Origin of the sequence: Amycolatopsis sp. ATCC 39116, from assembly GCF_000231075.2 — a bacterium.
Taxonomy (GTDB): Bacteria; Actinomycetota; Actinomycetes; order Mycobacteriales; family Pseudonocardiaceae; genus Amycolatopsis_E; species Amycolatopsis_E tucumanensis.
Window position 1 is genome coordinate 54743 of the sequence record NZ_AFWY03000011.1, and the last position, 52701, is coordinate 107443.

The 52701-nt window shown below is 71.7% G+C and carries 64 protein-coding genes, 1 tRNA gene and 1 pseudogene (2 of these 66 only partly in view); 18 read left to right on the forward strand and 48 right to left on the reverse strand.

Annotation, left to right across the window (positions count from 1 at the left end; translation table 11 throughout):
* The 5 genes in view from AMY39116_RS0315145 to rpmB are tightly spaced (at most 47 nt apart) and all read right to left on the reverse strand, a layout consistent with a single transcriptional unit that may run on beyond the window.
* Positions 1 to 165 carry the 5' end (the start) of an ankyrin repeat domain-containing protein gene (locus AMY39116_RS0315145; protein ID WP_020418485.1) on the reverse strand. It extends 222 nt beyond the left edge of the window, so only the first 165 of its 387 coding nucleotides appear in the window; the start codon lies at positions 163 to 165; the stop codon falls past the left edge of the window.
* Positions 166 to 212: 47 nt separating this feature from the next.
* Positions 213 to 461 (reverse strand): 30S ribosomal protein S18, encoded by a 249-nt coding sequence (gene rpsR, locus AMY39116_RS0315150; RefSeq protein ID WP_017988079.1) that lies wholly within the window; start codon positions 459 to 461, stop codon positions 213 to 215.
* Complete coding sequence (gene rpsN, locus AMY39116_RS0315155) at positions 458 to 763, reverse strand: 30S ribosomal protein S14 (protein ID WP_020418486.1); 306 nt, start codon at positions 761 to 763, stop codon at positions 458 to 460. The genes rpsR and rpsN overlap by 4 nt, the downstream gene beginning before the upstream one ends.
* On the reverse strand, positions 763 to 927 hold the full coding sequence (rpmG, locus tag AMY39116_RS0315160; protein WP_017988077.1) for a 50S ribosomal protein L33: 165 nt from the start codon (positions 925 to 927) through the stop codon (positions 763 to 765). Before rpmG ends, rpsN begins: the two co-directional genes overlap by 1 nt.
* The gene (gene rpmB / locus AMY39116_RS0315165; RefSeq protein WP_020418487.1) at positions 927 to 1163 is read right to left on the reverse strand and encodes a 50S ribosomal protein L28; all 237 of its coding nucleotides are present in this window, start codon (positions 1161 to 1163) and stop codon (positions 927 to 929) included. The genes rpmG and rpmB overlap by 1 nt, the downstream gene beginning before the upstream one ends.
* Positions 1164 to 1213: 50 nt before the next feature.
* Between rpmB and mrf the strand changes: the two genes are divergently transcribed.
* The 4 genes from mrf to AMY39116_RS0315185 are packed head-to-tail and all read left to right on the forward strand — an operon-like array spanning position 1214 to position 3895.
* On the forward strand, positions 1214 to 2440 hold the full coding sequence (mrf, locus tag AMY39116_RS0315170) for a ribosome hibernation factor-recruiting GTPase MRF (protein ID WP_020418488.1): 1227 nt from the start codon (positions 1214 to 1216) through the stop codon (positions 2438 to 2440).
* Entirely contained in the window at positions 2437 to 2685 is a 249-nt protein-coding gene (locus AMY39116_RS0315175) for a type B 50S ribosomal protein L31 (protein WP_017988074.1), read from the forward strand. Before mrf ends, AMY39116_RS0315175 begins: the two co-directional genes overlap by 4 nt.
* A complete protein-coding gene (rpmF, locus tag AMY39116_RS0315180) occupies positions 2685 to 2843 on the forward strand; it encodes a 50S ribosomal protein L32 (protein ID WP_020418489.1) in 159 nt (52 codons plus the stop codon). Before AMY39116_RS0315175 ends, rpmF begins: the two co-directional genes overlap by 1 nt.
* Positions 2840 to 3895, forward strand: coding sequence for a GTP-binding protein (locus tag AMY39116_RS0315185; protein ID WP_020418490.1), 1056 nt, complete (start codon positions 2840 to 2842; stop codon positions 3893 to 3895). The genes rpmF and AMY39116_RS0315185 overlap by 4 nt, the downstream gene beginning before the upstream one ends.
* On the opposite strand, the gene AMY39116_RS0315190 is transcribed toward AMY39116_RS0315185, so the two are convergent.
* The 5 genes and pseudogenes from AMY39116_RS0315190 to AMY39116_RS0315210 all read right to left on the reverse strand — a co-directional run bounded on the left by AMY39116_RS0315190 (position 3892) and on the right by AMY39116_RS0315210 (position 10982).
* Positions 3892 to 5313 (reverse strand): aminotransferase class V-fold PLP-dependent enzyme, encoded by a 1422-nt coding sequence (locus AMY39116_RS0315190; protein WP_027935941.1) that lies wholly within the window; start codon positions 5311 to 5313, stop codon positions 3892 to 3894. The genes AMY39116_RS0315185 and AMY39116_RS0315190 overlap by 4 nt on opposite strands.
* Positions 5310 to 6611 (reverse strand): MFS transporter, encoded by a 1302-nt coding sequence (locus AMY39116_RS0315195; RefSeq protein ID WP_020418492.1) that lies wholly within the window; start codon positions 6609 to 6611, stop codon positions 5310 to 5312. The genes AMY39116_RS0315190 and AMY39116_RS0315195 overlap by 4 nt, the downstream gene beginning before the upstream one ends.
* A 79-nt stretch (positions 6612 to 6690) precedes the next feature.
* A pseudogene (locus AMY39116_RS42885) lies at positions 6691 to 8704 on the reverse strand (neutral/alkaline ceramidase).
* A gap of 332 nt (positions 8705 to 9036) precedes the next feature.
* Positions 9037 to 10062, reverse strand: a complete 1026-nt coding sequence (locus AMY39116_RS0315205) for an LLM class F420-dependent oxidoreductase (protein WP_020418494.1) — start codon at positions 10060 to 10062, stop codon at positions 9037 to 9039.
* Positions 10059 to 10982 (reverse strand): oxygenase MpaB family protein, encoded by a 924-nt coding sequence (locus tag AMY39116_RS0315210; protein ID WP_020418495.1) that lies wholly within the window; start codon positions 10980 to 10982, stop codon positions 10059 to 10061. The genes AMY39116_RS0315205 and AMY39116_RS0315210 overlap by 4 nt, the downstream gene beginning before the upstream one ends.
* Before the next feature lie 48 nt (positions 10983 to 11030).
* On the opposite strand from AMY39116_RS0315210, the gene AMY39116_RS0315215 reads away from it, so the two are divergent.
* Positions 11031 to 11621, forward strand: coding sequence for a TetR/AcrR family transcriptional regulator (locus AMY39116_RS0315215; protein WP_020418496.1), 591 nt, complete (start codon positions 11031 to 11033; stop codon positions 11619 to 11621).
* Here AMY39116_RS0315215 and dmpG read toward each other — a convergent pair.
* Positions 11618 to 12640 (reverse strand): 4-hydroxy-2-oxovalerate aldolase, encoded by a 1023-nt coding sequence (gene dmpG, locus AMY39116_RS0315220; RefSeq protein WP_020418497.1) that lies wholly within the window; start codon positions 12638 to 12640, stop codon positions 11618 to 11620. The two genes, AMY39116_RS0315215 and dmpG, sit on opposite strands and share 4 nt — an antisense overlap.
* The gene (locus AMY39116_RS0315225; RefSeq protein WP_020418498.1) at positions 12637 to 13548 is read right to left on the reverse strand and encodes an acetaldehyde dehydrogenase (acetylating); all 912 of its coding nucleotides are present in this window, start codon (positions 13546 to 13548) and stop codon (positions 12637 to 12639) included. The genes dmpG and AMY39116_RS0315225 overlap by 4 nt, the downstream gene beginning before the upstream one ends.
* Before the next feature lie 58 nt (positions 13549 to 13606).
* Here AMY39116_RS0315225 and AMY39116_RS0315230 point away from each other — a divergent pair, with 58 nt between their 5' ends.
* Together AMY39116_RS0315230 and AMY39116_RS0315235 are read left to right on the forward strand one after the other, a co-directional pair.
* Positions 13607 to 14353 (forward strand): IclR family transcriptional regulator, encoded by a 747-nt coding sequence (locus AMY39116_RS0315230; protein ID WP_027935942.1) that lies wholly within the window; start codon positions 13607 to 13609, stop codon positions 14351 to 14353.
* 121 nt (positions 14354 to 14474) lie between these two features.
* Complete coding sequence (locus AMY39116_RS0315235; RefSeq protein WP_235716133.1) at positions 14475 to 14939, forward strand: hypothetical protein; 465 nt, start codon at positions 14475 to 14477, stop codon at positions 14937 to 14939.
* A 32-nt stretch (positions 14940 to 14971) separates the two neighbouring features.
* Here the strand turns inward: AMY39116_RS0315235 and folP are convergent, their stop codons facing one another.
* Positions 14972 to 15784: a dihydropteroate synthase gene (gene folP, locus AMY39116_RS0315240; protein WP_051123536.1), complete on the reverse strand. Its 813-nt coding sequence runs from the start codon at positions 15782 to 15784 to the stop codon at positions 14972 to 14974.
* Positions 15785 to 15929: 145 nt separating this feature from the next.
* Between folP and AMY39116_RS0315245 the strand changes: the two genes are divergently transcribed.
* On the forward strand, positions 15930 to 16556 hold the full coding sequence (locus AMY39116_RS0315245; protein ID WP_020418502.1) for a TetR/AcrR family transcriptional regulator: 627 nt from the start codon (positions 15930 to 15932) through the stop codon (positions 16554 to 16556).
* Between the two features lie 138 nt (positions 16557 to 16694).
* Here AMY39116_RS0315245 and rpsA read toward each other — a convergent pair whose 3' ends face one another.
* Positions 16695 to 18191, reverse strand: coding sequence for a 30S ribosomal protein S1 (gene rpsA, locus AMY39116_RS0315250; protein WP_017988058.1), 1497 nt, complete (start codon positions 18189 to 18191; stop codon positions 16695 to 16697).
* Between the two features lie 273 nt (positions 18192 to 18464).
* Between rpsA and AMY39116_RS0315255 the strand changes: the two genes are divergently transcribed.
* The 8 genes from AMY39116_RS0315255 to AMY39116_RS0315290 all read left to right on the forward strand — a co-directional run bounded on the left by AMY39116_RS0315255 (position 18465) and on the right by AMY39116_RS0315290 (position 25712).
* A complete protein-coding gene (locus tag AMY39116_RS0315255; RefSeq protein WP_020418503.1) occupies positions 18465 to 19334 on the forward strand; it encodes a class I SAM-dependent methyltransferase in 870 nt (289 codons plus the stop codon).
* Positions 19325 to 20248: a GNAT family N-acetyltransferase gene (locus AMY39116_RS0315260; protein ID WP_020418504.1), complete on the forward strand. Its 924-nt coding sequence runs from the start codon at positions 19325 to 19327 to the stop codon at positions 20246 to 20248. The genes AMY39116_RS0315255 and AMY39116_RS0315260 overlap by 10 nt, the downstream gene beginning before the upstream one ends.
* Before the next feature lie 73 nt (positions 20249 to 20321).
* Complete coding sequence (locus AMY39116_RS0315265; RefSeq protein WP_020418505.1) at positions 20322 to 20975, forward strand: ATP-binding cassette domain-containing protein; 654 nt, start codon at positions 20322 to 20324, stop codon at positions 20973 to 20975.
* The gene (locus tag AMY39116_RS0315270) at positions 20972 to 22852 is read left to right on the forward strand and encodes a YhgE/Pip family protein (RefSeq protein ID WP_020418506.1); all 1881 of its coding nucleotides are present in this window, start codon (positions 20972 to 20974) and stop codon (positions 22850 to 22852) included. Before AMY39116_RS0315265 ends, AMY39116_RS0315270 begins: the two co-directional genes overlap by 4 nt.
* A complete protein-coding gene (locus AMY39116_RS0315275) occupies positions 22849 to 23433 on the forward strand; it encodes a TetR/AcrR family transcriptional regulator (protein WP_020418507.1) in 585 nt (194 codons plus the stop codon). The genes AMY39116_RS0315270 and AMY39116_RS0315275 overlap by 4 nt, the downstream gene beginning before the upstream one ends.
* A gap of 85 nt (positions 23434 to 23518) precedes the next feature.
* On the forward strand, positions 23519 to 24139 hold the full coding sequence (locus AMY39116_RS0315280; protein WP_020418508.1) for a dihydrofolate reductase family protein: 621 nt from the start codon (positions 23519 to 23521) through the stop codon (positions 24137 to 24139).
* Positions 24136 to 24489, forward strand: coding sequence for a YciI family protein (locus AMY39116_RS0315285; RefSeq protein WP_020418509.1), 354 nt, complete (start codon positions 24136 to 24138; stop codon positions 24487 to 24489). The genes AMY39116_RS0315280 and AMY39116_RS0315285 overlap by 4 nt, the downstream gene beginning before the upstream one ends.
* A complete protein-coding gene (locus AMY39116_RS0315290) occupies positions 24486 to 25712 on the forward strand; it encodes an RNA polymerase sigma factor (protein ID WP_020418510.1) in 1227 nt (408 codons plus the stop codon). The genes AMY39116_RS0315285 and AMY39116_RS0315290 overlap by 4 nt, the downstream gene beginning before the upstream one ends.
* A gap of 351 nt (positions 25713 to 26063) precedes the next feature.
* Here AMY39116_RS0315290 and AMY39116_RS0315295 read toward each other — a convergent pair whose 3' ends face one another.
* The 4 genes from AMY39116_RS0315295 to polA all read right to left on the reverse strand — a co-directional run bounded on the left by AMY39116_RS0315295 (position 26064) and on the right by polA (position 30446).
* Positions 26064 to 26681: a hypothetical protein gene (locus AMY39116_RS0315295; RefSeq protein WP_235716134.1), complete on the reverse strand. Its 618-nt coding sequence runs from the start codon at positions 26679 to 26681 to the stop codon at positions 26064 to 26066.
* 121 nt (positions 26682 to 26802) lie between these two features.
* Complete coding sequence (locus AMY39116_RS0315300) at positions 26803 to 27234, reverse strand: VOC family protein (protein ID WP_020418512.1); 432 nt, start codon at positions 27232 to 27234, stop codon at positions 26803 to 26805.
* A 31-nt stretch (positions 27235 to 27265) separates the two neighbouring features.
* On the reverse strand, positions 27266 to 27706 hold the full coding sequence (locus AMY39116_RS0315305; protein ID WP_020418513.1) for a helix-turn-helix domain-containing protein: 441 nt from the start codon (positions 27704 to 27706) through the stop codon (positions 27266 to 27268).
* A 4-nt stretch (positions 27707 to 27710) separates the two neighbouring features.
* Positions 27711 to 30446, reverse strand: a complete 2736-nt coding sequence (gene polA / locus AMY39116_RS0315310) for a DNA polymerase I (RefSeq protein ID WP_027935944.1) — start codon at positions 30444 to 30446, stop codon at positions 27711 to 27713.
* An 85-nt stretch (positions 30447 to 30531) separates the two neighbouring features.
* Between polA and AMY39116_RS0315315 the strand changes: the two genes are divergently transcribed.
* The gene (locus AMY39116_RS0315315; protein ID WP_017988046.1) at positions 30532 to 30975 is read left to right on the forward strand and encodes a hotdog fold thioesterase; all 444 of its coding nucleotides are present in this window, start codon (positions 30532 to 30534) and stop codon (positions 30973 to 30975) included.
* Between the two features lie 64 nt (positions 30976 to 31039).
* Here the strand turns inward: AMY39116_RS0315315 and AMY39116_RS0315320 are convergent, their stop codons facing one another.
* The 6 genes from AMY39116_RS0315320 to AMY39116_RS0315345 all read right to left on the reverse strand — a co-directional run bounded on the left by AMY39116_RS0315320 (position 31040) and on the right by AMY39116_RS0315345 (position 36953).
* Complete coding sequence (locus tag AMY39116_RS0315320; RefSeq protein WP_323807007.1) at positions 31040 to 31747, reverse strand: ABC transporter ATP-binding protein; 708 nt, start codon at positions 31745 to 31747, stop codon at positions 31040 to 31042.
* Positions 31740 to 32657: an ABC transporter ATP-binding protein gene (locus AMY39116_RS0315325; protein WP_020418515.1), complete on the reverse strand. Its 918-nt coding sequence runs from the start codon at positions 32655 to 32657 to the stop codon at positions 31740 to 31742. Before AMY39116_RS0315325 ends, AMY39116_RS0315320 begins: the two co-directional genes overlap by 8 nt.
* A complete protein-coding gene (locus AMY39116_RS0315330; RefSeq protein WP_020418516.1) occupies positions 32654 to 33766 on the reverse strand; it encodes a branched-chain amino acid ABC transporter permease in 1113 nt (370 codons plus the stop codon). Before AMY39116_RS0315330 ends, AMY39116_RS0315325 begins: the two co-directional genes overlap by 4 nt.
* Entirely contained in the window at positions 33763 to 34758 is a 996-nt protein-coding gene (locus AMY39116_RS0315335; protein WP_020418517.1) for a branched-chain amino acid ABC transporter permease, read from the reverse strand. The genes AMY39116_RS0315330 and AMY39116_RS0315335 overlap by 4 nt, the downstream gene beginning before the upstream one ends.
* Positions 34759 to 34847: 89 nt before the next feature.
* A complete protein-coding gene (locus tag AMY39116_RS0315340) occupies positions 34848 to 36020 on the reverse strand; it encodes a branched-chain amino acid ABC transporter substrate-binding protein (RefSeq protein ID WP_020418518.1) in 1173 nt (390 codons plus the stop codon).
* 315 nt (positions 36021 to 36335) lie between these two features.
* A complete protein-coding gene (locus AMY39116_RS0315345; RefSeq protein WP_017988040.1) occupies positions 36336 to 36953 on the reverse strand; it encodes an ANTAR domain-containing response regulator in 618 nt (205 codons plus the stop codon).
* 226 nt (positions 36954 to 37179) lie between these two features.
* Between AMY39116_RS0315345 and AMY39116_RS0315350 the strand changes: the two genes are divergently transcribed.
* Positions 37180 to 37253, forward strand: a tRNA-Leu gene (locus tag AMY39116_RS0315350).
* A 113-nt stretch (positions 37254 to 37366) separates the two neighbouring features.
* Here the strand turns inward: AMY39116_RS0315350 and AMY39116_RS0315355 are convergent.
* The 24 genes from AMY39116_RS0315355 to AMY39116_RS0315470 all read right to left on the reverse strand — a co-directional run.
* Positions 37367 to 38776, reverse strand: a complete 1410-nt coding sequence (locus AMY39116_RS0315355; protein ID WP_020418519.1) for a tyrosine-type recombinase/integrase — start codon at positions 38774 to 38776, stop codon at positions 37367 to 37369.
* The gene (locus AMY39116_RS0315360) at positions 38776 to 38973 is read right to left on the reverse strand and encodes an AlpA family transcriptional regulator (protein ID WP_020418520.1); all 198 of its coding nucleotides are present in this window, start codon (positions 38971 to 38973) and stop codon (positions 38776 to 38778) included. Before AMY39116_RS0315360 ends, AMY39116_RS0315355 begins: the two co-directional genes overlap by 1 nt.
* A 413-nt stretch (positions 38974 to 39386) precedes the next feature.
* A complete protein-coding gene (locus AMY39116_RS0315365) occupies positions 39387 to 40988 on the reverse strand; it encodes a hypothetical protein (protein WP_020418521.1) in 1602 nt (533 codons plus the stop codon).
* 2 nt (positions 40989 to 40990) lie between these two features.
* Positions 40991 to 41422, reverse strand: coding sequence for a WhiB family transcriptional regulator (locus AMY39116_RS47965; RefSeq protein WP_304413075.1), 432 nt, complete (start codon positions 41420 to 41422; stop codon positions 40991 to 40993).
* 86 nt (positions 41423 to 41508) lie between these two features.
* Positions 41509 to 43056 carry a DNA cytosine methyltransferase gene (locus AMY39116_RS0315375; protein ID WP_020418523.1) on the reverse strand — a complete coding sequence of 516 codons (1548 nt, stop codon included), beginning with the start codon at positions 43054 to 43056 and terminating at the stop codon, positions 41509 to 41511.
* Positions 43056 to 43928: a bifunctional DNA primase/polymerase gene (locus AMY39116_RS0315380; RefSeq protein WP_020418524.1), complete on the reverse strand. Its 873-nt coding sequence runs from the start codon at positions 43926 to 43928 to the stop codon at positions 43056 to 43058. Before AMY39116_RS0315380 ends, AMY39116_RS0315375 begins: the two co-directional genes overlap by 1 nt.
* Positions 43925 to 44581: a DUF1524 domain-containing protein gene (locus tag AMY39116_RS0315385; protein WP_020418525.1), complete on the reverse strand. Its 657-nt coding sequence runs from the start codon at positions 44579 to 44581 to the stop codon at positions 43925 to 43927. The genes AMY39116_RS0315380 and AMY39116_RS0315385 overlap by 4 nt, the downstream gene beginning before the upstream one ends.
* A 93-nt stretch (positions 44582 to 44674) precedes the next feature.
* Positions 44675 to 45118 carry a M50 family metallopeptidase gene (locus tag AMY39116_RS0315390; RefSeq protein WP_020418526.1) on the reverse strand — a complete coding sequence of 148 codons (444 nt, stop codon included), beginning with the start codon at positions 45116 to 45118 and terminating at the stop codon, positions 44675 to 44677.
* Positions 45119 to 45142: 24 nt separating this feature from the next.
* The gene (locus AMY39116_RS0315395) at positions 45143 to 45589 is read right to left on the reverse strand and encodes a hypothetical protein (protein WP_020418527.1); all 447 of its coding nucleotides are present in this window, start codon (positions 45587 to 45589) and stop codon (positions 45143 to 45145) included.
* 317 nt (positions 45590 to 45906) lie between these two features.
* Entirely contained in the window at positions 45907 to 48156 is a 2250-nt protein-coding gene (locus tag AMY39116_RS0315400; RefSeq protein ID WP_020418528.1) for an ATP-binding protein, read from the reverse strand.
* Complete coding sequence (locus AMY39116_RS0315405) at positions 48153 to 49298, reverse strand: hypothetical protein (protein WP_020418529.1); 1146 nt, start codon at positions 49296 to 49298, stop codon at positions 48153 to 48155. The genes AMY39116_RS0315400 and AMY39116_RS0315405 overlap by 4 nt, the downstream gene beginning before the upstream one ends.
* Positions 49295 to 49513 (reverse strand): hypothetical protein, encoded by a 219-nt coding sequence (locus tag AMY39116_RS0315410; RefSeq protein WP_020418530.1) that lies wholly within the window; start codon positions 49511 to 49513, stop codon positions 49295 to 49297. The genes AMY39116_RS0315405 and AMY39116_RS0315410 overlap by 4 nt, the downstream gene beginning before the upstream one ends.
* Positions 49510 to 49818, reverse strand: a complete 309-nt coding sequence (locus tag AMY39116_RS42890; RefSeq protein ID WP_039791537.1) for a hypothetical protein — start codon at positions 49816 to 49818, stop codon at positions 49510 to 49512. Before AMY39116_RS42890 ends, AMY39116_RS0315410 begins: the two co-directional genes overlap by 4 nt.
* Positions 49805 to 50053 (reverse strand): hypothetical protein, encoded by a 249-nt coding sequence (locus tag AMY39116_RS0315420; RefSeq protein ID WP_235716135.1) that lies wholly within the window; start codon positions 50051 to 50053, stop codon positions 49805 to 49807. The genes AMY39116_RS42890 and AMY39116_RS0315420 overlap by 14 nt, the downstream gene beginning before the upstream one ends.
* A 5-nt stretch (positions 50054 to 50058) precedes the next feature.
* Positions 50059 to 50292, reverse strand: coding sequence for a hypothetical protein (locus AMY39116_RS0315425; protein WP_157358559.1), 234 nt, complete (start codon positions 50290 to 50292; stop codon positions 50059 to 50061).
* Positions 50292 to 50471 (reverse strand): hypothetical protein, encoded by a 180-nt coding sequence (locus AMY39116_RS0315430; RefSeq protein WP_020418534.1) that lies wholly within the window; start codon positions 50469 to 50471, stop codon positions 50292 to 50294. Before AMY39116_RS0315430 ends, AMY39116_RS0315425 begins: the two co-directional genes overlap by 1 nt.
* Positions 50468 to 50728 (reverse strand): hypothetical protein, encoded by a 261-nt coding sequence (locus AMY39116_RS0315435; RefSeq protein WP_020418535.1) that lies wholly within the window; start codon positions 50726 to 50728, stop codon positions 50468 to 50470. The genes AMY39116_RS0315430 and AMY39116_RS0315435 overlap by 4 nt, the downstream gene beginning before the upstream one ends.
* Positions 50725 to 51168: an SsgA family sporulation/cell division regulator gene (locus AMY39116_RS0315440; RefSeq protein ID WP_020418536.1), complete on the reverse strand. Its 444-nt coding sequence runs from the start codon at positions 51166 to 51168 to the stop codon at positions 50725 to 50727. Before AMY39116_RS0315440 ends, AMY39116_RS0315435 begins: the two co-directional genes overlap by 4 nt.
* Positions 51165 to 51389 carry a hypothetical protein gene (locus AMY39116_RS0315445; RefSeq protein WP_020418537.1) on the reverse strand — a complete coding sequence of 75 codons (225 nt, stop codon included), beginning with the start codon at positions 51387 to 51389 and terminating at the stop codon, positions 51165 to 51167. Before AMY39116_RS0315445 ends, AMY39116_RS0315440 begins: the two co-directional genes overlap by 4 nt.
* A 104-nt stretch (positions 51390 to 51493) precedes the next feature.
* Complete coding sequence (locus AMY39116_RS46115; RefSeq protein WP_020418538.1) at positions 51494 to 51661, reverse strand: hypothetical protein; 168 nt, start codon at positions 51659 to 51661, stop codon at positions 51494 to 51496.
* Positions 51661 to 51891, reverse strand: coding sequence for a hypothetical protein (locus tag AMY39116_RS0315455; RefSeq protein ID WP_020418539.1), 231 nt, complete (start codon positions 51889 to 51891; stop codon positions 51661 to 51663). The genes AMY39116_RS46115 and AMY39116_RS0315455 overlap by 1 nt, the downstream gene beginning before the upstream one ends.
* Before the next feature lie 12 nt (positions 51892 to 51903).
* Positions 51904 to 52116, reverse strand: coding sequence for a hypothetical protein (locus AMY39116_RS0315460; RefSeq protein WP_020418540.1), 213 nt, complete (start codon positions 52114 to 52116; stop codon positions 51904 to 51906).
* 35 nt (positions 52117 to 52151) lie between these two features.
* Positions 52152 to 52310 (reverse strand): hypothetical protein, encoded by a 159-nt coding sequence (locus AMY39116_RS46120; RefSeq protein WP_020418541.1) that lies wholly within the window; start codon positions 52308 to 52310, stop codon positions 52152 to 52154.
* Between the two features lie 14 nt (positions 52311 to 52324).
* Positions 52325 to 52701: the 3' portion of a hypothetical protein gene (locus AMY39116_RS0315470; RefSeq protein WP_020418542.1), read on the reverse strand. 97 nt of this gene lie beyond the right edge of the window; only the last 377 of its 474 coding nucleotides appear in the window; its start codon lies off the right edge, out of view — the gene reads right to left on this strand; it ends in the stop codon at positions 52325 to 52327.

Below are 52701 nucleotides of genomic sequence, written 5' to 3' on the forward strand. Positions count from 1 at the left end.
GCCGTGGTAGGCGGCCAGCATCACGAGCGTGTCGCCGCGGTCGTTGGTCAGGTTGACCGCGATGCCGGCGTCGACGTAGGCCGCCAGCGTCTCCGTCTGCCCCTCCCGGGCCATCTGGAACACCCGGCTCCACAGCTCGATCATCTCGTCGGACGGCTCGCTCATGACATCGAGCCTAGTGCGGGCCGTCCGGCCGGACGGCCCGCACCGGGTCAGCGCGCCGACGAGGGGTACGGCAGCAGGGCCATCTCGCGCGCGTTCTTGATGGCCTGGGCCACCTGCTTCTGCTGCGTGGGCGACAGGCCCGTCACCCGGCGGGCGCGGATCTTGCCCCGGTCGGAGATGAACTTGCGCAGCAGGTCCACGTCCTTCCAGTCCACAACGGACACGTCCGCCTCGGCGAGCAGGTTGCGGCGACGGCGGCCGGGCCGGTCCTTGACGTACTTGGGCACGGCGCTCACCAGCTCGACTTCGACACGCCGGGCAGCTCGCCGCGGTGGGCCATCTCGCGCAGCCGCACCCGGGACAGCCCGAACTTGCGGAAGTAGCCACGCGGGCGGCCGTCCGCGGTGTCGCGGTTGCGCAGCCGCGTGGGGCTGGAGTCACGGGGCAGCTTCTGCAGCGCCACCACCGCGGCCGCCCGCTCGTCCGGTGTGGACTTCGGCGAGGACACCACCGCCTTCAGCTCGGCCCGGCGCTCGGCGTAGCGGGCCACGACGGCGCGACGCTGCTCGTTGCGGGCGATCTTCGACTTCTTCGCCATCAGCGCTCCTCCCGGAACTCGACGTGGCGGCGCACCACCGGGTCGAACTTGCGCAGCACCATCCGGTCCGGGTCGTTGCGCCGGTTCTTCCTCGTCACGTACGTGTAGCCGGTCCCCGCGGTCGAGCGGAGCTTGATGATCGGCCGGACGTCGTTGCGGGCCACTACAGCTTCACCCCCTTCGCGCGCAGTTCGGCCACCACGGCGTCGATCCCGCGCTTGTCGATCGTCTTGATGCCCTTCGCCGAGACCCGCAGCGTGACCCAGCGGCCCTCGGACGGCACCCAGTAGCGCCGCCGCTGGACGTTCGGGTCCCACCGCCGCGAGGTCCGCCGGTGCGAATGGGACACCTGCTTGCCGAAGCCCGGCTTGCGGCCGGTGACCTGGCAGACCGCCGACATCCACCCTCCCTAGTTGGTATCGATTTTCATTATCACCTACTCTACAACGCGTGGATCCCGAAACGACCGGCACCACCCGGGTGCCCCTCACCCTGATCAGCGGCCTCGTCCCGGCGGCCACCGCGGACCTCGCCGAACAGGCCCGCGCGGCCCGGCCCGGCACCGCGGTCGTGCACCACGACCTGCGCGAGATCCGCGGCGGCGTCGTGCGGCGGCGGCTGCGGCTGGGCGACCGCGACGAGACGGCCGTCCTGGAACTCGCGCACGGCTGCGTGTCCTGCACGCTGCGGGAGGACCTGCTCCCGCTGCTGCGCCGCCTCGCCGGCACGCCCGGCGTGCGGCACATCGTGGTGCGGCTGGACGAGGCGATGGAGCCGGAACCGGTCTGCTGGGCGATCCGGCACGTCCTCGTCGGCGACCGGCCGGTGAGCGACTTCGTGGCGATCGACGGCGTGCACACGGTGCTGGACCGCGGCTCCTGGCTGGCCGACGCGACCGGCGACGACACCCTGGAGGAGCGCGGGCTGCAGGCCAGTCAGGACGACGAGCGCACGGTCGCGCAGGTCGCGTTGTCTCAGGCCGAGTTCGCCGACGTGCTCGTGCTGACCGGCACGGCCGACGCCTGGACCGACGCGAAGACCGCGGCCGTCCTCGACCGGGTCGCCCCGGCGGCTCTCCGCACCTCGCGCCTGGCCGACGTGCCCCCGGACGCGCGGCGCGGCGAGGTGACCGACATGCACGGCCCGCTGCTGCACGGCGAGCCCCCACTGGGCGCGGACTGCGGTGTCGCGACGCTGCTGTTCACCGCGCAGCGCCCGTTCCACCCGGAACGCCTGCACGACGCGCTGGACGTGCTGCTCGACGGGGTGGTGCGGACCCGCGGCCGGGTGTGGGTGGCCAGCCAGCCGGACATGGCGCTGTGGCTGGAGTCCGCGGGCGGCGGCCTCGGGGTCGGGCACGCCGGGCCGTGGCTGGACGCGCCGGACGGTCCGGCGTGGACGGACGTGTCGCCGGAGCGGCGGACGCTGGCGTCGCTGCGCTGGCACCCGGTGTTCGGCGACCGGGCCTCGGAGATCTTCGTCGTCACCGATCAGGCCACGCCGGCCGAGATCGAGGAGGCCCTGTCCGGCGCGCTGCTCACCGACGCCGAGCTCGCGGCCGGGCAGCGGGAGTGGCTGACCTACGACGACCCGTTCGGCGCCTGGCACGAGGAGCCGTGCGAAGAAACCGACGAGACGCAGGACGTGAACGTCACGTCCGGAACGGAGAAGCAGTGAAACCCGGCATCCACCCCGACTACCACCCGGTGGTGTTCCAGGACACCGCGACCGGGGACGCGTTCCTGACGCGCTCGACGATCACCTCGGACAAGACGATCGAGTGGAGCGACGGCAACACGTACCCGCTCGTGCTCGTCGACGTCAGCGCGTGGTCGCACCCGTTCTGGACGGGCGCGCGCCGGATCATGGACACCGCGGGCCAGGTGGAGAAGTTCCACCGCCGTTACGGAAGGCGGAAGTGATGGCCGTTCCCAAGCGCAAGATGTCCCGCAGCAACACCCGCCACCGCCGCGCCCAGTGGAAGGCCGTGAAGCCGGACCTGGTGCCGGTGGTGATCGACGGCAAGGAGCAGCTCGTGCCGCGCAAGCTGCTCGGGCACTTCCACCGGCTGGCACGGTGACGCTCCCGGTCACCGTCCTGTCCGGGTTCCTCGGCGCCGGCAAGACGACGCTGCTCAACCACGTGCTGGGCAACACCGAAGGCACGCGGGTCGCCGTGATCGTCAACGACATGAGCGAGGTCAACATCGACGCCGCGCTCGTCCGCACGCGAGAGCGCCTGGTCGAGATGACCAACGGGTGCATCTGCTGCACCCTGCGGGACGACCTGCTGGAGGAGGTGGGCCGGCTCTGCGACGAGGGCCGGTTCGACCACGTGCTGATCGAGTCGAGCGGGATCTCCGAGCCGATGCCGGTCGCGGCGACGTTCACGTTCCTGCCGCGGGCGCGGCTGGACACCATGGTGACGGTGGTGGACGCGGTGAACTTCGCCCGCGAGCTGGACACCGGGGACGGCCTTGCCGAGCGGTCGCTGGACCAGTACGAGGGCGACGAGCGGACCGTCAGCGACCTGCTGATCGACCAGGTCGAGTTCGCCGACGTGCTGCTGCTGAACAAGACCGACCTCGTCGGCGAGGACGACCTGGTCCGGCTGGAGGCGCTGCTGCGGCGGCTCAACCCGGCGGCGGAGGTGATCCGCGCCGGCTTCGGGAAGGTGCCGGTGCGGGAGGTGCTCGGGACCGGCCGCTACGACCTGGAGCGGGCTCAGCAGGCGCCCGGCTGGGTGGCGGAGCTGAACGGCGACCACATGCCGGAGACCGAGGAGTACGGCATCTCCAGCGTCGTGTTCCGGGCCGCGCGGCCGTTCGCGCCGGAGCGGCTGTGGTCGTTCGTGACGCGGGACCTGGACTCCGGCCGGTTCGGGAAGGTGCTGCGCTCCAAGGGGTTCTTCGCGCTCGCGTCCCGTCCCGGGGTGGTGGGTCTGTGGTCGCAGGCCGGGTCGGTGGCGCGGTTCGAACCGCAGGGCAGCGGGCCGGCGCGGCAGGAACTGGTGTTCATCGGGACGGACCTGGACCACGCGGCGCTGACGGCCGCGCTGGAGAGCTGCCTCGGCGAGGAGGCCGGCCCAGACCCGTTCCCCGCGTGGGAGCTGCACGACCACGCGGCGCACTAGCCCGGCCGGTACAGCATCCCGAGGAACTCGCGCAGCAGCCGTTCCCGCAGGGCCGGGGCAGCGGCGCCGAGCAGGGCGTTGATCCCGGCCATCCGGTCCGGCAACCCCGCGCCGCCGCCCATGCCCGCGGCGGTGAGCAGGCCCTCGAACTGCTCGCCGGTCAGCGTGTCCGGGTCCAGCGCGGCGACGAACGCGGCCACGTTCTCGTCCACCGTCACCGGCCCGGCCTCCCGGGCGGCGGCGACCGAGGCGGCGAGGTCGGCGAGGAATCCGGCCTCGCCGCCCCGGTTCGCGGCCGTGACCGTGAGGTGCAGGTTCACCGGCGAGGACCCGTGCGCGAACTGCGGCTGCACGTACCAGCCGCGGACCCGCATCTCGTCGGCGACCGTGAACAGGTCGAAGCCGTCGTCGTCGGCGGTGAGCGCGATCAGGGTCGAGTCCGGTTCGGCGAGCAGCCGCAGCCCGTCGATGCTCCGGATGCCCTCGGCGATGGCCGTCACCGCGGCCAGGGTCTGCCGGGCGAGTTCGGAGTAGCCGTCGTCGCCGAGGTGCTGCACCACGGCCCACGCGGCGGCGAGCGGGCCACCGGAGCGGGTGGACTGGATGGTGCTGTTGAGCATCGTGTATCCGGGCCAGTCGGCGCTGGCGAAGTAGTGCCCGCGCCGCAGCTCAGCGTCGGCGTGCAGCAGCACCGACACGCCCTTGGGGCAGTACGCGTATTTGTGCAGGTCGACCGAGACGCTGGTCACGCCCTCGACGCCGAACCCGAACTCGGGCACCGGCCTGCCGAGACGGCGGAAGTACGGCAGGACCCAGCCGCCGATGCAGGCGTCCACGTGCATCCGCACCCCGCGCGCGGCGGCCGCGGCGGCGATCGGCGCGACCGGGTCGATCACGCCGTGCGCGTAGGACGGGGCGCTGGCGACCACGAGCACCGTCGTGTCGTCGATCGCCGCGGCCATGGCGTCCGGATCGGCGCGGAAGGTGACCGGGTCGACCGGCACGACGACCGGCCGCACCCGGAACAGGTGGGCGGCCTTGTGGAAGGCGGCGTGCGCGGTCGAGGGCAGCACCACGCTCGGCTCGGCGACGCCGGGGCGGCCCTCGCGCGCGGCGAGCACCGCGAGCAGGCACGACTCGGTGCCGCCGGAGGTCACCGCCCCGACCGTGGACGGCGTGCCGCCCACCAGGCGTGCGGTGGCGGCGACGAGGTCGTTCTCCAGGCGGCGCAGGCTCGGGAACGCGGTCGGGTCGAGGCCGTTGGCGGAGGAGGCGAGTGCGTGCGCCTGCGCGGCCAGTTCGTCCACACCGGTCAGTCCGCTGTCGTAGACGTAGGCCAGGGTGCGGCCGCCGTGGGTGGGCAGGTCGCCGTCCCGCAGCTCCCGCAGCTGGGCGAGCACCTCACGGGCGGGCCTCATCGCGGCTCCAGGATCGAGCGGCGCAGCAGCGGCAGGCCCGCCAGCACGAGGATCCCGGGCAGCAACGCGAACCCGAGCAGGATCGCGGTGACCGCGCTGCCCGGCTGCGCCGCGGAGGCGTCCACACTGGACACGTACCCGCCCGCGGTCAGCACCAGCCCGAACAGGCCCGGACCCAGCGCCAGGCCGAGCGTCTCCGACGCGGTCCACACCCCGGCGGTGATGCCGGCCCTGGTGGCGCCGGTGCGCTCCTCCTCGGCGCTGATCAAGTCGGGCAGGATCGCCAGCGGGAACACCTGGATCCCGGCGTAGCCGACCCCGGCGAGCGCGACGAACACGAACGACACGCCGACCGGCAGCACCAGCGCCGCGCACAGGCCCGCGCACGCGACGCCGAAGGCGATGCACGCGAACCGGAAGCCCGTCAGCTTGCCCCAGCGCGCGCCGATGCGCGGCCACAGCGGCATGGTGACCAGCGCGGGCAGCACGAACCCGACGAACAGGTACGTCTGCAGGTCCGCGTCGCCGAACACGTACCGGGACGCGTAGTTGACCCCGGCCAGCAGCGTGGCCAGGCCGAGCGACTGGACGAAGTAGACGCCCAGCAGCCACCGGAAGGCGCGCCACTGGCGCATCGTGGCGAGCAGCTCGCGCCAGCCGGGCGTCGGCGGGCGCAGGTTGCCCACCGGCGCGCCCCGGGTGCCGAGGAACACCGCGATGGTGCCGAGCACCATGATCGCGCCCATCACGATCCCCATGACGCGGTAGCCGCTGACGCCGCCGACCTGGTTGGTGATCTCGGGGGCGCCGCCGCCGGAGACCAGGATCGCGATCGCGAGCAGGCCGATGCGCCAGCTGGTCAGGCGGGTGCGCTCGTGGTAGTTGTCCGTCAACTCGGCGGGCAGCGCGTTGTAGGGCACCTGGAAGAAGGCGAACGCGGTGGCGCAGAGGAAGAACGCGAGCACCACGTACCCGGCGTCCAGCGGGGTGCTGCCGAACCCGGGGTGGGCGAAGATCGCGGCGAACAGCACCGCGACGCCGAGCCCGCCGAACAGCAGGAACGGGCGCCTGCTCCCCCGGCGGTTCAGGCTCGCGTCGGACAGCCGCCCGGCGACCGGGTTGAACAGCACGTCCCACGCCTTGGGCACGAGCACGATGGCCCCGGCGACCGCGCCCGGCACCGCCATCGTGTCGGTGAGGTAGGGCAACAGCAGCAGGCCGGGCACCGTGCCGAACGCGCCGGTGACGAACGACCCGGCGGAGTAGCCGAGCCTGGTCTTGGCCGGTAGGGCGACCATGGTCCTCCGATCTGCACCCGGTGATCGCCCGCATCGTGTCATCGATCACGGCCCGGGGAGCGCCCGGGGCGCGAATTCGTCATGAGACGACGAACGCGCGGGAGGCGCCGGTGAAGGGCGTGATCGTGCCGTCCAGGGATTTCGCGTCGCCGGAGTGGACCACCCGGTACTTGCCGACCGGGGTGTCCGGCGGGATGTCCCAGGTGATCGTCGCCGTGGACTCGGCCAGGAAGGTGCGCCGCCACCGGTACTTGGTGGCCCAGTCGCCGTCGTCGGCGTGGCGGACCCAGGTGCCGCCGTCCAGGCGCTGGACCTCCAGGAACGTCCCGTTCCGGTGCAGGTCGTTCTTCGGGTGGCCGGTGACGAACTCGACCAGCACCTGCTCGCCGCGTCGGTAGCTGCCGCGCGCCTCGGTGAGCATGTCGCCGAACCGCTTGAGCAGCGGCGGCGAGTCCACCACCACGCCGGGCTGGAAGTTGAGCTGATCACCGGACAGGTCACGCGGCTGCGGGCCGCGCGGGACGCTCGCCCCGTCCCGCATCGCGGCCGCGAGCCGGGCGAACTCCTGCTGGTAGGCGGGCAGCGTGTAGCGGCCGAAGAGCGTGGACGCGCCCTCGTACTGCTGCGAGTCGTACTCCTCGGGGGTCGTGACGTACTGGCTGTAGGCGTTGGCGTAGCCCTGCATGATCACGTTCTCCAGCGGCACGCCCAGCTCGGCGGCGACGGTGCGGCGGATGCGCAGCCCGGCGACGATCGTGTACTCGGCCGGCCCGGCGACGAGGTGGAGCTGCCCGAGCCGCAGGATCTGCAGCGGCAGCACCTCAGGCGCCCACGGGTGGGGCTTCATCGCGCCGAACGGCACCGCGATCACCTTCGGCGCGTGCGCGTCGGCCAGCGCCTGCGGGATCGGCGCGTCCATCCCGCCGAGCGCATCGATGAAGGGGTTGCGGACACCCTCGGGCAGCGGGAGCCCGGGGCCGTCCTCGGTGCTGCCGGCGAGCATCGACACGCCGATCGCCGCGGTGGCCGTGGTGCGCTGCCGCCCGTCCGGGGTGTAGCGGCCGTCCACGGTCACGCGGGACATGTCCACGTAGCAGAAGCGGAAGTCCAGCGGCCCGGTGACGGCGGTAGTGGCGTCGTCGAAGGCGGCTTTCGCGGCGGTGAACTGGCGTTCGCCGATGATGCGGGTGTTCTCGAACTCGTCCTCGGTCGGGCCGGAGCCGGGCTTGAGGTTGAGGTTCGGGGACATGTCGCCGGAGTTGGTCTGCGGGAAGCAGGCGACGAACTCCGGTGCGCCGTCGAGGTAGCGGGTGCCGCGGCCGTGTTCCCAGGCGTAGGCGGCGTAGCCCTTGTTGTCGCCGCTGATCAGCTTGTTCGCGTTGGTCATCGAGGTGCCGTGCGTGGCGAACCAGGCGATGGCGCCGACGTCGCGGCCGCCCTGGCGGAACCGCAGCACGGTGACGGCCGGGTCGATGGCGAGCGGGAAGTGGTCCTTGTCGGCCCGCGGGTTGAGCTCGAAGGCGGTGCGGGAGCGGTTGACGCTGGCGTCGGTGAGCTCGGTCCGGCCGAGGCTGATCGTGCCCGGCGCGAGGTTGCCGTGCGCCTGCTGGATGGCCTCGGTGATGCCGTCGACCTGGGCGTCGTAGGTCTGCCGCTGGAAGCCCAGGATGGACAGGTTGTAGGCGGCGTACCAGGACGACCCGCCGCAGCCCGCGTGCGTGTGCGTGGCGTTGAGCAGCACGTTCTGCTCGGTGTAGAGGTCGCCGTACCGCTCGGCGAGGCGGGCCAGCACCCCTTGGTGCACGGACTGGAACAACGCGCCGACGTCGGCGTTGGCGAACACGATCCGGCGGCCACCGGGGTTCGGCGACGATGTAGGCGCGGGCGCGGGTGCGCTGGTGGATGCCGGCGGTCTGCTGCTGCGGCATGGAGTAGCCCATCATGCCGCACTCCGCCGCGGGCCCGGTGACGTCGGAGATGCCGACGCCCACGAGATAGCCCTGCTGCGCGGCCGCCTGCGGGGTGGCGAGCACTCCCGCGGCGAGCGGCGCGGCAGCCGCCCCGGCCAGGACGGTCCTGCGGCTCACCGGCATCGGCGGCCTCCCTCCAGACGTGAAGCCCTTTCAGGTTTTTCGGAGCCTAGAGGAGTCCGCCCAGCACTGCCAACCCTTCGATCGGGTGGGTTCAAAGCGCGGCACCACACCGCCATCCGGCAACGAACCGCAACCAAGCCCCCGAGCCACCCCTCTCCCGCAACCCGATCCCCAGCCAAATCGGTTGCCGAGCCACCGGGTCAAGCCACGCTTTCCCGGCTTGACGCGGTGTCTCGGCAACCGAACACTGAAAGATCGGGTTCGGGACGGCTTCTTTCATCCGGGCGTAGCGAAGCGAAGCCCGGCGCCCTCACCACCCGCGTAGCGAAAACCTAAGAAAGCACCTCGGCGATCCGCCGCAGGGTCCCCGCGTCCCCACGCAGCAGCAACGTCGTCACCACGGTCTCCTCCCAGGCGGCCAGTTCCGCCCGGATCTTCTCCGGCGGCCCGATCAGCGAGGTGTCCTCGACCAGCGACGTGGGGATCGCCGCGGTGGCTTCGGCCTTGCGCCCGGCGAGGTAGAGCTCCTGCACCTTCTCCGCGACGTCGGCGTACCCGAGCCGGGCGAACACGTCCTTGTGGAAGTTGACCTGCTTGGCCCCCATGCCGCCGATGTAGAGGGCCAGCGACGGCTTGATGAACCCGGCCGCGGTCTCCACGTCGTCGTGCACGATGACCGGCACCGAGGCGGCCACCTCGAAGTCGGCCTGCGTGTGCCGGGCGCCCGGGCGCGCGAAGCCCTCGGCGAGCGCCTCCCGGTAGAACGCGTCGCTCTTCGGGGAGAAGAACAGCGGCAGCCAGCCGTCGCAGATCTCGGCCGCCAGCGCGACGTTCTTCGGCCCCTCCGCCGCCAGGTAGATGGGGATTTCCGGGCGCAGCGGGTGCACTGTGGACTTCAGCGGCTTGCCCAGCCCCGTCCCGTCCTTCAGCGGCAGCTGGTACTGCTCGCCGTCGAAGGTCACCGGCTCCCGCCGGGCCACCACCCGGCGCACGATCTCCACGTACTCCCGCGTCCGGGCCAGCGGCCGCGGGTAGGGCTGCCCGTACCAGCCCTCCACCACCTGCGGCCCGGACGCGCCGAGGCCGAGGATGAACCGGCCGCCGGAGAGGTGGTCCAGGGTCATCGCGGCCATGGCGGTGGCGGTCGGGGTGCGGGCCGACATCTGGACGATGTCGGTGCCGAGCTTGACCCGCGAGGTCGCCGCGCCCCACCAGGCCAGCGGGGTCAGCGCGTCCGAGCCGTACCCCTCGGCCGTCCACACCGAGTCGAACCCCAGCTCCTCCGCGGCGCGGATCGCGTCGAGCGCGCCCTCCGGCGGACCGGAGGACCAGTAACCGATGTGATAGCCGAGCTTCACGACACCTCCCGGGGAACGTAATGGGTGGGACTGTCCCGTTCGGACAGCGGCGGCAGGTTGCGGGCCGGCGTCTCCACCAGCGGGGCGTCCGCCGGGACCTCGCCGCGCGCCCGCCGCCACGCCGCCCTGGCGCGCGGGTGGTAGCGGCGGTCGTGCGGCACGAACCGGAACGCGAGCCCGATCGCGCGGCCGGCCAGCCGGTGCAGCACCTCGTTCCGGCGCGACCAGGAGTAACCCAGCCGCTCGCGCACCGCCGGGTGGTACAGACCGACGGTCCACCACACGAACGACTTCGCGATCACCACGCGCGACAACCGCCAGACCGGGTCCGGCATCCACGACACGAACGGCGGCTTCGCGATGCCGGCGATGTCCAGCACGTCCCTGGTGGCCTTGTTGTCCTCCAGGACCTCGGTGCACATGTGGTCCCAGTAGGCCTGGAACTCCTCCCACGAGCCCGGCACCGGCCGCATGCTCAGCCCGTAGAGCCGGTACCACTGGACGTGCTCGTCGAACAGCCGCCGCTTGTCGGCCTCGCTCAGCCCGCCCATCATCCGCTCCGCCGCGACGACGGTGAGCATGAAGAACGTCGAGTGCGCCCAGTAGAACGTGCCCGGGTTCAGCGCGTGGTAGCGGCGGCCGCGGGCATCCACGCCGTGGATCGTCTCGTGGTACCCACGCACCGCGCGAGCGGTCTCGGCCGCGCGCGGGCCGTCGTAGACCACGCCGCCGATCGGGTAGAGCGAGCGGAACAACCGCTCCCACCGCTCGGCGAAGAACCGCGAGTGCTCCTCCACCCCCGCGCCGAGTTCCGGGTGCATGTTCTGCATGGATCCTGCCCACAGTGCCATGAGCAGGGTCCGCCAGTCGCCGAAGTACTTCCACGTCAGGGAATCGGGGCCCAGGGGCTGCGGTGCCATGATCCGAACGCTACAATTGACAACACCTGTAGTCAATTGTGAGGGCGGATGGCGGAGAAGACCTGGGCGGGCACGACCCTGAGCGACCGCCGGGCGGCCCGGCGTGCCCAGCTGCTCGACGCCGGGCTGGACCTGCTCGGCACCGAGGGCAGCGCGGCGGTGACGGTGCGGGCGGTGTGCCGGCACGCGAAGCTCACCGAACGGTACTTCTACGAGAGCTTCACCGACCGCGAGGAACTGGTGGTCGCGGTCTACGAGCAGGTCGCCGCCGAGGCCCACCGCGCCATCGCCGGCGCGGTGCCGGACAGCCGCCGCGCCCCGGCCCAGCGGGCCGAGGCCGCGGTCACCGCGTTCGTCGAGCTGATGCTGGACGATCCACGCAAGGGCCGGGTCCTGCTGCTGGCGCCGATCACCGACCCGGCCCTGTCCGCACGCGGAATGGCGCTGCTGCCGGCCTTCGCCGGGCTGATCCGCGAGCAGCTGCCCGCGCGCATGGACGCGCTGGAGAAGCAGCTGACCGCGATCGGCCTCGTCGGCGCGCTGACCCACCTGTTCACCGCCTACCTGTCCGGCACCCCCGAGATGCCCCGGGAACGCCTGGTCGAGCACTGCGTGCGCCTGCTCGTGCGGTCGTCCTAAGCGGACTCGCGCTCCGCCACCAGTTGCAACGCGATGTCGATGATCATGTCCTCCTGACCGCCGACGTAGCGCTTCTCCCCCACGCGGTAGAGGATTTCGTGCGCGGGCACCTGGTAGCGCTCCGCGGCGCGCTCGGCGTGCAGCAGGAAGCTGGAGTACACCCCGGCGAAGCCCTGCACGATCGACGACCGGTCCATCACCGGCAGCCGCGTGATGAACGGCTTCACCACGTTCTCCGCGGCGTCCATCAGCACGTCCTTGTCCACACCGGTCTCGACGCCGAGCCGCTCGAACACCGCGGCCAGCACCTCGGTCGGCGAGTTGCCCGCGCCCGCGCCGAGCGCCACGAGCGAACCGTCGATCTGCTTCGCACCGGCCCGGTGGGCGAGCACCGAGTTCGCGACGCCGAAGCTGAGGTTCTGGTGGCCGTGGTAGCCCACCTGCGCCGCGTCGCCGAACTCCGCGACCAGCGCGGCCACCCGGTCGGCGGCCTCCTCCAGGATCAGCGCCCCGGCGGAGTCCACGACGTACACGCACTGGCAGCCGGCGTCGACCATGATCCGACCCTGCTTCGCCAGCGCCTCCGGCGTGGCCATGTGCGACAGCATGAGGAACCCGACGGTCTCCAGCCCGAGCCTGCGCGCCTCGGTGAAGTGCTGGATGGACACGTCCGCCTCGGTGCAGTGCGTGGCGATCCGCACCGCGCCCGCGCCGAGGTCGGCGGCGGCCTCCAGGTCGGCGACCGTGCCGAGGCCGGGCAGCAGCAGCACCGCGATCTTGGCCTGCTTGGCCTCCTCGACGGCCGCGGCGATCAGCTTCCGCTCGTCCACCAGCGAGAAGCCGTAGTTGAAGGTCGACCCGCCGAGCCCGTCGCCGTGGGTCACCTCGATCAGCGAGATCCCCGCCGCGTCGAGCGCCCGCACGGTGTCCCGCACGTTCTCCTCGGTGAACTGGTGCGCCATGGCGTGGCTGCCGTCGCGCAGGCTCGTGTCGACGAGCCGCACCTCCCGCTCGGTCATGCCGGCACCTCCTGAGTCCGGTTCGCGGCCAGCAGCTCGCCGACACGGGCGGCCGCGGCGGTCATGATGTCCAGGTTCCCGGCGTAGGGCGGCAGGTAGTCGCCGTTGCCGGCGACCTCCAGGAACACCGCCACCCTGGCGCGGCCCTGCCAGCCCGGCCGCGGGTCGTCGAACTGCGGCGCCGCCTTGAGCGTGTAGCCGGGCACGTACTCCTGCACGTCGGCGACCATCCGCTCGACGGAGGCGGTGATCGCGTCGCGGTCGGCGTCCGGCGAGATCGCGCAGAACACCGTGTCGCGCATGATGAGCGGCGGTTCGACCGGGTTGATGATGATGATCGCCTTGCCCTGCGCGGCGCCGCCGACGATCTCCAGGCCGCGCGCGGTGGTCTGGGTGAACTCGTCGATGTTGGCGCGCGTGCCCGGACCCGCCGACCGCGACGACACCGACGCGACGATCTCGGCGTAGGGCACCTCGGTCACGCGGGCGACGGCGTGCACGATCGGGATCGTGGCCTGGCCGCCGCAGGTGATCATGTTGAAGTTCGCGGCGCCCAGCTGGTCCGGCAGGTCCACCGCGGGGCAGGTGAACGGCCCGACGGCGGCCGGGGTCAGGTCGACGGCCTGGATGCCGGCCTCGGCGTAGCGCGGCGCGTTGGCCAGGTGGGCCTTGGCGGAGGTGGCCTCGAAGACGATGTCCGGCAGCTCGTCGCGAGACAGCAGCCAGTCCACTCCTTCGGCCGAGGTCTCCACGCCCAGCGCGGCCGCGCGCTTCAGGCCGTCCGAAGCCGGGTCCACCCCGACCATGTACGCGACCTCGATGTGCTCGCTGCGCCGCAGCTTGACGAGCAGATCGGTGCCGATGTTGCCGGGTCCGACGATCGCGGCCCGTGCCTTCCGGGTGCTCATGCGCCCTCCTTCCGGGGTCGGCTCCACGGTGCGCCCCGGAGTGCGGCACACTCAACGCATGTGTGCCGCTGAGCGGGACGACGGGATGACCGCCGCCCGGATCGCCGCGCTGCTCGGCGCGTTCCGGCCGGGCGATCAGGCGCTGGGCGCGTCCGAACTCGCGCGCCGCACCGGCCTGCCGAAGTCGTCGGTGCACCGGCTGACCGGGCACCTGGTCACGCACGGACTGCTGGAACGGGACGGCACCGCGGTGCGGCTCGGGCTGCGGCTGTTCGAGATCGGGCAGCTCGCCGGGCGCGAACGCGGGCTCGTCGACGCCGCCCGCCCCTACCTGGCCGATCTGCGCGAAGCCACCCGCAACACGGTGCACCTCGCGGTACTGGAAGGCACCGAGGTGGTGTACCTCGACATCGTGCGCGGCCCGGACGCGCCCGCCCTGCCCTCGCGCATCGGCGGCCGGTTTCCCGCGCACGCCACCGCGGTGGGCAAGGCGATCCTGGCGCACTCCCCCGCGTCCGTGCTGGACACCGTGCTGGCGGCCGGCCTGACCAGGGTCGGCCCGCGCACGATCACCGCGCCCGGGCTGCTGCGGCGGCAGCTGACCCGGATCCGCGACGAGGGGGTCGCCTACGAGCGGGAGGAATCCGGGGTGGGCGTAACCTGTGCAGCCAGTCCAGTGCTCGGCGCGACCGGCCGGGCACGGGCCGCGATTTCGATCTCGGGCTGGAGCAACCGGGTCCGGGTCGAGCGCGTCTCTCCAGCGGTGCGCACGGCGGCTCTCGCTTTGTCGCGAGCCTTGCCGTAGGGTCTCGCGCACCAGCGGGGATGATCGACAGGTACGGTCTCGTGGCGCTCGCCGGGCCACGGGGATGTTAGGGAGGATTGGCGTGACCACCGCGACCACCCAGGTAGACGACCTTCGGCTCGTGGCTGCACCGACCGCCGTCAGCTGCGCCGAGATGTTCGTCCGTTTCGCCCTCCTGGAGTGGAAACTGCGGCCACTGGCCGACGACGCGGCGACCGTCATCCGGCACCTGGTGCGGTCCTCGGTGGAAGGGGCGGACCGGCGATCGCCCCGCTTCCTGACCGTCCGGTTGCGCCTGCACCGCGACGTCGTGGTCGTCGAACTCGACGACGACCGCCCCGGCGAACCCCCCGAGCTGCCCGGCTGGACCATCAACACCGTCGCCCTGCCCGGCGGGCACCGCACGGCCTGGTGCGAGCTGCCGTTGCCGGCCGGCCTGACCGGGGCCCTCCCGACGCGCTCCCCGCACCGCATGCCCAGCCCGGCGACCGAGTACCCGGCCGAGGAGCCGTTGCCGGAGCCGGAGTTCCTGGACTCGCAGATCCTGCAGCGCGTGCTGCACGGGCTCAACGGCTCCGCGCGATAGCGCTTTCCGCCGTCCGCCGTCCGGCGCCCGGCTCAGGCCAGGCCGCGCACCGCCTGAGCCGGTGGGCGCTCCCCCGCGATCGTCGCCACCATCTCCAGCACGCGGCGCGTCTGCTGGACCTCGTGCACCCGGAACACCTGTGCGCCGTCCCTGGCCGCGAGCGCGGTGGCGGCCAGCGTGCCGTCCAGCCGTTCGGTGACGCCGGCGCCGAGGGTCTCCCCCACGAAGTCCTTGTTGGACAGTGCCATGAGGACGGGCCAGCCGGTCGCGGTCAGCTCGCTCGCGTGCCGCAGCAGGGCGAGGCTGTGCCAGGTGTTCTTGCCGAAGTCGTGCGTCGGGTCGATCAGGACCCCGCCGCGGGGCACGCCGAGCGCCACGACCTCCTCGGCCCGGCGGGTGATCTCCTCGATCACCTGGCCGACGACGTCCTCGTAGCGGACGCGGAACGGGCGCGTGCGCGGCACCGCTCCCCCGGTGTGCGAGCACACGTACCCGGCGCCGAACTCGGCCGCGACCTCCGCCAGCCGCGGGTCGGCGCCCGCCCAGGTGTCGTTGAGCAGGTCAGCCCCGGCCTCGCAGGCCAGGCGCCCGACCTCGTGCCGCCAGGTGTCCACGCTGATCACCAGGCCCGGGTGCCGCCGCCGGATCTCCGCGACGAACGGCACCACCCGGCGGGTCTCCTCGTCGACCCCGACGTCGCTGCCGGGGCCCGCCTTGACCCCGCCGATGTCCACGATGTCCGCGCCCTCCGCGACGGCCCGGTCGACGGCCGCCAGCGCGTCCGGGTCCGCGAAGGACGCGCCCCGGTCGTAGAACGAGTCGGGCGTGCGGTTCACGATCGCCATCACGAGCGCGCGGTCGGCGACGACGCGCCGCCCGCGGAAGACCAAGTCGACTGCCACGACTTCATCATGCCTGCCGTGGCGGGGGCGCGATAACGCGCGTTATGCCCTAAGTTGCTTCCAGGAGAGCGAAGGGGGTGCGCGGCGGATGGCCACCCGACACGGCCACGGCGACAGCCACAGCAGGGAACGCTTCCTGCAGGCCGCGCTGACGGTTCTCCTCAAGCAGGGCGTGGCCGGGCTGACGGTGCGCAGCGTCGCCGAGGCGGCCGGCACGTCGACGATCGGGGTCTACACGCGCTTCGGCGGCCGCAACGGGGTTCTGGACGCCTTGTACGAGCGCACTTTCGAGATGCTGCACGAGGAGTTCCGGGCGGTGCCGCCGGTTTCCGGCGATCCGGCAGCGGGGATCCTCGCGCTGGCCCGCGCCTACCGCCGGTTCGCGCTGGACAGCCCGGCGCGGTACGCGTTCATGTTCGAGCAGTCGGTGCCCGGGTTCGACCCGGACCCGGACCTGCGGGCGTTCGCGCAGCGGAGCAGCTTCGACCTGCTGGTGGACCGCGTGGCGCCGGTGACGCCGCCCGGCCGCGACCCGAACGTCACCGGATACCTGATCTGGACCACGATGCACGGGCTGGTGAGCGTCGAGCTGACGCACCGCGCGCGCAACCCGCCGCCGAAGTGGTTCATCGAGACCACCGACGACGCCTACGACGAGGTGTTCGGATCCGGCATCCGCGCGATGATCAACGGGCTGGACCTCGAACTCGCCTGAGGCGGCAGCCGAACGGCCGACGGAACCCGTTGTCCAGCGCCACACCGGCAACGAGCGCCGGGTCGGCCCCGGGAACGACCGTGGCCCCCGGTCCAAGCAGGACCGGGGGCCACGGATCAGTCACTCAGCCGCGAGGGCTCACGCACCGCCCGAGAGCTTCTCGCGCAGAGCCGCGAGCTGCTCGTCGCTGGCGAGGGTGCCGCCGCTGCGCTGCTCCGAGCCGCCGCCGGTCGAGCTGTAGTTCTGCTCGCCGCCGCCGACCGGACCACCGGTGGCCTCCTCGGCCGCCGCCTGGGCGCTGGCCTCGGCAGCCTTGGCGATCTGCCGCATGTGGGCCTCGTAGCGGGCGTGCGCCTCGGCGTACTGGCGCTCCCACTCCTCACGCTGCTTGTCGTAGCCTTCCTGCCACTCCTGCGTGTCGGGGTCGAAGCCCTCGGGGTAGATGTAGTTGCCCTGGTCGTCGTACTCGGCGGCCATGCCGTACTGCGTCGGGTCGAACTCGGTGTCGGTGGTGAAGCCCTCGTTCGCCTGCTTCAGCGACAGCGAGATCCGGCGGCGCTCCAGGTCGATGTCGATGACCTTGACCATGACCTCGGTGCCGACCTGCACGACCTGCTCCGGGATCTCCACGTGGCGCTCGGCCAGCTCGGAGATGTGCACCAGGCCCTCGATGCCCTCCTCGACGCGGACGAACGCGCCGAACGGGACGAGCTTGGTGACCTTGCCCGGCACGATCTGGCCGATCGCGTGGGTGCGGGCGAACTGGCGCCACGGGTCTTCCTGGGTCGCCTTCAGCGACAGGGACACGCGCTCGCGGTCCATGTCGACGTCCAGCACCTCGACGGTGACCTCCTGGCCGACCTCGACGACCTCGGACGGGTGGTCGATGTGCTTCCAGGACAGCTCCGAGACGTGCACCAGACCGTCGACGCCGCCGAGGTCGACGAACGCGCCGAAGTTGACGATCGAGGACACGACGCCCTTGCGGACCTGGCCCTTGGCGAGCGCGTTGAGGAACTCGCTGCGGACCTCGGACTGGGTCTGCTCGAGGTAGGCCCGGCGGGACAGGACCACGTTGTTGCGGTTCTTGTCCAGCTCGATGATCTTCGCCTCGAGCTCGCGGCCGACGTAGGGCTGCAGGTCGCGCACGCGGCGCATCTCCACCAGGGAGGCGGGCAGGAAGCCCCGCAGGCCGATGTCGAGGATCAGGCCGCCCTTGACGACCTCGATGACGGTGCCCTTGACGGGCTCGTCCTTCTCCTTGAGCTCCTCGATCGTGCCCCAGGCGCGCTCGTACTGGGCGCGCTTCTTGGACAGGATCAGCCGGCCTTCCTTGTCCTCCTTCTGGAGAACGAGGGCCTCGACCTCGTCACCGACGCTGACGACCTCGCCGGGATCGACATCGTGCTTGATGGACAGCTCACGCGAGGGGATGACGCCCTCGGTCTTGTAACCGATGTCGAGCAGCACCTCGTCGCGGTCGACCTTGACGATGGTGCCCTCAACGATATCGCCGTCGTTGAAGTACTTGATCGTCTTGTCGATCGCGGCGAGGAAGTCTTCCTCCGACCCGATGTCGTTGACGGCGACCTGGGCGGCGCCGGACGTCGGGGCGGTGGTGGTGTCGGTGGTCATTAGGTGGGTTGCTCCGGTTGGTTTACGGCTCGAGTAGGTTTGCAGTTTGCGCGCGCGGTGAGCGTGCGACGGCAACCATGAGCAAACGTTCACAACGGAACGGCCGCGGAGCATCACCGCCGACGGTGCGCGACCCGGAACCCGGCTCAGCTCTGCCGAGTGGAAGGTAGCGCGAACCCACTGCGCTAGAGATATCGTACGCGGCCGCCCACGCGCGGCACAAACAGGGTCGCCCGCACGGACGCGGCGGGGCTGACCGGTGAGAATACCGGTGTGACGACGGCGGCAGACGACAACGGCGGCGACCTCGACCCGGACCGGCACGCCCGCGCCGAACACCGGCTCGGCACGGTCGGCGTGGCGCACCGGGAGGTGACCGCGGACGAGGCGACGGCGGCCAACCTGGCCTGGTGGGACGCCGACGCCGACGACTACCAGGCCACCCACGGCGGCTTCCTCGGCGACGCGGACTTCGTGTGGTGCCCGGAGGGCGTGCGCGAGGCCGACGCCCGGCTGCTCGGCGACGTGCGCGGCCGCCGCGTGGCCGAGATCGGGTGCGGCCAGGCGGCGTGCTCGCGCTGGCTGGCCACGGCGGGCGCGCACCCGGTCGGGCTCGACCTGTCGGCCGGGATGCTCCGGCACGCCCGCGCGGGCGCGGCGCGCACCGGGATCGAGGTCCCGCTGGTCCAGGCGACGGCCGAGCGGCTGCCGCTGGCGGACGGCAGCGTCGACGTGGCCTGCTCGGCGTTCGGCGCGCTGCCCTTCGTGGCCTCGATCGAGACCGTGTTCGCCGAGGTGCGCCGGGTGCTGCGGCCGGGCGGGCCGTGGGTGTTCGCGGTGACCCACCCGATCCGCTGGATCTTCCCGGACGACCCGGGTCCGGCCGGGCTGACCGCGAGCCAGCCGTACTTCGACCGCACCCCCTACGTGGAGGTCGACGGGGACGGGAAGGCGACCTACGTGGAGTACCACCGCACGGTGGGCGACTACGTGCGGGCGCTGGCGGCCACCGGGTTCGCGCTGGAGGACCTGATCGAGCCGGAGTGGCCGGCCGGGCACACCCGGGTGTGGGGCCAGTGGAGCCCGCTGCGGGGCAAGCTCTTCCCGGGCACGGCGATCTTCCGGGCGCGCGCGTGCCCGTGAGCGCGGCGCTGCTGTCCGCGCAGCGGGCCCGGTTCAGCGCGCTGGACCCGCTGCTGCCGCCCGCCGCGCCACCGCCGGAGGGCGAGGTGCTGACCGCGGCCACCGCGGACGGCACCCGCGTCACCGGGGTGGTCCAGGTCCAGCGGCACCAGCCGGGCGCGTTCGACCTGCTGTGGTCGGCCGCGCAGGTGTGGCAGCTGTTCCCGTGCGTCGGGGATACCGGGACCGCGGGCATGGACGCGCTGCTGCGCGCCTGGCGGCGCCGGATGGACCGGGAGTCGCCCGGCGCGGACTCGTCGTGCACGGTGACCTGGCCGAGCCGGGACGCCGAGGCGGTGCGCGCGTTCCTCGACCACGGCCTGGTGCCGCTGTCCGTGCTCGCGGTTCGCACCGGCCCGCCGGAGGAGCACCCGCCCCCGCCGGGCGTGACGATCCGCCGCGCGCGGCCGGAGGACCTCGAGGAGGTCGTGGCGCTGTCGATGGCCACGTTCCGCTACTCCAGCCTGGTCGCCGGGCCGTGGCGGCCGGGCACCGCGGAGCTGATCACGCCGCGGCTGGAGCGCAACCTCGCCGCGGACGCGCCGGTCTGGCTCGCCGAACGGGACGGCGTCGCCGTCGCGCTGGCCGACTGCGGGTGGGTCGAGTCGGCGCCCGGGTCGTGGGCCGCCGAGTTGCTGCCCGCCGGGCAGTGGGGTTACGTCAACAACGTGGCGACCAGCGAGCACGCGCGCGGCGAAGGCATCGGCCGGGCGCTGCTGAGCCGGGTGCACCGCGAGTTCGCCGACCTCGGCGCCCAGGCAACCTACCTCTACTACAACCCGGCCAACCCGCTGTCCTCGGTGTTCTGGCCGCGTCAGGGGTACCGGCCGCTGTGGTCGTACTGGGAGGTCCGGCCCGCGTCCGCGCTGCGCTGACCCCCGAGTTGCGGGCTCCGGAGGACGGGCGTAGCTTTTGAACTGACCAGTCAGTTCAAAAGAGGGGGATCCTGTGCGGGTGCACGCCGACCGGGTCACCGTCGAAGGTCCGCACGGCACGGTGCTGCCGCCGACCTCGCTCACCGTCGGCGAGGGCGAACTCGTCTTCGCGCACGGCGAGCCGGGCGCCGGGGTGACCGCGTTCGGTCTCGCCCTGACCGGGCGGATGCGGCCGACGACCGGGCTCGTGACGCTCGACGGCAAGGCGGACGCCGCGAAACTGCGCCGCGTCAGCGCCGTGGTGGACGCGCCGGAGATCACCGCGCCGGAGGACTCGCTGCCGGTGCGGATGGTCGTCGCCGAGGAGCTGTCGATCGGGAGGCTGCCCGCGGGCAAGGACGCCGTCGCGCGGTGGCTGTCCGAGCACGACCTCGCCGGGCGCGCGGACGTCCGGTTCGAGCACCTGTCCCCCGCCGAGCGCACCCGGCTGCTCACCGCGCTGGCCGCGGCGCGGCCCGGGGTGCGGCTGCTCGTGCTCGACACCCCCGACCGGCACACCAGCGACGTCTCCAGCTGGGCCGGCCTCGCCCGCGAACACGCCGAGCGCGGCTTCGCCGTCGTCGTGCTGACCGCCACCGCCCCGACCGGGGCGCTGCCCGCTCCCCCGGCGCTGCTCGGCCGCACCGAGCAGCCCGAACCCGAACTCGTGCAAGGAGATCCGCAGTGACCGGCCTCCGGCTCGCCGCCGGGGAACTGCGCCGCCTGACCTCCGGCAAGCTGCCCAAGCTCGCCGTGGCCGCGCTGGTGCTCGTCCCCCTGCTGTACGCGTCGTTCTACCTCTACGCCAACTTCGACCCCTACGGCCGCCTCGGCAAGCTGCCCGCGGCGATCGTCAACGAGGACGCGGGATCCGCCGACCGCAACGTCGGCGACGAGGTCACGTCCTCGGTGGTCGGCTCGGGCACGTTCCAGTGGCACGAGGTCTCCGCGGCCGAGGCCGACGCCGGGGTGCGCGACGACCGCTACGCGTTCACGATCACGATCCCACGCGACTTCTCCGCCGCGCTGCTCTCCAGCGGCAACTTCACCCCGCAGCGCGCCACGATCCAGCTGACCACGAACGACGCGAACAACTACCTCTCGCACACCATCGCCAACCAGGTCGCCGAGCAGATCCGCGACACGATCGCGGAGAAGGTGGGCAGCGAGGCCGCGAACCGGTTCCTGATGGGCTTTTCGACCATCTACCAGCAGACCCAGCAGGCCGCGACCGGCGCCACCCAGCTCGCCGACGGCGCGAACCGGCTGCTCACCGGCCAGCAGCAGCTCGCCGACGGGGCACAGCAGCTGGCCACCGGCAGCGCCCAGCTGTCGTCCGGGCTGTCCACGCTCCGGTCGAGCACCGCGACCCTGCCGCAGAGCACCCGGCAGCTGGCCGACGGCGCCCAGCAGGTCGCCGACGGCAACAGCCAGGTCGCCGCGGCCGGGTCCACCGTCGCGAGCGGGTCCGCCCAGCTGGTGCGCAACCTCGACGACGTGAACAACCAGCTCACCGACCGGCTGCGCGCGGCCGGGCTGTCCGAGGCCGACATCGAGCGGGTGCAGGGCGTGCTCGGCGACCTGCGGGCCCCGGTCGACCAGGCCAACTCGAGGATCCAGCAGACGTCGGCCCAGCTGAACCAGCTCGCCGACGGGGCGCGGCAGGTCGCGGCCGGGGCCGCCACGCTGGCGAACTCGGCGCCCGCGCTGTCCGGCGGCATCGCGCAGGCCGCTGACGGCGCGAACACGCTCTCGGCCGGCGCGAACCAGCTCAACGACGGCGAGAAGACCGCGTTGTCCGGCACGCGGGAGCTGGCGACCGGCGCCGGCCAGCTGCGGGACGGCCTGAACAACGGGCTCCAGCAGATCCCCAACCCCAGCGACCCGACGCGGACCGCGACCGCGGACACGATCGCCGACCCGGTCGCGGTCAACTCCGTCGGCGTCGCCTCCGCGGGCACCTACGGCGCCGGGCTGGCCCCGTTCTTCCTCGCCCTGGCCACCTGGATCGGCGCATTCGTGTTGTTCCTGCTGATCCGGCCGCTGTCGTCGCGGGCTATCGCGGCGGGCACCGCGCCGCTGCGGGTCGCGCTCGGCGGGTGGCTGCCTTCGGCGCTGCTGGGCATCGCGCAGGTCGTCGTGTTGTTCGCCGCCGTGACCTGGTTCGTCGGCATCCACATCGCGCACCCGGTGGGCGCGCTGGCGTTCGCGATCCTGGCATCGCTGACGTTCACCGCGATCGTGCACGCGCTCAACGCGTTCTTCGGCGCCGTCGGCAAGTTCCTCGGGCTGGTGCTGCTGGTGCTGCAGCTGGTCAGCGCGGGCGGCACGTTCCCGTGGCAGACCCTGCCGGACGCGCTGTACCCGCTGCACGTCGTGCTGCCGATGGGGTACGTGGTCGACGGGCTGCGGCACCTGCTCTACACCGGCGCGTCGCTGCGGAACCTGCTGGACATCGGGGTGCTGGTCGCCTACCTCGTGGGCGCGCTCGCGGTGTCGGCGCTGGCCGCGCGCAGGCAACGGGTGTGGACGGTGTCGAAGCTGCAGCCGGAGCTGTCGCTGTGAGCCCGCGCGGCGAGAGCACCAAGCAGAAGCTGTTCGAGGCGACGCTGCGGCTGGCCACCGAGAAGGGGCTGGCCGGGCTGACGGTGGACGAGATCGCGGCGGCGGCCGGGGTCGCGAAGGGCACTGTGTACTACAACTTCGGCAGCAAGGACGGGTTGATCGACGCGCTGCTGCGCTACGGCGTCGGGCAGCTCGCCGAGCGGCTGCGGGCGCACGCGGCCGAGCCGGACCCGGTGGCCGCGCTGGAGTCCCTGGTGGACACCGGGCTGGAGTTCATCGCGGGGCACCGCGGGTTCTCGCAGATCCTGGTCAGCGAGCTGTGGCGGACGCCGGGCCAGTGGCAGGAGACGCTGTCGCTGCTGCGCGAGGACATCGTCTCCATCGTGAAGGAGCAGCTGCAGCGGGTCGCCGACGCCGGGCGCCTGCCGCCGGGGATCGAGGTGCCGACCGCGGCGGCCGGGCTGTTCGGCACGCTGCTGGTCGTCGCGCTGGACTGGCAGGTGTTCCAGCCGCAGCGCTCGCGAGCCGAGGTGCGCGAGGGCATCATGCTCCTCGTCCGGGGCGTGGCCCGCCAAGATTAGTTCCCGCCGGTTGTCGATTCCGGGGCCGCTCGTTCGCCGTAGGGGCGCGGGCGTCACCGGGACGCCCGGTGAGGAAGGGATCGGCATGCGGAAACTGGTGGTCACGGCGTTCGTGACGGCCGACGGCGTGATGCAGGCGCCGGGCGGCCCGGACGAGGACCGCGACGGCGGCTTCGCCCACGGCGGCTGGGCGGTGCCGTTCATCGGCGAGCGGGTGCTGGAGCTGATGCTCGAGTTCACCCGAGGGGCCGGCGCGCTCCTGCTCGGCCGGAAGACCTACGAGGAGTTCGCCGCGACGTGGCCGCTGGCCGACGACCCGTTCGGCGACCTGATGAACGGGCTGCCGAAGTTCGTCGCCTCGCGGACGCTGACCGAGGTGGGCTGGCGCAACTGCACGCTGCTGCGCGGGGACGCCGCCGGGGCGGTGGCCGAGCTCAAGCGCGGCGACGGCGGGGACATCCAGGTCCACGGCAGCAGCGACCTGGTGCAGACACTGCTCGCGCACGACCTGGTCGACGAGTTCCAGCTGCTGGTGTTCCCGGTGGTGATCGGGTCGGGCAAGCGGCTGTTCGGCTCCGGCGCCGGTCCGGGCGCGCTGGAGCTGACCCACACCGAGCGGTTGCCGCGCGGCGGGCTGCTGCACCGCTACCGGCGCGCGGGCGGGCTCGAATGTGGTGCGATGGGGCCGGAAACGGGCAACTGGTGAGCGGGGACGTGACGATGCCGCAGTACGCGATCCTGATCTACGAAAAGGAACTCCCCGGCGGCGTGGCCGACATCCCGCCGGAGGTCATGGAGGCCAACCTGGCCGTCGGGCCGAAGATCGAGGCCATGGGCGCCCGGGTGGTGCACGAGCAGGGGCTGCAGCCGGTGGCGCAGGCCCGCACGATCCACAAGGGCGGCGCGGTGACCGACGGCCCGTTCCTGGAGAGCAAGGAGGTCATCGCCGGGTTCTTCGTGGTCGAGGCCGCCGACCTCGACCAGGCGGTGGCCATCGGGAAGCTGCTGCCGATCATGGACGGGGCGGTCGAGGTGCGGCCGTTGATGGAGGTGTGACCGGGGTCCGGGACGCCGTCGCCGACGCGCACCGCCGCGAGTGGGCCAGGGTGCTCGCCGCGACGGTGCGCGTCACGCGTGATCTCGACCTGGCGGAGGAGTGCGTCCAGGACGCCTACGCCGCCGCGCTCGACTCGTGGGCCCGCGACGGCGTGCCGGACCGCCCGGCCGCGTGGCTGACGACCGCGGCGCGGCACAACGCGCTGGACGCCCTGCGGCGCGCGGCGACGCTGCGCGCGAAGCTGCCGTTGCTGGTCGAGCCCGCGGCGGACAGCCCGGTGGCCGACGACCCGCTGCGGCTGGTGTTCCTGTGCTGCCACCCCGCGTTGTCGGCCGAGGCGCAGGTGGCCCTGACCTTGCGGCTGGTGTGCGGCGTGCCGACGCCGGACGTCGCGGCGGCGTTCCTGGTGCCGCCGGCGACGATGGCGGCCCGGATCACGCGAGCGAAGAAGAAGATCGCGGCGGCGCGGATCCCGTTCCGGATGCCCGCGCCGGCCGAGCGGCCGGAGCGGCTGGACGCGGTGCTGACGACGATCCACCTGCTGTTCACGACCGGGCACACGGCGCCGTCGGGCGAGTCGCTGATGCGGGTGGCGTGCGCCGAGCGGGCGCTGGAACTGGCGCGGCTGCTGCGGGAGCTGGTGCCGGACTCGCGGGAGGTGCGGAGGTTGCTGGCGTTGCTGTTGGCAGGGCACGCGCGCCGGGCGACGCGCACGGACGGGACGGGCCGACTCCTGCTGCTGTCCGAACAGGACCGTTCCCGCTGGGACCGCGCCGCGCTCGCGGAGGCGGACGAGCTGGTGGTGACGTCCCTGCGCGGCGGCCCGCCAGGCCGTTTCGCCCTGCAGGCGGCGATCGCGATGCTGCACGCGAGCGCACCGTCCTACGAGGCGACGGACTGGCCGCAGATCCTGGTGCTGTACGACGAACTGGCGAAGGTGTGGCCGTCGCCGGTGGTGGCGCCGAACCGGGCGGTGGCGGTGGCGATGGTCGACGGCCCGGCGCAGGCGCTGGCCGAGGTGACGGCGCTGGAAGGCGACCGCCGGTTGTCCGGGTACCACTACCTGCCCGCGATCAAGGCAGACCTGCTGCGCCGCCTCGGCCGGCCCGTCGAGGCGGCCGCCGCCTACGAGCACGCTCTGCGCCTGACGGAGAACGAGGCCGAGCGGGTGTTCCTGGCGGACCGCCTCGCCGAGATGCGGGAAATGAGCGCTCCGGGTTGATGCGCTGGCCCCGCTCGGCCGCCCGCCGGGGCGATCCCCCGCGGTACGTGATCCGGCCGGCAGATCCAGCGAAACGCAGTCCCGGCTGGCAGGCGCGCCAAGCGGGCCCCCAGCGGCCGCACCTGCCTACCAACGAGGCGGCTCCCCGCCCGGCATCGGCAAGCCTCCGCGAAATTCGCGCGGCACGCGGCCCTGGCGCGCGCCGAGTGGGCCGCCCAGGCACCAGCGGCCGCACCCGCCCGGCCTCGGGCAAGCCTCGGCGAATTCCGGCGGCACGCGGTCCCAGTCCGAGCCGCATGTGCCCACCAACGTCCGATCCCCGCCCGCGGCCGCGACCGGCAGCGCGCGGGCTCAGCGCACCATCGGCCGCAGCTGGCCGATCTGGTGTGTCGACGTCGCGTGGCCGGACAGGGCCCGGCGCACCGCTTCGAGCACTCCCTCGGCGATCTCGGCCTGGGCCAGGGACCGGTGGGCGTCGTAGGCGGAGACCGTGCCCAGCTGCACCACCTGGGTCGGGTGCAGGGGCAGCAGCGGGTCGGGCGGTTCGACCGCCCCGGTGCCGCTGAGGCCGCCCCGCACCTCCACCACCGGCGCGCCGTCGGCGAGCAGGGACTCCACCGCGCCCATCACCGACCGCCGGTACTGCTCGTGGATCCACGCCACCAGCAGGTCCGCCTGCCCGCGCAGCGCCAGCTCCGCCTTCGCGGCGAGCTCCCGCGGCCGGTCCCAGTGCGCCTCGACCCAGATCGCCTTCCCGCCGCCCCACGGGCGGATCGTGCCGTCGCGGAAGGGCCGGTGTCCCGGCGGCCGCATCGACCGCCGCGCCGCCTCCCCCGGCCGCACCTCGCAGTCGAGCGGGTGGTACCGCCGGGACGGCAGCACCACGTGCCAGCCCTCCCTGGTCAGGACTTCGGCGAGCCCGGCCAGCATCCCCGTACCCGCCAGGATCAGCGCTTTCCGGCCAGCCATGACCCCACGCTACCTGCTGCTCGCGGCACGGGCAGCCTCTCGACGTGGCCTTCTCCCCGCCGCAATGCGCCGGAAACCTTTCCACGTCCCGCCGCCCGATCCGGCCGGGAACCGGCGAAGATCAGCCCCAGTCCTTGCCGGGGTCGAACGCGTGCGGCTGGGTGAGGCTGAACCAGTTGCCCGAGTCGTCGCGGAACACGGCCTCGATCCCGTACGGCCGCTCGGCCGGCTCCTGCAGGAACGTCACCCCGCGCGCGGCCAGCTCGGCGTGCGTCCCGCGGCAGTCGGCGGTCTTCCACACGCCCCCGCCGAACGCGCCCTTGGCCACCAGTTCCCGGATCTGCTTTTCGGTCTCCGCGTCGTGCTGCGGCGGCCCCGGCTTCATCAGGATGAAGTCGAGGTCCGGCTGGTCGGGCGGCCCGACCGTGAGCCAGCGGAAGTCGCCGATCTGCAGGTCCCGCCGCACCTCGAAGCCGAGCTTCTCGGTGTAGAACGCCTTCGCCGAATCCTGGTCCAGCACGTACACGCTGGAGTGGGACAGCCCGTTGATCATCGCGAACCTCCTGTGGTCGATGGGAAGAACGCTACTGACCTGGGACGTCCCCCGGCTTCTCCGAATGTGCTGTTCCCGCCGCGGGCCGGGTCCACATCATCAGGTAGCACCCGGGCACCGGCGGCGGCCCGTCCGCGCGCACCCGCGCCCGGTACTCGCTCGGCGAGGAACCGGTGATCTCGGCGAACCGGCGGCTGAACGTGCCGAGGCTGGTGAACCCGACGGCCAGGCACACCTCGGTGACCGTCAGGTTCACCGACCGCAGCAGGTCCTGCGCCCGCTCGATGCGCCGCCGCGTCAGGTAGGCCTTCGGGCTCTCCCCGTACGCGGCGGCGAACGAGCGCATGAAGTGGTAGCGCGAACAGCAGGCGACGGCGGCGAGCGCGTCCACGTCGAGGGGCTCGGCGTAGTGCGCGTCCATCCAGTCCTTGGCGCGGCGCACCTGCGCCACCGCCGCCACCCGGTCCGTCATGCCGTCAGTGCGCCGCCTCGTTCCAGGACCGGCCGAACCCGACCGACACCTCCAGCGGCACGGCCAGCTCGTACGCCGCGCCCATCTCGCGCCGCACCAGCTCCTCGACCCGGTCGCGCTCGCCCTCGCTGACCTCGACGATCAGTTCGTCGTGCACCTGCAGCAGCACCCGCGACCGCAGGCCGGCCTCGGCGATCGCGCGGTGCACGCCGATCATCGCGACTTTGATGATGTCGGCCGCGCTGCCCTGGATCGGCGCGTTGAGCGCCATCCGCTCGGCCATCTCGCGCCGCTGCCGGTTGTCGCTGTTGAGGTCGGGCAGGTAGCGGCGACGGCCGAAGATCGTCTCGGTGTAGCCGACCTTGCCCGCCTCGACCACGACGCTGTGCAGGTAGTCGCGCACCCCGCCGAACCGGGCGAAGTACTCGTCCATCAGCCCGCGGGCCTCCTCGGTGGAGATCCGCAGCTGCTGCGACAGGCCGTAGGCCGACAGCCCGTAGGCCAGGCCGTAGTTCATCGCCTTGATCTTCGCCCGCTGCGGCCCGGTGACCTCGGCCGGGTCGACGCCGAACACGCGCGCCGCGGTGGCCGCGTGGAAGTCGAACCCGGACTGGAACGCCTCGATCAGCGCCGCGTCCTCGGACAGGTGCGCCATGATCCGCATCTCGATCTGGCTGTAGTCCGCGGTGAGCAGCTCCGCGTACCCGTCGCCGACGACGAACGCGTCGCGGATGCGGCGGCCCTCCTCGGTGCGGATCGGGATGTTCTGCAGGTTCGGGTCCACAGAGGACAGACGACCGGTGGCCGCGATCGTCTGGTGCAGCGTGGTGTGGATCCGGCCGTCGTCGGCGACCGACTTGAGCAGGCCCTCGACCGTGCTCTTGAGCCGGGTGGCGTCCCGGTGCTCCAGCAGGTGCTGCAGGAACGGGTGCTCGGTCTTCTCGTACAGCGTCTGCAGCGCCTCGGCGTCGGTGGTGTAGCCGGTCTTGGTGCGCTTGGTCTTCGGCATGCCCAGCTCGTCGAACAGCACGACCTGCAGCTGCTTGGGCGAGCCCAGGTTGACCTGCTTGCCGATCACGCCGTACGCGGCCTCGGCGGCCTGCTTCACGCGGGCGCCGTAGTGCGCCTCCAGCGCGGTCAGCTGCTCGATGTCGACGGCCACGCCCGCGGCCTCGACCTCGGCGATGACCTGCAGCAACGGCAGCTCGATGTCGCCGAGCAGCCTGGTGCCGCTGATCTTCTCCAGCTCGGCGGAGAGGGCGCCGGCCAGCTCGGCGACCGCGCTGGCGCGGACCAGCTCGCCCTGCACCAGCTTCTGGTCGCCGTCGTCGCCGTCGAGCAGGGACAGCTGGCCGTCGCCGGAGTCGCTGTCGTTGCGCAGCTCGCGCTGCAGGTACCGCAGCACCAGGTCGTCCAGCTCGAACGACCGCTGCCCCGGCCGGACCAGGTACGCGGCCAGCTCGGTGTCCATCGCCAGGCCCGCGAGCTTCCAGCCGCGCGCCCGCAGCGCGTGCAGCGGCACCTTCAGCGCATGCCCGGCCTTGGCGATCGCCGGGTCGGCCAGCCACGCGGCCAGCGCCTGCTCGTCGGCCTCGTCCAGGGCGGTGACGTCGACGTACCCGGCCTCGCCGCCCGGCGCGGCCAGGCTGATCGACTGGATGTCCGACCGCACCGACGACCCGGTGGTGCGGAAGGACAGGCCCACGGTCTGGCCGGCCTTGGTGTGCTTCGACAGCCACGCCGCGAGACCGCCCGCGGGCACCGCGGCGCCCTCCACCTCGAACCCGGACTCGGCCTCCGGCTCCGCGCTGGACAGCGTCTGGAACAGCCGGTCGCGCAGCACCCGGAACTCGAGCTCGTCGAACAGCCGGTGGACCGCGTCCCGGTCCCACGGCTTGAGCGCGAGGTCGCCCGGCGTGGCGTCCAGCGGCACGTCCCGCACCAGCTCGGTGAGCTGGCGGTTGAGCGTCACCGAGCTCAGGTGGGCGCGCAGCGCGTCGCCGACCTTGCCCTTGACCTCGTCGACCCGGTCGATCAGCGCGTCCAGCGACCCGAACTGCTGGATCCACTTGGTGGCGGTCTTCTCCCCGACGCCCGGGATGCCCGGCAGGTTGTCCGACGGGTCGCCGCGCAGCGCCGCGAAGTCCGGGTACTGCGACGGCGTGAGCCCGTACTTCTCCGCCACCCCGGCCGGGTCGTAGCGGACCAGGTCGGACACGCCCTTGCGCGGGTACAGGACCGTCGTCGAGTCGTCCACCAGCTGCAGCGCGTCGCGGTCGCCGGTGCAGATCAGGACCTGGTAGCCCTCGGCCGTGGCCTGCGTGGTCAGCGTGGCGATGATGTCGTCGGCCTCGTAGTTGTCCTTGGTCAGCACCGGGATGCCGAGCACCCCGAGCACGTCCTTGACCAGGTCGACCTGCCCCTTGAACTCGTCCGGCGTCGACGTCCGGGTGGCCTTGTAGTCGGCGAAGGTCGCCGAGCGGAACGTCTGCCGCGACACGTCGAACGCCACCGCGAGGTGCGTCGGCTGCTCGTCGCGCAGCAGGTTGATGAGCATCGAGGTGAACCCGAACACCGCGTTGGTGACCTGGCCGGTGGAGGTCTTGAACCGGTCGGCAGGCACGGCGAAGAAGGCGCGGTAGGCCATCGAGTGGCCGTCGATCAGCAACAGCCGCGGCCGTCCTTCCGCGGGCGCCGTCGCTGTGGTGTTGGCTACTGGCTGGTTCTGGCTGGGGCTCACGGGTGCGAGTCTAGGGTGGGGCACCGACAGAACCGCGCGAGCGGTCGTCGTGCCTTGCCGTCGTCTCACCGAGGAGTCACCCGCGTTGTCCGAGAACCTCTCCGAAGCCATCCGCGAGCAGCTCGCGGGCATCGATCCGCGCGTCGCGGAGCAGCAGCTCAACGACAAGCTCGGCATCGAGTTCGTCGAGCTCACGGCGGAGCGGGTGGTCGGCACGATGCCGGTCGAGGGCAACCTGCAGCCCTACGGCCTGCTGCACGGCGGCGCGAACGCCGTGCTCGCGGAGGCGCTGGGCTCGACCGTGGCGGCGCTCAACGCGGGCGCGGACAAGGCCACGCTCGGGTTCGAGCTGTCCTGCACCCACCACCGCGCCGCGCGGGAAGGCCTGGTCACCGGCGTGGCGACGCCGCTGCACGTCGGCCGCGGCACCATCACCGCCGAGATCGTGCTGACCGACGACCAGGGTCGCCGCACCTGCACCGCGCGCCTGTCCTGCCTGGTGCGCGACGCCGCCCCCGGCAGCCGCTGATCCACCACGAAGAAGGGCCCCGGCGCACGAGCGCCGGGGCCCTTCTCGTTCCAGGTCCACCCGATCAGGCGACGCCCAGGTAGGCCTCCTTGATCGCGGAGTCCGCCAGCAGCTCGGTGCCGGTGCCGGTCTTGGTGATCCGGCCGGTCTCCAGCACGTACGCGCGGTGGGCGCGGGACAGCGCCTGCTGCGCGTTCTGCTCCACCAGCAGCACCGTGGTGCCCTGCTTGTTGATCTCCGTGACGATCCGGAAGATCTGCTGGATGAACTGCGGCGCGAGCCCCATCGAGGGCTCGTCGAGCAGCAGCAGACGCGGCTTGGCCATCAGCGCCCGGCCCATGGCCAGCATCTGCTGCTCACCGCCGGACAGCGTGCCGCCGGCCTGGTTGCGCCGCTCCGCAAGGCGCGGGAACAGGTCGAACACGCGGTCCAGGTCGGGCTGCAGGTTCTTCCGGTCCTTGCGCGCGTAGGCGCCCATGTCCAGGTTCTCCGCGACCGTCATCCCCGGGAACACCCCGCGCCCCTCGGGCACCTGCGAGATGCCGCGGACGACCCGCAGGTCGGCGCGCAGCTTCGTGATGTCCTCGCCGGCGAAGGTGATCCGGCCCGCCGACAGCGGGCGGATGCCGGAGATGGCGCGCATCGTGGTGCTCTTGCCCGCGCCGTTCGCGCCGATGAGGGCGACGACCTCGCCCTCGTCGACCCGCAGCGTCAGCTCCGAGACCGCCTGGATCCGTCCGTAGTGGACGGAGACCCCGTCAAGCTCAAGCAGCGTCATCGTCAGGCACTCCCAGGTAAGCGGCGATCACAGCGGGGTTCTCCCTGATCTCGGCCGGCAGTCCTTCGGCGATCTTCTTGCCGAACTCCAGAACGACGATCCGGTCGGTCACGCCCATGACGAGCTTCATGTCGTGCTCGATGAGCAGGACGGTGTAGCCGTCGTCGCGGATCTTCCGGATCAGCCCCATGAGCTCTTCCTTCTCCGCCGGGTTGAACCCGGCGGCAGGCTCGTCGAGGCACAGCAGCTTCGGCTCGGTGGCCATCGCCCGCGCGATCTCCAGGCGGCGCTGGTAGCCGTACGGGAGGTTCTTGGCCTTGTCCGCGGCCCGGTCGGCGATGCCGACGAACTCCAGCAGCGCCATGGCCCGCTCGACCGCGGTCTTCTCCTCCTGGTGGTGCCGCGGGAGCCGCAGCAGCGCGCCGAGAACGCTGGTCTTGTGGCGGGCGTCGGTGCCGACCACGACGTTCTCCAGCGCGGTCATCTCGCCGAAGAGCCGGATGTTCTGGAAGGTGCGGGCGATGCCGCGCTGCGTGATCTGGTGGCGGGTGGCCTTGCCCAGCGGCTTGTCCTCCAGCAGCACCTGCCCCGACGTGGGCCGGTAGACCCCGGTCATCGCGTTGAAGCAGGTGGTCTTGCCGGCGCCGTTGGGCCCGATCAGGCCCAGGATCTCGCCGCGGCGGATGCCGAACGACACCGAGTCCAGCGCGGTCAGGCCGCCGAACTTCAGCGTCACGTCCCGCATCTCCAGCAGGGTCTCGCCGACCTCGACCTTGATGTCGCGGTCGACGGCGACCGCCTCGGCGACCTCGGCCTCGTGCTCGGCGAGCTCCTCCGGCGTCATCCGGGCGACCTCGGCGACCAGGCCGCCCTCGACCGGGGTCTCCTCGCTGGGGTGGCTCATCGGGGACCTCCCGTCGTGTCGGCGGCCAGCGCGCTCTCCCCGCTGATCTGCTCACCGCGGCCGAGCAGCCGCTGGTAGGCCTGCCGTCCGCGGGCCAGCAGGCGCTGGCGGGCGCCGAGCAGGCCCTGCGGGCGGAAGATCATCAGGATGATCAGCGCGATGCCGAAGATGAGGTAGTTGTACTCGGCCAGCTGCACGAACCGCAGCGGCAGGTACGCCACCACGGCCGCGCCCAGCAGCACGCCCACCTTGTTGCCCGCGCCGCCGAGCACCACCGCGGCCAGGAACAGCATCGAGGTGATGACGTCGAACGACTGGTTGTTCACGAACCCGAGCTTGCCCGCGTAGAGCGCGCCGGACAGGCCGCCGATCGCGGCGCCGATGACGAACGCCCAGATCTTGAACTTGAACACCGGGACGCCCATGATCTCGGCGACGTCCTCGTCCTCGCGGATCGACACCCAGGCGCGGCCGACCCGGCTGCGTTCCAGGTTCCCGACCAGCAGCAGGATCGCGATGATGATCGTGATCGTCAGCCAGTACCAGGCGGTGGCGTTGGCGAAGAACGGCGTGCCGTTCGCGTCGGTGCCGACCCGCTCGAAGCCGGACTGGCCGCGCAGCGGGTCGACGTTGTCCGCCACCAGGCGGATGATCTCGCCGAACCCGAGCGTGACGATCGCCAGGTAGTCACCGCGCAACCGCAGGGTCGGCGCGCCGAGGATGATGCCGAAGATCATCGTGACGGCCATCGCCAGCGGCAGCGTCCACAGGTAGGGCAGCTTCGCCAGGCTGGAGTTCGGGCTGGTGAACAGCGCCGCGACGTAGGCGCCGACGGCGAAGAAGCCGACGTAGCCCAGGTCCAGCAGGCCGGCCTGGCCGACCACCACGTTGAGCCCGATCGCGACCAGCGCGTAGCGGGCCACGTCGAACATCGCGGTCGGGAAGTCGGTGCCGGTCGTCGCGATCAGCGGCGGGTTGAGCACCGGCAGGAAGTAGATCAGCACCACGACCGGGATGAGGATCGCCCACTGGGCCGGCCGGGACAGGTTGTTCCACTGCTCGCGGATGGAGCGGCGCTTCGGCGGCGCGCTCACGGTCTGGGTCGTCATACGCGTGCCTTCCCGAGGGACTCGCCGAGGATGCCGGTCGGACGGAACATCAGGACGACGATCAGCACGACGAACGCCACGATGTCCTTCCACTCGCCGCCGAACAGCGACTGGCCGTAGTTCTCCACGAGGCCGAGCAGGAGCCCGCCGAGCAGCGCGCCCCGCAGGTTGCCGATGCCGCCGAGCACCGCGGCGGTGAACGCCTTGATGCCGAGCAGGAAGCCGCCGTTGTAGATGGCGCCCTGCGGGATCCGCATCATGTAGAACAGCGCGGCGGCGCCGGCGAGCAGCCCGCCGACGAGGAACGTGATGACGATGACCCGTTCCTTGTTGACGCCCATCAGCGTGGCGGTGTCCGGGTCCTGGGCGACCGCGCGGATGCCGCGGCCGAGGCGGGTCCGGTTGACGAAGTAGTCGGCCACGAACCACAGCACGACCGCCGCCACCACGAGGATGACGTGGATGTTGGTGACCGTGGCGCCGAAGATCCGGAACAGCGGTTCCGGCTGCAGCAGCCGGATCTGGGGCTGCTGGTTGAGGCCGAAGATCAGGCGCAGGGTCTGCTGGATGGCGAACGAGGCGCCGATCGCGGTGATCAGGAAGACCAGGCGCGGCGCGTTGCGCTTTCTCAGCGGCCGGTAGGCCACCCGTTCCAGCAGCACCGCGGTGCCGCCGGAGACGGCCATCGCGGCCAGGCAGGCGAGGCCGAGGAAGAGGATCAGCTCGACGATCGACAGGTCGGGCGTGGCGCCGGAGCGGAAACCGAGGCCGTAGAACGTCAGCCAGGTCGCGAACGCGCCGACGACGAAGACCTCGGAGTGCGCGAAGTTGATGAGCTTGAGAACGCCGTAGACGAGGGTGTAGCCCAGCGCCACCAGGGCGTAGATGCCGCCCTGCGCCAGGCCGTCCACGGTGTTGTTCCAGAACTGCTCCGCGAGGCCGGCCACGTCGAAGGAGATCCACGGCTCGGACTGCGCGAGGAATGGGGTCATCGCGGGGTACAAGGGTTCACTCTATTCCCGGGTATGGATCGGGCATGCACGCGACGGTCGGCCGCGTGCATGCCCGATAGGTCAGGTCGTTAGCTGATCTGGCCGTTGTTGACGATCTTTCCGTTCTCGACGCGGTAGCTCCACACCGGGGTGTCCGAGAGCTCGCCCTTGTCGTTCCACTTGAACTTCTTCGTCAGGCCCTGACCGTCGTAGTTCTTGACGAAGTTCAGCATCGCGGCGCGGTCCTTGATGCCGCTGTCGATGCCCTTGAGCAGGATGGTCGTGACGTCGTAACCCTCGGGCGAGTAGGTGCCCGGGTCGGCGCCCTCGACCGCCTTGAACGCGGCGGTGAAGTCGCGGAAGTTGTCCTCCGGGACGCACGGGCAGGTGAAGTAGGCGTTGGTCGCGCCGCCGCCGGCACCCTTGAGGAACTCGTTGTCCTTCACGCCGTCCGGGCCGACGAACTTGGCGGTGACGGCCTTGTCGTTCAGCTGCTGCGCGAACGGGCCCGCCTCGGGGTAGTAACCCGCGTAGAAGACGGCGTCCGGGTTCTCGGTGGCGATCTTGTTGACCACCGCGGAGAAGTCGGTCTGACCGGTCTTCACCTTGTCGGTGCAGGAGGCCTTCGAGCCGAGCGCCTGCTTGACGGCGTTGGCCAGGCCGATGCCGTACTCGGAGTCGTCCTCCACGACGCAGACCTTGTTGGCCTTGAGCGTCTCGGTGAGGAACTTGGCCGCGGCCGGGCCCTGCACGGAGTCGTTGCCCATGCCGCGGAAGAAGGTCTTCCAGCCGTTGTCGGCCAGCGCCGGGTTGGTCGCCGAGGGGCTGATCGTGACCAGGCCGGCCTGGTTGAACAGGTTGCCCGCGGCCTTCGACTCACCCGAGAACGGCAGGCCGACGACGCCGAGGATGTCGGACTCGTTGATGACCTGCGTGACGATGCCCGGGGCCTTGTCCGGCTTGCCCTCGGTGTCGAACTGCTTCAGCGTGACCTGGCAGTTCGGGTTGGCCTCGTTGTGCTGCTTCACCGCGAGGTCGGCGCCGCGCAGGATGTTCTGGCCCAGCGCCGCGCTGTTGCCGTTGATGGTGCCCGCGTACGCGATCGAGACTCCCGAGCACACCGCCTTGCCGTCGCCGCGCGGGTTGGCCGCGTCGGCCGCCTGCGAAGGCGCCGCCGCCGAGCCGGTGGTGTCGCCCGACGTGCTCCCCTCATCACGCGCCGCGCACGCACCCAGCGCCAGCGTTGCTGCCGCCGCCAGCACGAGAACTCGCGTGAGTCGTGCTCCTGACACTCGTTCCTCCAACTATCCAGCCGGCCGCGGACTGCGGCCGTCCCGGGATGGGACCTATCGGGCGCTGAACGTAGCCGCCCGGTGAGGTCAAGCACAGCGGTACGCGCTGTCTTGTTTCCACATCGTGACGGGGGTCACTATAGTTCATGCATGATTTACACCCGGTTGCCGCATTGCAACAACCGGGTGATAACAACCAGTGACCTTTTGCTCAAATGAGCAGCGCCGTCACGCCCTCGTTGGAGTGATGTCGGAGCGTTTGACCTCCCACGCGATCGCGCGGGGTTACTTCTGACCGATGCTCTCGACGACCGCCTGGGCGACGGCCTTCATGGTCGTGCGCCGGTCCATGGCGGTGCGCTGGATCCACCGGAACGCGTCCGGCTCGGTCAGCCCCTGGTGGGTCATCAGCAGGCCCTTGGCCCTGTCGATGACCTTGCGGGTCTCCAGCCGGTCGGACAGGCTGGCGACCTCGGCCTCCAGCGCCTGCATCTCCGAGAACCGGCTGACGGCCAGCTCGATCGCGGGAACGAGGTCCCGCTTGTTGAACGGCTTGACCAGGTACGCCATCGTGCCCGCGTCGCGGGCGCGCTCGACCAGCTCGCGCTGGCTGAACGCGGTCAGGATGACCACGGGGGCGATGCGGTCGGTGGTGATCTGGGACGCCGCCTCGATGCCGTCCAGCTTGGGCATCTTGACGTCCAGGATCACCAGGTCGGGCTTGAGCTCGGCTGCCAGCTTGATGGCCTCTTCGCCGTCGCCCGCCTCGCCGACCACCTGGTATCCCTCTTCGCGCAACATCTCGACGAGGTCAAGCCGGATCAGTGCTTCGTCTTCGGCGACGAGCACCCGACGCTGCGGAGCGGTGGCCACACCGCTGGCCTCGGTAGCCTCTTCGGTCACCGGGGTCCTCCTGCGTGCTCGACGGAATGTGGAATGCGGCTAACCGCAGCACGAGCCTACCCGGAACGATCCAGTTGGTGGATGACGCGGACCACGTGGTGGGCATGGTGTTCACCACGTCGTGGCACGGCGTGTCGCGTTGATCGACTCCCCTGTGACCGGTCGTCACGCAGGGCTACCCCCACTGCCGGGGCGCCAGGTGGGGCGCGTAAAGTCTGGCTGCGCCGCCCCCGTAGCCCAACTGGCAGAGGCAACGGATTCAAAACCCGTCCAGTGTGAGTTCGAATCTCACCGGGGGCACTCCCCCAGAACTGCGCGAATCGGCCCCTCACCTGCGGAAACCAGGTGAGGGGCCGATCTCGTCTTCTCCGGCTGACTCCGGGTCGCCCCGGCCGAACCCGGCCCCTTCCCCCCTATTCGCCCCCACGTTCCGGCGGGTCCGACTCGACACCGAGCGCCTGCTCGATCCGCGCGTGCGCCGCCGACTCCAGCCCGGCAATGACCTTCGCGTAGATCTGGTGCAGCACCGCGACCGAGTGGCCGGCCCACTCCGCGCACTGGGTCGACGGGACACCGGCGGCGAGCCAGGTGGACACACACGCGTGCCTCAGGTCATAGGGCCGCTTGCCGAGGGGTGAGGCGTACTCCGCCTCGCTGAAAGCAGACTTGCGGGCCTTGTCCCACACCCGGCCAATCGTGGATTCAGCGAGGTCTCCCCCGGTGAGATTCCGGAACAGCCGGCCGTCGCCCGCGGTCCCGAACCTCGCCAGGTGGTCGTGCAGGAGGGCCGTGAGCGGCGGTGGGCATGGAACTGTCCGGACCTCCCCCTGCCCTCGCTGCTTGAGCTGCCTCCTGTCGCGCCGTTCTCCGCTGTCGGTCCACGCTGCACCCGTGACCGGCGCCGTCTCCGACAGCAGCAACTCGCCCCACCCCTTCTCGGGCAATTGCAGGTCCTGCTTCCGCAGCATCGCGACTTCCTCGGGCCTCAGCGCGGAGTAGTACATGCAGGCGAAGTAGGCGACGAGTGCCGGCCCGGCGGATCGGCGAGGCTGGCCGTCCACCTTCTGCGCAGCGACCGCCGCGAACAACTTCTTCGCCTGGTCATGGTTGATGACCACTCGCTTATCGATCGCCCGGGCAGTTTTCGGCATGGTCCACTTCACCTTCGAGAGACGGTTCGCGGTGAGTGCCTTCAGTTCGACGGCGTAGTCGAGCGCGTTGTAAAGAACGGCCCGCTTTCGATTAACGGTCTTGGCTGCCGCCTGCTTTCCGTCCAGCTTGAGTGAGATCTGCTCCAGCACCTCCCGCAGAACGGCCTCGTCATTGAGCCGCGAAACAGGCACCGTGTTGGCCTTGACCCACTTCAGCGCCCGCTCGATCTCCGCTGGTTTCGGCGTATCACGACGCTTCGTGTTGAACGCCCACCCGGTGAGGGCACGGCGCAGAACCTCAGGCTCCGGAGCGCCGCGTTCTGTGCGCAAGAGGGCGGGCGTGGCGGAAGCCAACGCGTCAGCGTTGCCGGCCCGGGACTTCCCCGCCGCCCGAGGCCATTTCGCGTCGATGTACTTGCAGGCGAAGTCGAACCAGGACATCTCGACTTCCGCGCGGAGCATCGAAATCGGCAAGCCCTGGACCCGGTCGAACGCTTCACCGCGGCGCGATGCTTGAACCAGGTCCGAGCGGAAGCTGTCGGCGAGCGCCCAGGTGTCGAAGGTGCGACGGAACCGCCCCTCCGCCACGACCCACACCACTCGGTACGTGGTCTTCCGTCGCCCGTGCCGGGTCTCGATCTTCCAGATCGTGACGTCGTACGTGGTGTCCATCAAGCGGCGACCCCGGCAAGCTCTCGGGCCTCCAGCCAGGCATCCAGATCGGTGCGACGAATCCGGATCTGCCCGTTCGGCAGCTTGATGCAGCGCGGCGCTAGCCCTTTCGCGCGCCAGTCGTGGAACGTGGACTGCGCGACGTCCAACTCCTCGCAGAACTGCTTGATCGTGAGGTAGCGGGTTGCGGTAGCCATCGTGGTTCGGCGCTCCTTGCGGCTGTCTCCGACGTGGGCAGGCGTTCGCGGCATAGGCATTCCTCCTGTCCAGGCTGACTACGGACGGTGAACCCAAGCGCGAGGCTTGGAAGGCGGGTACGGGGGTGGTCGGCGGAATATCTGGGCGGAGTGCCGGAAGTGCGTTTCAAACCCCGCAAACCCCGCAAAGTGGCCCTGGAGCTGGGGATTTGCTCGCGGGGTTTGTTGGCATCGGCGGGTTGGGCGAACTCCGCGAACCCCGCAGAGTTGCGGGGTTCGCGGGGTTTGGACGTGAGCCGCCGGGAGTGAAACCCCGCAACCTGTAGCCGACGTTTCCCCTGTTCATGGAGGGTTGTTCGGGTCGGCCGCGGGGTTTGCGGGGTTTCCGGGTTTGTTTCCCGGGGTTGGGCTAGTCAGCCGGTGCGCTCGACCCAGTAGAGGCGCATCTTGGTGTGCGGGTCGGGCACGCTGCGTAGCACGACGTCGCCGCGCCAGCGGTCGAGCTGCCCGGTGAGACGCCTGCCGAGCGCTTTGGTGGACAGGGGCTTCCCGGCCGCGGTGGTGGGGAAGGTGCCGGCCCACGGGTCGGGGCCGACGACGGTCTCGGCGCTCCCCCGTACCTGCTGGGCGGTGAGGGGCTGCTCACCGTGCAGGTCGTGCCAGGCCAGCAGGAACGCTCGCCATTCGGCGGCGTCGTCATCGAGTTCGCGGGCGTGCTCGGCGTTGCCCAGAAAGTTCTCGATGCCGTGGTGGGCGAGGAACCCACCGAGGTGCTGGGCCCAGCGGGTGAACTGCCGCATCTGCGGCACCCCGGCCGCGGTCGGGGCACCGGCCGCGGTCCAGTCGAGGATGAGCACGAGCAGATGCCACAGCACGGTGGCCTGATTCGCGGGGTCGAGAATCCAGGAGTCGAGGTTGGGGATGGTGAACCCGGTCCGCGCCTCGGGGCGCGGGCAGTTGGGGTCCAGGCGGACCCACACGGTGCGGGAGGCCATGTCCCCGCCGGTGCGCAGGTTGTTGCCGGTGGCCAGCCAGAGCCGGTCGTTGGGGTAGGTGGCGGCGGCGTTGGTGCCCAGCCGCCGGTCGGTCCAGGTGCGTTCGGTGACCAGCCGCGCGAGCACGGCGGAGTCGATCACGTGTCCCTCCACGAGGTTGTCGAACACCACCGCGCCGCACTGGTCGGCGAGCACGGTGGTGATGGCTTTGCGGAGTTCGTCCTCGGAGTCGGTCCAGGTCAGCACCCGCTGCCCGACCAGCAGCCCGACGCACCCGGCGAGGATGGTCTTGCCCGAGCCGGGCATCGAGGCGTCGATGACGCCGAACGGGGAGAGGGTGCGGGTGAACGGCCGGATGATCGGCGTGACGAGCAGCGCGAGGTAGTTCGCCCGGTCGGCCGGCTCCCGCCAGGGGAAGTCGCGCAGGAACCGCTCCAGCAGGAACTCCCGCGCCGCCTCGACCTGCTCGCCGGTGGGCTGGTCGGGCACCGGAGGCAGGTGGGTGTTGGCGGCGAGGTAGAACCCGGTGGCCGGGTCGTAGCCCGGGGCTTGCAGCAGCGTGCCGTCCGGCCGCAGCACCGGGGTGGAGATGATCCGGCGCAGCACCGGCAGCCCAGGCCACGACCGGCGGGCGAGCACCGCGGCCAGCACCGGCCCGGGCGGGGACACCTCGACATCGGTGGTGTTGCCCTTCTCATCCACCCGGGGCCGCACCACGTCGGCGTGCTGCGCGAGCAGCGACGCCAGCAGCGGCGGTTTGAGCGGGGTGGCCGACAGGGGCAGCGCCACGTCCTCGTCCCCGGCGGTGGGGTCGGCCGCCCCGGACACCGACTCCAGGGCGACCGGGTTGCCGTCGCTGACGTAGGTGTCGGGGATGAGGCGGGAGTCGAGGGCTTCGGTGAGCACGCGGATGGTCTCGGGTGCGGCCCCGACCCGCACCCGGGGCCGCCCGCCCGCACCGACCGTCCACAACCGCCGCCGCTGGCCGCTGTCGGGGGCGTTGTCCGGGGTGCTGCTCATGATCAGGACTCCTTGACGTCTCCGGGTTGGTGGTCCAGGCGCCCGCGGGCGCGGCTGCGGACGACGGTGCGCGGGGTGATGCCCAGCCGCTCGGCGATCTCGGCCGCGGTCAGGCCGAGGCGGGTCAGCCGGGCGACCTCGCGGTCGCGGTGGCCGGACTTGCTGCGCGGCCGCCGGCCGCGCAGCAGGGCGCGGCGTTCGCGTTCGGTGAGCCCGCCCCACACCCCGAATCGCTCCTTGCGCGCCAGGGCATAGGCCAGGCACGCGGCCCGCGCTGGGCAGAGGGCGCAGCGTTGCTTGGCCGCGGCCACCGTCTCGGTGGCCTGCCCGCCCGGGTCGGGAAAGAACACCTCCGGCTCCGCGTCGTCGCGGCAGGCGGCCCGGTCGCGCCAGGCCAGCTCGTCCCGGTCCACGTCCAGGTCGGCCCAGGACACCACCGGTGTCCGTGGCCGCCGCGGGACCGCGGTCGCGGTGAGTGTCCGGAATGGGCGGTCAGGGTCGAGCGTGCGGGGTGTGGGCATCAGGCAGCCTCCAAGGTGTCGTGGACGGTGGTGTCGAGGGAGGCGACGACGGAGCGGACGAGCCATTCGGCGGCGGGCGGGGTGACGCCGTTGCCGAGCTGGCGGACCTGCTCGCGCTTGGTGCCGGTGATCACGTAGTCCGGGGTGAAGGCCATGGCGGCCTGGATCTCGGCGACGGTGAGCATCCGGAACGTGCAGTCCTCCACCTCCGGGGTCTCGCGCGGCCAGCCCACGAGGGACTGGTGCCCAGCGGTGGTGAGGGTGCGGGCGGGTTCGGTCACCGGGGTGGACAGATAGCCGGAGTCACCGCGTGCGGTGTTGTGGCGCACGAGCATGTGGTGGTTGCCCGAGGCGCACACCGTGGCCAGTGGTTCGCGGACGTGGCGGGCGTCGCTGCCGCCGCCGCGCAGCTCGGCGATGAACGCCACCCCGTACCGGTCCCGCGTGGTCAGCGCCCCCACCGGCCGGTTGACGGGGTGGGCGTGGTCCGCGGTGCCGTAGTAGGGCACCACGAGCGCGTCCTGGTGCCGCGTGGTCTGCGTCCGGAACGCCTCGCGCGTAGACCGCGCCTCCTTGCCCTCGCGGCCCTCCAGTGGCACGAGCAGTCCTTCGGCCTCGCGGGTGGTGCGGGTCCGGAACGGGTCGCTGGTCGGATAGCTGGTGTCGTTCCACGATCCGCCCGCGGTCACCAGCTGCGGCACGGCGTAGCGGGCCAGGCCGGCGCGGATGCGCGCCATGGTCTTCTCGGACAGTGGCTTGTCGCGGTCGCCGATGCGCTGCCCCGGCACGCTCCAGTCGATCGCCGCAGCCGCGGGCAGCACGTACGGTTCCACGATCTGGTTGCGGCAGGTGGCCGAGGGGCAGCGGTAGACGTACTGCTGCCGGTACCGGCCGACCCGGGCGGTGCCCTTCCATGCCTGGATCGCCCGGACCTCCCGGTCGCAGGTGGGGCACCAGGCGGTGGGGCGGATGTCGAGGTTGGGGGCGGGGTTGCCCTTGCGCCAGAACACCACGTACATCCGGTCCCGCGACTGCGGCGCCCGCGGCGCCGCGATCGCCGGGGCGTGCATCGAGTTCAGCGACACGATGTGGTGGTCGTAGCCAAAGGAGTCCATGGCCATCAGCCACGCCCGAAACGGTTCCCACTTGGCTGCATCGACCACGTTCTCCACGATCACGGCTTCGTAGCGGTGCACCTCGGCGAAGCGGGGCACGTCCCACATCGTCGCCCGCGACCGCTCCGCCGCCGGATCCGGCGCAACGTCGTCGAACAGGCTCGGCTGCGCGCTCGCGCGCTTTCGACCCTTGGCGATGGAGTGGTTGGTGCACTCCGGCGACGCCCACAGGATGTTGGTGCGCCGATAGCGGCGCGGCTCAACCTGGGAGATATCGGCGCAGTCGTGCTCGCAGTCGGGGAAGTTCAACGCGTGGGTTTCGATCGCCCGGGGATCGTGGTTGGCCGCCAGGATCAGCTTCACACCCGGGACGACCGTGGCGCCCAGGGCGGATCCACCGGCTCCGCTGAACAGGTCTTTGATGGTGTACATCAGGCAGCCTCCTTGCGGCGGACGGGATTGCGGGATCCGGCGGTGAGCCCGGCATCGACGACGCGGGCGACTTCGGCGTCGGTGGGTGGCCAGTGCTCGGGGCCGATGAGGGTCTGGCCGGCGGCGATCAGCTCGGCGCGGGCGGTGGCGTGGTCGATCAGCCCGGCGCCGACCTTGCGGCCGATGGTGTAGGCCGCCGACGCCAGCGTTTCGTTGTGGCGGCCCGCCTCGGCGGCGCGGACGCGGTCGCACTCGCCGCGCAGCGCGGCGGCCCCGTAGGCGGAGGGGTTGCTTGCGCGCAGCGCCACCGGCCGGGACGTGGCGGTCGGGGTGGCCTTCTCGGTGCAGACCTGCACGAGCCAGGCGGGCAGTTCGACCGGGTCGCGTTCGTCCAGTAGTTCGTAGCCGCCCTGCTCGGTGACCGAACCGGGGCCCACCACGTATCCGCCTCCGGCGCGGGTGTCCACCCGCGGGCAGAGCTGGCCCTGCGAGTTGCGCAGCCGCACCCCGGGCGGGGCCTGGAAGTACAGGTGCCGCCCGCCCGAGGGCGTGGCGACCGTGAAGGTGTCCGGCACCGGTGCGCCCCGCTGCTCGGCCAGCGCCGCCAGCGCGGCGGCACCGTCCGGGCCGGTCTCCTCGCCGGTGGGCACGTCCAGGTCGACTACGACCAGCCGGGCGGGGCCGGTGGCTACGGCGATGTTCCAGGCGTCGGCGGCCCAGGCGCGGCGGATCCGGTCCGGGTCGGTGGTGGCACGCTGCTCCCAGCTCTTGATGGCGGGCTGCCGCTTGGTCCCGGGCCGCAGCGGGAATACCGGCCAGCCCATCCCGGCCAGGAACAGCGCCCACTCGGCCAGTGGGCTCTCGATGGTCATCGGGCACCTCCGTTCGGGCAGTGGGCGAGTACGGCGGCCAGCGCGTCGTGCTCGGCCTGATCGGCTGAGAGGCGGTAGCGGGTCTTGATCTCGACCCAGCGGACCGCGTAGCCGCACCGATCTCGCTCGGGAAGCCAGTGCGCCGGGTCCTGGTCCCCTTTGAACCGGTTGGCGCGGGCGGTCGCGACGATCAGGACGTCGGGGTCGTTGGCGTAGCGCTCCCGTTCCGCGCGGGACCACGTGCGGGGGCCGACGCGGCGGCCGTTCTCGATGCGGCCGGAGCGGGCGACTTCGGCCAGCGGCACGAGGTGGTCGATGTCCAGCTTGGACGGGTCGGTGACGGTCACCCCGTCGTAGGGGCTGACCCAGGTGCCGGTGATCGGGCGGCACTCGGCGTCGGCGCGCACGCCCTGCCCTTGGTCGAGCAGGGCCTGTTCGCGGGCGTTGCAGGTGCCGTGCACGGTGGACCAGTGCGGCCAGTCGTCGCGGTCGTAGTGCGCGCCGGTGTCCTCCGGCGCGATCGGCAGCCCGGCCAGGCTGGCGCCCGCGGCGGGCGGTGCGGCGACGGTCGCGGTGCTGTCGGGGATCTCGCAGGCGGTTGTGGCGAGCAGCGCGACGGCGAGCAGCGCTGCGGGCAGGGTGCGGGTGGGCATCGAACCTCTTCCTGAGCGAGCGGTGTTGGGGGCTGCCGGGCCGCGCGGAGGCGGGTGTCACGCGTGGCCCGGCAGCAGCGCAGGGGACGGCGGCTACAGCGCGGAGCCGGGCAGCCTGCCGCGGGCGGCGAGCCGGAGCGCAGCGCGGTGGATGCGGGACCACTTGCGGTCGACCAGCCGCTCAGTGGCGCGACGGGCGCGGTGTTCGCTGATGCCGGTGCCGCGCGCGGCGGCGCGGAACTCGCGCAGATCGCCGGGGCTGGCAGCGCGGCAGACGCGGCGGGCGCGGGAGAGGCTGTAGCCGTGCTCGGTGAGGAAGCGGGCGTTGGCTTCCTGCCCGGCCAGCAGCATCACCAGCCAGCCCATCAGGTTGCCTTCGCGTGGGCCGTCTTCGGCGATCTCGGTGTAGCCGGTGCGCCCGTCGCGGGAGAGGACGACTTCGCGCACGGTGCCGCCGGCGAGCAGGTGCGCCACGGCGTGCCCGGCTTCGTGGTGGGCGGTGGTCAGCCGCCGGAATTCGTGCTTGTCCGCAGACATCGAGGTGTCCTTCCAGGCGGGGGGTCACAGCGCGGAGCCGGAGAGGTGGCCGCGGCGGTAGAGGCGGTGTCCAGCGCGGTCGATGCGGCTCCAGTGCCGACGCACCAGCGAGCGGGTGCGGGAGCGGATCCGGCCTTCGGACAGGCCGGTGTGTTTGCGGAGCTGGCGGACCTCGCGCAGGTCGTGTTCGGAGGAGTCGGCGGCGGCGCGCAGGGCGGAGCCGAACCAGTAGCCGGCGTAGCGGGTCAGCCAGTACGCCTCGGCTTCCTGCCCGGCGAGCAGGATCGCCAGGGTGATCTCGGGGTGGGTGGCGGTGACGTCGCGGTGGCGGGTGTAGCCGCGGGTGGCGCCGAGGTGGCAGTGGGCGACCTCGATGCCCTGTACGACGGCGATCACCCCGTGCCCGGCCTCGTGGGCGGCGAGTGCGCCGAGCGCGAGCGCTTCGTCGGTGTCGTAGCGGGGACGTCCCATCGGTGGGTCCTTTCCGAAGTTCGGTAGGCCGGTGGCGCACCAGCGCGAGCCCGACGCCGGAGCCCGCCGAATGTGACTGTGTGTGTTCGCGTGAGGGCGTGCGAGGGCGCGGCGGGTGCTTCGCGGAGCGGTGCGGTGCGAGTTACGGAGCGGGTTACGGCCCGGCACGCGAGTTACGGATGTAACTCAGCCGGGGATCGGGGCCGTAACCCGGCTTGATCAGCGCAAAGTTACGCAGTTACGGCCTGGTCAGGGCCGGGAAGCCGGCCGCCGGACCCCCGAAAACCGGGGGCTCGGCGACCTGCCGGGGCCGTAACTCAGGCGGTCGGGTCGCCCTGTTCGAGCTGGGCGACCCGCCCGGCGTGCAGTTGACGGACAGTGACCGGATCGACCGGGTAGAGGTTGCCGGTCGAGGGCGGCTTGATGCCCAGTTCGGCCAGCGCGGCGACCAGCTTGAGCTTGGTCAGCTCCCGGTAGGGCTTGTACCCGGGGGCCAGGCCGCGCAGGGCCCCGACCAGGTCCCCGGCGTTGACCGGGTCGTCGCCGACCATGACCGTGGTCAGGTCCTCGACCAGGTCGCGGACCTCGGGAGCGGGGGCCGCCGGGGTGGTGGCCCCGCCGCGCAGCTCCGCCCCGCGGGCGGCGATGCCGGCCAGATCCTCAGGGGTGAGGTAGAACGAGCGCACCACCCCGGGGGTGTCCATGAAACCGCTGGTCATCAGGGTCCCGCAGTCGTTGAGCCTGTCCTTGGTCTTGGCCTTCAACCCGAGCGCGGAGATGCCGTTTTCGTGGGCCTTCTCCCCGAGCACGATGTTGTTGCGGGCCTTGTCGTCGATGGCGCCGCAGGCCTTGTTGCTGGTCACCGCCATCAGGTCGCGCGGCAGCGACTGGTCCGAGGGGTTCGGGGTGGCGAAGACCAGCACGATCCCGTACTTGCGGGCCGCCGAGTAGAACCGCACCAGCAGGTTGACCAGTTGCTTGCGCTCCTGCGGGTCGTCCTGCCGGAAGAACGCCTGGCACTCCTCGATCACCACGATCCGGGGCCGCAGGCCGGGCTCCTTCGCCGCGACCTCCCGGTTGACCTCGGTGATGCCGTGCTTGACCAGCAGCTGCCCGCGCACCGCGAGATCGGCCTGCAAGCCCTTGATGTGCTCCAGGCAGGCCTGCACGTTGGCCTCGCTGTCGCCCTTGAGGAAGGTCGACAGGACCGGGGCCAGCGGGTCGAAGTCGAAGTTGTCGGCGAAGACGAACACGTCGATGTCGACCAGCGGGTCCAGCGCGGCCCCGGCCAGCAGCGCCTTGATCATGGTGGATTTGCCCGACCCCATGCGCCCGGCGAACACGAAGTTGCGCTCCCACACGGTGGTCTCCACGACCGTGCCGCGCGGGCTCATGCCGACCGGGAACCCGGAGAAGAAGTCCGTCGTGCCCTCGGTGAGCAGCGGATACGGGTCGACCGGCTCGCGCAGCACCCCCGGCTCCAGCCGGTAGAGGTCCATCACGGTCGGGTCGTCCTCGTCCGGGTCGATGAACAGCTCCTGCGGGCGGCAGCCCAGGTTGTGGGCCAGCAGATCCTTGGCCCTGGCCACATCCTTGACCCCGGCGCCCATCGGCAGGCGCAGCTTGGCGGTGTAGGCCTTGCCGCCCTCGGCCATCATCGGCGGGCGCACCCAGGCGTGGTCGGTGTCCCGGTTGGGCCAGCCCTCCTTGATCGCGGCCGACAGGCGCGCGACGCCGATGTTCGCCAGCGCCGCGACCAGCGCGTTCTCCGTCAGCTCGACGTAGGCCACGCGCTTGCCCGTCTGGCGCAGGTGCGCGGGCAGCACCTGCTCGCCGAGCTTCTGCCCGTCCTTCCAGCGGCGGCTGCCCCACACGCCCAGCCCGGCCAGCAGGAACGCCCACCAGTGCGCCACGCTCCAGCCCACGATGGTGCCGGTGGTGGTGACGATCGCGCCGAGGGTGTGCAGGACGTCGCTGGCGTTCCACGGGCCCAGCCAGTGGCCGAACCCATTGATCACCCCGGCCACGAGCGCCACGCCCAGGGCGATGACCAGCGCCAATGCCGCCTTCTTGCCCGCCGACCAGTGCAGCTCGACCCACTTGGTGAGGGTGTCGACGCGGGTGTGTCGGGCCTGCTGGATCTGCTCGTTGAGCCGCGCCGCCAGCTCCAGATCGCCCTGGTCCAGGGCCCGGGCGCGGGCGGCGCGGGCGTCGGCCTGGCCGTGTTCGGCCTTCTTGCGCTGCCGTTCGGCCTCCACCCCCTTGGCGAAGTAGGTGGCGTGCCGGCGCGCGAACTTCCCGATCGGGCTGTCCGCGCACTCCCGGCCCTTCTGCACCGTCCAGCGCACCATCGTGCGGGTGCCGCGGCCGACCGTGACGATGTCGTTGCGGTAGCCGCGGTAGCGCTCGATCGCCAACTGCCGCTGCCGGGCGCGGTACTCGGCGTCGGTCACGATCTCGCCCTCGATCACCTCCGTATCCGCCTCGACCGGGCTTCCCTCGGCGCGGCGGGTGGGCAGGTAGTGCACCCGCGCCAGATCGGCCTCCGGCTCCTGGTTGGTGGTCATCGGCTCTCGCCTCCCTTCAGGTAGTCATCCCGCAGCTCCCGCGCGGACTTGGGCGAGCAGCGCAGCGCCTTGCGGATCTGCTCTGCCTTGGTCGGGTCGATCGAGCCCGGACGGGCCTTGAGCACCCGGTCCAGCTCGGCGCGCAACTGCTCGATCGAGCGCCCCGGACGACCCCCGATCTTCGGCCGACGATTGCTCGATTTTTGCTGGTCACCGGGACGGTCGAGGGTCGCGATCGAGCCGCCCTCGATCGAGTCCCCCGCCGTGCCGTCCGGGTCGATCTCCCGCGCCGACCCGGTGGCGGTGGCCGCGTTCTGCTGGGCCAGCAGATCGGCCAGCTCGCGGTCCCAATCGGTCGACTCCGCCGGGGGCAGACCGGGCACGATCGCCGACTCCAGACGTGCCCGCCCGGCCAGCACGTACCGGCCCGGGGCGTACACCAGGCGGGCCGAGCCGGTCTCGTCGATCTCGGCGACCGCCTGCCGGACCGCGGCCTTGCGGATGCGGGCGATCTTGCGGGCGGCGGCGCGCTCGATCCGGGCCTCCCGCCGCTCCTGCCGGGATCGCGGCGGCGCGGCCAGCGTGAGCTGGTGGGCCACCACCCCGGCGATCGAGGCGGTGCCCATGACCACGCCGTGGTCCCAGGCGACGGTCAGGCCGTGAGTGAAGTTGATGCCGAACGCGACCGCGCCGAACACCAGCACCCCGGTCACCAGCCCCCACACCGACTTCGCCGGGTGCCGACGCCGCTCGATCACCACCGCGATCGCGAACGCCCACATCCCCAGCTCGGTGATCCCGGGCAGCAGCGCCCCCAGGGCGGAGCCGTACACGGATGTGCCGTAGGCAGCCATCGACGGGGCCGCCAGCGCGAAGGACAGCAGCGCGATCGGGTAGATCAGCAACTCCACGACCCGCTCGCCCAGCCAGGACCGCAGACCGCGCCAAGCCGCGGCGCGGCGCTCCCGCCGCGCCGCAGCGGCCTGCCGCTTGGCGTCCAGCCGGGCCTGCTCATCCTCCCGCTTGATCCGCGCGCTCGCCTGCCGCTCCGCGATCCGCACCTGCGCCGCCGCAGCGGCGTCCTCACGCCGGATCATGGCCTCGGCGCGCTTGTTCTCCCGCCGCTCCTCGGCCCAGCTCATCCCCACACACCCCTCTCCAGCTCCGTCGTCAAGCCGCCGGCCGACACCAGCGGCACCACCGCCCGCACCCGGGCCAGCCGCGACCGGTTCGTGTCGCGTGCCCAGGTGCGGGCCTCGATCAGGTCCGGCCAGTTCCCCGCGGCCACGGTCTCCCCGGTCGGAATGGTGACCACGACCGTCCACGCCGTGGCCACCTCCGCGATGCGCACTGTCACGTCGGGCCCTTCCTGTCCTTCGTGGACGGACCGCGGCGGCTGGTACGGGCACGCACCTCATGGGCGGCCCAGCCGAGCGCGGTCAGCACCGACACGGCGTAGAAGCCCTCCCACCACACCGCGCCCAGTCCGATCGGGACGAACACGCCGGCCAGCTCGCCCAGGTGCCAGCCCGCCCACGTCACCGCGCGGGTGGTGCGGGTCGCGGTAGAGCTGGACACCACCGCCCCGGAGCGGCGCGTCACCGGCGACCCAGGGACCTGTCCGCCGTGACCGGTGCGCGAAGTGTGCTCAGGCGTGGACATTGACGGCCTCCTCCCGAGGAACGTGGGTGGGATGGAAGAACTGGTTGACCGGCCCGGTGGGCGCCCGGCTGGCCTGCGCGACGATGAAGGCGTCCAGCCGCCGCATGCACACCTCGATCACCTTCGCGATCAGCACCGGCACGATCCGGATCAGATGCAGCAGCAGGAACAACCCCACCGCCCCGGCGAACTTCAACAGCGCCTTCGTGCCGAACGTGCGCAGCACCTCGAACATCGACATCACCGACCACCCCGCTCGATCTGTTCGGCGTGCTCGGTGAACGCCGTCGCGGCGTTGCGCACCAGTCGGAAGAGCGCCAGCGCCTGCCCGTAGGCGGCGTCGGCCACAACGTCCTCGGCCTCGCCACTGCCGAGGCGTCTCTCGGCGCCCTGGCGGATGACATCGGCCCACTCCGACACCGCCTGCTCCGCTTCGGCGAGCTTGCGCACAGCGAGCCTGCGAAAATCGGCCATCACTGACCGCCTCCCCAGCCCGAGAACACCACGGACACCGCGTGCACGAGCTGGTCGAGCCCGTCGCGGACCTGGTAGGGGTTGCGCACGATCCACACCACGATGACCGCGGCGACGGCGAGCCAGAACGCCTTGCGCAGCTTGTTGGACTTGGGCAGTGCGAACTTGGTCTTGCTCATGTCGACACCTCTGTCTCGGCGGTGGGCAGGGAGAACAGGTCGGTTTGGCCGGCGGGCTGCCACGCCCCGTCCCGCCACACCGCGTCGGCGGCGATGCCTTCCTCGGCGCGGATCACCGGCTCGGTCTTCGCCAGCCACGCCGACCGCGCCTCGGCGTCGGCTTCGCGCCACCGCTTGCCGGTGGTCGTCTCGTAGCGGCGGATGGCCAGGGTCTTGATCTGTGTCGGGCTGGTGCCGATGGCGAGCCGGGCGCTCATGCGGCCTCACCGCCCAGCACCGCGATCTCCCGGTCCCAGTCGATGCGGCCGGACTCCGTGCCCGGCGGCACCAGGGCCTCGGTCTTGGCCAGGATCTCGGCGAGGGTGTCGCGCTTGAACGCATACCGCCCGGCACCGGAGGGCGAGCGCAGTTCGATCCACACCCGCCACGGCACGTCCCGGGCCGGGGAGATCACCACGTCCCCATCGCCGACCGCGCTCCCGGTCATCGGATCCAGCGCAAGCCCGGCGGCCAGCAGGTCCCGCGCGAGCTGCCAGCACACCCACACATCCGATCCGACCTCGAAGTCCAGGCCGATCGCGTACGGGTCGTCGGCGCGGTAACGGACCACGACCTTCAGCGGCGCCAGCTCGATCACCTCACCCGAGGTGTCCAGCAGCTCGGCCCACACCGGCACCGTCAGGCTCTGCGGGTTCACCGGGAACCACCCCGCCCGGTCTGGGCGATGACCCACTCCACGAAGTTCCGCGACGCGGCCCGGTGATCCGGGCCGAGCTGGGACTGCATGTAGCGGGTGATCTGCGAGACCGACTGACCCTCGCGGTGGCGGCGGGCGATGATCTCCACCGGCGCGACCAGCAGCTCGTAGCGGTAGCCGGTGCGCTGTGCGGCCTGGTGGTAGATGGCCTGTGCGACCATGGGTGTCTCTCCGTTCTGGTCAGGAAGTGGCTGGGTGGGGAGTCCCGGCGCGGCGGCGTTCTTGGCGGGATGCGCCGCGCCGGGGTCCGTGATCAGGAGTCGGGTCATCGAGCGGCCTCCCCGGAGGTCGGCGGCGGTGTCTGGGCGCTGCCGCAGTGACCGGCGATGTGCGTGCCGCGCATGCGTGGGCAGCGGCACTCGCACAGCTCCAGGTACTCCGCGTCGGTGATCGGCTGCGGCGGGCGCGCGGTCCGGACGGTGCGGGTGCGCATCAGCCCTCCTCGGGGTCGATGCGGACGCCGTTGATCCACACCTGGTCGTCGCGGCAAACCATGTTCGAGCCGCGTTCGGGGTGCGGGATCGGACGGCCGGACAACCGGCGGCCGGTGGCGGCGTCGGTGACGGTGCTGCCGTTGACCGAGACGCCGTTGCGGGAGTAGTAGACCCGGCCGTTGACGACCGCCGGGCCGCTGATGTGGCCGACCTGCAAGTGGAAATCCATGTGCTTCTCCCCTCAGCGGCGGACGGTGCGCAGGTCGCCGATGGGGCCTTGCAACCAGCCGGACTTGCCGGTGGCCTCCGAGCGGACGTAGAGCACGACCGTTTTCCCGGCGATGTCCACATCGGTCTTGGTGACGTGCCACCAGCCGCCGTCGGTGCCCTGCACGACGTGGCCGCGGGTGATTTCCTGGATCGGCAGTTCCCGGGTCTTGAACTTGCTTGCCATCGCTGTTCGGGTGTCCTTCCTGGACGGTGGTCGGGTCAGAGCTGGGAGGCGATGCGGCGGGAGCAGGCGGGCTTGCCGCAGCAGTTGGAGTGCTTGCCGACTCGCTTGCCGCACCCGGCGCAGACGCCGGTCCGGGTCAGCGCGTTGAGCTGCACGACGTCGTTGCTGCCCTTGCGGTTCTTCTTCAGTCGCATGACGTTTCTCCTGGTCAGTGGTGGTTGCGGGTGGCGAGGTAGGTGGTCAGCAGCGAGGCGGCCACGCCGATGAGGCGGTGGGCGGCCTGGTCCATCTCCATCAGCGCCGTGCCGGGGCCGCCCTCGTCGACCACGCCCTCTCGGCGCTGGACGGTGGCGTGGGCGAGGTAGCCGCCCTTGCCGACAAACCGCGAGCGCAGGAACCGCTTGAACGGCTCGCGCCGGTCGATCACGTAGTGCGTGACCGCGTTGACCGCCGTGCCCGCGGCCAGCGCGCGCAGCGGCAGCCGGTAGCCCAGCGCCGCAGTCACCGCGACCGAGGCGACCGTCTGACCTGCCGTGTAGGTGGCGACGTGCCGGGCGCAGTGCTTCGCGCCCTCCCGCCCCGGCA

What these genes read in the sequence shown, in the direction of transcription:
- rpsN (WP_020418486.1), bottom strand. Translation starts at nt 763, where the DNA reads ATGGCGAAGAAGTCGAAGATCGCCCGCAACGAGCAGCGTCGCGCCGTC.
- rpmB (WP_020418487.1), bottom strand. Translation starts at nt 1,163, where the DNA reads ATGTCGGCGGTCTGCCAGGTCACCGGCCGCAAGCCGGGCTTCGGCAAG.
- rpmF (WP_020418489.1), top strand. Translation starts at nt 2,685, where the DNA reads ATGGCCGTTCCCAAGCGCAAGATGTCCCGCAGCAACACCCGCCACCGC.
- AMY39116_RS0315190 (WP_027935941.1), bottom strand. Translation starts at nt 5,313, where the DNA reads ATGAGGCCCGCCCGTGAGGTGCTCGCCCAGCTGCGGGAGCTGCGGGAC.
- AMY39116_RS0315195 (WP_020418492.1), bottom strand. Translation starts at nt 6,611, where the DNA reads ATGGTCGCCCTACCGGCCAAGACCAGGCTCGGCTACTCCGCCGGGTCG.
- AMY39116_RS0315210 (WP_020418495.1), bottom strand. Translation starts at nt 10,982, where the DNA reads ATGGCACCGCAGCCCCTGGGCCCCGATTCCCTGACGTGGAAGTACTTC.
- AMY39116_RS0315215 (WP_020418496.1), top strand. Translation starts at nt 11,031, where the DNA reads ATGGCGGAGAAGACCTGGGCGGGCACGACCCTGAGCGACCGCCGGGCG.
- dmpG (WP_020418497.1), bottom strand. Translation starts at nt 12,640, where the DNA reads ATGACCGAGCGGGAGGTGCGGCTCGTCGACACGAGCCTGCGCGACGGC.
- AMY39116_RS0315225 (WP_020418498.1), bottom strand. Translation starts at nt 13,548, where the DNA reads ATGAGCACCCGGAAGGCACGGGCCGCGATCGTCGGACCCGGCAACATC.
- AMY39116_RS0315230 (WP_027935942.1), top strand. Translation starts at nt 13,607, where the DNA reads ATGTGTGCCGCTGAGCGGGACGACGGGATGACCGCCGCCCGGATCGCC.
- folP (WP_051123536.1), bottom strand. Translation starts at nt 15,784, where the DNA reads ATGGCGATCGTGAACCGCACGCCCGACTCGTTCTACGACCGGGGCGCG.
- AMY39116_RS0315245 (WP_020418502.1), top strand. Translation starts at nt 15,930, where the DNA reads ATGGCCACCCGACACGGCCACGGCGACAGCCACAGCAGGGAACGCTTC.
- rpsA (WP_017988058.1), bottom strand. Translation starts at nt 18,191, where the DNA reads ATGACCACCGACACCACCACCGCCCCGACGTCCGGCGCCGCCCAGGTC.
- AMY39116_RS0315280 (WP_020418508.1), top strand. Translation starts at nt 23,519, where the DNA reads ATGCGGAAACTGGTGGTCACGGCGTTCGTGACGGCCGACGGCGTGATG.
- AMY39116_RS0315295 (WP_235716134.1), bottom strand. Translation starts at nt 26,681, where the DNA reads ATGGCTGGCCGGAAAGCGCTGATCCTGGCGGGTACGGGGATGCTGGCC.
- AMY39116_RS0315300 (WP_020418512.1), bottom strand. Translation starts at nt 27,234, where the DNA reads ATGATCAACGGGCTGTCCCACTCCAGCGTGTACGTGCTGGACCAGGAT.
- AMY39116_RS0315305 (WP_020418513.1), bottom strand. Translation starts at nt 27,706, where the DNA reads ATGACGGACCGGGTGGCGGCGGTGGCGCAGGTGCGCCGCGCCAAGGAC.
- AMY39116_RS0315325 (WP_020418515.1), bottom strand. Translation starts at nt 32,657, where the DNA reads ATGAGCCACCCCAGCGAGGAGACCCCGGTCGAGGGCGGCCTGGTCGCC.
- AMY39116_RS0315330 (WP_020418516.1), bottom strand. Translation starts at nt 33,766, where the DNA reads ATGACGACCCAGACCGTGAGCGCGCCGCCGAAGCGCCGCTCCATCCGC.
- AMY39116_RS0315335 (WP_020418517.1), bottom strand. Translation starts at nt 34,758, where the DNA reads ATGACCCCATTCCTCGCGCAGTCCGAGCCGTGGATCTCCTTCGACGTG.
- AMY39116_RS0315355 (WP_020418519.1), bottom strand. Translation starts at nt 38,776, where the DNA reads ATGGACACCACGTACGACGTCACGATCTGGAAGATCGAGACCCGGCAC.
- AMY39116_RS0315360 (WP_020418520.1), bottom strand. Translation starts at nt 38,973, where the DNA reads ATGGCTACCGCAACCCGCTACCTCACGATCAAGCAGTTCTGCGAGGAG.
- AMY39116_RS0315365 (WP_020418521.1), bottom strand. Translation starts at nt 40,988, where the DNA reads ATGAGCAGCACCCCGGACAACGCCCCCGACAGCGGCCAGCGGCGGCGG.
- AMY39116_RS0315375 (WP_020418523.1), bottom strand. Translation starts at nt 43,056, where the DNA reads ATGTACACCATCAAAGACCTGTTCAGCGGAGCCGGTGGATCCGCCCTG.
- AMY39116_RS0315380 (WP_020418524.1), bottom strand. Translation starts at nt 43,928, where the DNA reads ATGACCATCGAGAGCCCACTGGCCGAGTGGGCGCTGTTCCTGGCCGGG.
- AMY39116_RS0315385 (WP_020418525.1), bottom strand. Translation starts at nt 44,581, where the DNA reads ATGCCCACCCGCACCCTGCCCGCAGCGCTGCTCGCCGTCGCGCTGCTC.
- AMY39116_RS0315390 (WP_020418526.1), bottom strand. Translation starts at nt 45,118, where the DNA reads ATGTCTGCGGACAAGCACGAATTCCGGCGGCTGACCACCGCCCACCAC.
- AMY39116_RS0315395 (WP_020418527.1), bottom strand. Translation starts at nt 45,589, where the DNA reads ATGGGACGTCCCCGCTACGACACCGACGAAGCGCTCGCGCTCGGCGCA.
- AMY39116_RS0315400 (WP_020418528.1), bottom strand. Translation starts at nt 48,156, where the DNA reads ATGACCACCAACCAGGAGCCGGAGGCCGATCTGGCGCGGGTGCACTAC.
- AMY39116_RS0315405 (WP_020418529.1), bottom strand. Translation starts at nt 49,298, where the DNA reads ATGAGCTGGGCCGAGGAGCGGCGGGAGAACAAGCGCGCCGAGGCCATG.
- AMY39116_RS42890 (WP_039791537.1), bottom strand. Translation starts at nt 49,818, where the DNA reads ATGTCCACGCCTGAGCACACTTCGCGCACCGGTCACGGCGGACAGGTC.
- AMY39116_RS0315420 (WP_235716135.1), bottom strand. Translation starts at nt 50,053, where the DNA reads ATGTTCGAGGTGCTGCGCACGTTCGGCACGAAGGCGCTGTTGAAGTTC.
- AMY39116_RS0315425 (WP_157358559.1), bottom strand. Translation starts at nt 50,292, where the DNA reads ATGGCCGATTTTCGCAGGCTCGCTGTGCGCAAGCTCGCCGAAGCGGAG.
- AMY39116_RS0315430 (WP_020418534.1), bottom strand. Translation starts at nt 50,471, where the DNA reads ATGAGCAAGACCAAGTTCGCACTGCCCAAGTCCAACAAGCTGCGCAAG.
- AMY39116_RS0315435 (WP_020418535.1), bottom strand. Translation starts at nt 50,728, where the DNA reads ATGAGCGCCCGGCTCGCCATCGGCACCAGCCCGACACAGATCAAGACC.
- AMY39116_RS0315445 (WP_020418537.1), bottom strand. Translation starts at nt 51,389, where the DNA reads ATGGTCGCACAGGCCATCTACCACCAGGCCGCACAGCGCACCGGCTAC.
- AMY39116_RS46115 (WP_020418538.1), bottom strand. Translation starts at nt 51,661, where the DNA reads ATGCGCACCCGCACCGTCCGGACCGCGCGCCCGCCGCAGCCGATCACC.
- AMY39116_RS0315455 (WP_020418539.1), bottom strand. Translation starts at nt 51,891, where the DNA reads ATGGATTTCCACTTGCAGGTCGGCCACATCAGCGGCCCGGCGGTCGTC.
- AMY39116_RS0315460 (WP_020418540.1), bottom strand. Translation starts at nt 52,116, where the DNA reads ATGGCAAGCAAGTTCAAGACCCGGGAACTGCCGATCCAGGAAATCACC.
- AMY39116_RS46120 (WP_020418541.1), bottom strand. Translation starts at nt 52,310, where the DNA reads ATGCGACTGAAGAAGAACCGCAAGGGCAGCAACGACGTCGTGCAGCTC.